We start from the raw sequence: 57279 nt of genomic DNA, 5'->3' as shown, positions 1-57279 counted from the left end.
GAAATACCGGTACGACTACGAGTCGGTGATCCCGGAATTCGGGCGTCGGGGAAAGCTGGTGGAGCTGAACGAAAGCAGCTTTACCGGAAGGGAGTCGTCCATCCCCAACTGCAAAAAAATCATGGAAATCTGTAAAAAGCGCGATGTGCCGGTCATTGTCAACACGGATTCCCATTTTTCCAGCCTGGTGGGCTGTTTTGACCGGTCGCTGGCGCTGTTGAAGGAAGTGGATTTTCCAGAGGAGCTTGTGGTGAATTCCAGCGTGGAACGTTTTCAGGCATACCTCAGAGAATATACGAATGTTTTTAGCGATCCTTTATTACAGTAAAAATGATTCCGATTGACACTGTCGGAATAGCCGGAGGAAACGATGAATCATTTAGAACAGCTTGCCTTGACGGCGGAAGACCTGGGCTGTAAAGTCATCCGCAAGGAACCGATGAGCCGGCACACCACCTTTAAAATCGGAGGACCGGCGGATTTGTTTATTACCGTGTCCTCGCGTGCGGAAATCCAGAAACTGTACTGCGCAGCGGCCGAACTGGAAGTGCCGCTGATGCCGATCGGCAACGGCTCCAACATGCTGGTGAGCGACGGCGGGATACGGGGAGCGGTTGTCGCGCTGGACGGCGAGTTCCGCGAAATCAGACAGAACCCGGACGGTACGGTGTCCTGCGGTGCGGGCGCATCCCTGGCGGGTGTCTGCGTTTTTGCCAGAGAGCATTCGCTGACCGGCCTTGAGTTCGCTTGGGGAATTCCCGGAGCGGCGGGCGGAGCCGCGTTTATGAATGCGGGCGCCTACAATAAGGAAATGAAGAGCGTACTTCTTTCCTGCACGCATGTTACAAAGGAAGGGAAAATCGGCACGCTGTCCGGCGAAGCGCTGCAGCTGGGTTACCGCCGCAGTGCCTATACCGACAACGGATACACCATTCTGGAGCTCAGGCTCGATCTGAAGCCGGGGGATCAGGATGAAATTTCGGCGGAAATGGATGACCTTTACAGCCGCAGAAAATCAAAGCAGCCGCTGGAGCTGCCGAGTGCGGGAAGCGTGTTTAAACGGCCGGAGGGCCACTTTGCCGGCACCCTGATCGAGTCCTGCGGCCTGAAGGGAAGAACGGTGGGGGGCGCGATGGTCAGCCCCAAGCACGCGGGCTTTATTGTCAATACCGGCGGAGCAACCTGCCGGGATGTGACGGAGCTGATTAAAATCATTCAGGATACGGTTTATCAGCAGACGAAGGTATCTTTGGAATGCGAAGTGAAAACCATTGGCAGTTAGGGAGGAATTATGGAGTTTCTAATTATTACGGGCCTTTCAGGCGCGGGGAAATCCCGCGCCATTGACGCATTGGAGGATATCGGCTTTTATTGTGTGGATAATATTCCTCCCAAGCTGATTATCGCTTTCTACGAAATGTCCAAACAGGCGAAAGGCACTCTCTCCCGGGTGGCGGTCGTCACCGATATCCGCGGAGGGGACATGTTTTCCAGCCTGTTTGAAACGCTGGACCAGATGAAAAGCGAAAATAAGGAATATAAAATCCTGTTTCTGGACGCGAACGATTCTGTGCTGATGAACCGGTTTAAGGAAACCCGCCGTAAGCATCCGCTGGTGGAAAACTGCCTCGGCTCGCTGGAACAGGCCGTAAAGCTGGAACGGGATGTTTTAAAGCCGGTCCGCGAATGCGCGGATTATATCATCGATACCTCGTATCTTTCGCCCGCGCAATTGAAAGAACGCATTTCCAGCCTGTTTCTGGGAGATTCCTCCGACGCGCTGATGATCCACTGCGTTTCCTTTGGATTCAAGTACGGGATTCCCGCCGAGTCGGATCTGGTGTTTGACGTGCGCTGTCTGCCCAACCCCTACTATGTTGAGGATTTGCGCAACCTGACCGGACTTGACGAGCCGGTGCGCAGTTATGTTATGAAATGGGAGCAGACGCAGGGCTTTATCGAACGCTTCCTGAATCTGATCGATTACATGATCCCGCTCTACTGCAACGAGGGCAAAAGCCAGCTTGTGATCGCGATCGGCTGTACCGGCGGACATCACCGCTCCGTTGCCCTGGCCCAGCTTCTGTACAATCATCTGCTGGAACAGAACCGGAGGACAAGCGTCAACCATCGCGATATTCAAAAGCAATAACAGAATCGGGAGCGTGCAAAAATGTCATTCGCGTCTGAAACAAAAACCGAACTTTGTCAGGCGATGCCGCAAAATTCCTGCTGCCGGAAAGCGGAATGCTACGGCATGCTTTTATTTGGCCGCAGCTTTTCTCAAAATGCCATTTCCCTGACGATTGAAAACACCGCCGCCGCCCACAGGGCCGCGCAGCTTACCGCGGAAACCGTGGGGGTGATCGTGGATATTTCCACCTCTCTGCTGCGTCGAAAAGAGCGCAAAAGCGCTTTTACCGTTGCCGTATCCGGCGGCGGACAGAGGGAAGAGGTGCTTTCCTGTTTCGGGCACACGGGAAAAGAGATCCATCTTCGGATCAACCGTGCCAATATGGAAAATGATTGCTGCGCCTGCGCGTTTTTGCGGGGCGTTTTTCTTTCCTGCGGCACCGTGACCGACCCCATCAAGGATTATCATCTGGAATTCGTGGTGCCGTTTATGAATCTTGCTAAGGATTTATGTGCCTTCATCAGCGAAATCTATGAGCTTGACCTGCAGCCGGGACTGCTGAACCGGAAGGGCTCGTATGTAGTCTATATCAAGGGGAGCGAGCATGTCGCGGATTTCCTGACCTTTATGGGCGCCGGAAAGGCCGCCATGAGCCTGATGCAGGTCAAGATGCTGAAAGAGGTCCGCAACAACGTCAACCGGAAAACCAATTTTGAGACGGCGAATATCGACAAGACGGCGTCCGCCGCGGCGGCGCAGATTGTTGCAATCGAAAAGATCATCCGTTCAGCCGGGGGCTTGTCCGCGCTGCCGGAGGAACTGCGGGAGCTTGCCGTGCTGCGCTGCCGGTATCCCGAAATGTCGCTCCGCGAGCTCGGGGCAACGCTTTCCGAACCGCTCAGCCGGTCCGGGGTGAACCACCGTCTGCAGCGCATTATGGAGTTTGCAAGAGTATTATAAAGAACTGACAGGAGGGTACCGCACATGTTTGTTCATCTGCATCTGCACACCGAGTACAGCCTGCTGGACGGCGCGTGCCGTATCACGGAGCTGCTGAATACCGCCGCTGAGCGGGGGGACACCGCCGTAGCGATTACCGACCACGGGGTCATGTACGGCGCGGTCGATTTTTATAAGGAAGCCAAAAAGCGCGGCATCAAGCCGATCATCGGGTGCGAGGTCTACGTCGCGCAGCGCACGCGTTTTGACAAGGTGCACGAGCTGGACTCGGAGCATCGGCATCTGGTCCTTCTCTGTGAAAACAACACCGGCTACCAGAATCTGATCGCCCTTGTGTCGAAGTCATGGACGGAAGGCTTTTACAGCAAGCCGCGTGTGGATTTCGACCTTTTAAGGGAGCACCACGAGGGGCTTATTGCCCTTTCCGCCTGCCTTGCGGGAGAAATCCCGCGCGCCCTGACCGCGGGCGACTATGCCGGGGCGAAGGAAGCCGCCCTTCGCTACCGTTCTATTTTTGGAGAGGACAATTTCTATCTGGAGCTGCAGGATCACGGTTTGAGGGAGCAAAAACGCATCAATCCGTCCATCATAAAGCTTTCGGAGGAAACGGGAATCCCGCTTATTGTGACCAACGACTGCCATTACATCAGCCAGGAAGACAATAAAATGCATCATATCCTCCTTTGTATCCAGACCAACCATACGGTTGAGGATAAGGACGGTATGGAATTCGGCAGCAACCAGTTTTATTACAAGAGCGAAGAAGAAATGCGCGCCCTGTTTTCGGGCCATCCGGAGGCCGCCGACAATACGGTCCGTATCGCGGAGCGGTGCAATGTGGAGTTTGAATTCGGCAAAACCAAGCTGCCGCATTTTGATACGCCGAATGGGCAGGAGAACACGGCTTTTTTCCGTGACAAATGCTACGAGGGCCTTTACAAATATTACGGCGAGAATCCCGCAAAGGAACTGGCCGAGCGGCTGGAATATGAATTAAATACCATTGAGCATATGGGGTACGTCAATTACTACCTGATCGTCTACGATTTTGTACGTTATGCGAAGGAAGCCGGTATCCCGGTGGGGCCGGGAAGAGGCTCCGGTGCGGGAAGCCTTGCGGCGTACTGCATCGGGATTACGGGAATCGACCCCATTCGGTACAATCTGCTGTTTGAACGCTTTCTCAACCCGGAGCGTGTCAGTATGCCGGACTTCGATATCGACTTTTCCGACGAACGCCGACAGGAAATGATCGAATACGTGGTGCGGAAATACGGCGCGGACCATGTCGCTCAGATCGTCACCTTCGGCACCATGGCGGCGCGGGGCTCCATCCGCGATGTGGGCCGCGCCATGGCGATTCCCTACGCGACGGTGGACGGGGTCGCGAAGCTGGTGCCGATGGAACAGAACATCACGCTGGAAAAGGCGCTCAAAGCTTCCGCCGATTTAAGGCAGCGCTACGACACCGACCCCCAGATTCACGAGCTGATCGATATGGCAAGAAAGCTGGAAGGAATGCCGCGCAACGCCTCCACCCACGCCGCGGGCGTCGTCATTACGGACAGGCCGGTCGCGGAGTATGTGCCGCTTGCCAAAAACAACGATTCCGTAGTCACGCAGTATACCATGACCGCGCTGGAGGAGCTCGGTCTGCTGAAGATGGACTTCCTCGGCCTGCGCAATCTCTCCGTCATCCGCGACGCACAGGATATGATCGCCGCGCAGCGGCCGGGCTTTCAGATCGAGGACATTCCGCTGGACGATAAAAAGGTGTACGCCATGCTTTCCAGCGGCGCGACCGACGGCGTGTTCCAGTTTGAATCCGCCGGGATGCGCAGTGTCATTATGCAGCTGAGGCCCGAATACATCGAAGACCTCATCGCGGTCATTTCGCTTTACCGCCCGGGGCCGATGGAATCCATTCCGCGCTATGTCGAAAACCGCCATCATCCGGAAAGGGTTTCTTACCGCCATCCGCTTCTCAAGGACATTCTGGACGTTACCTACGGCTGCATTGTCTATCAGGAACAGGTGATGCAGATTTTCCGTACGCTGGCGGGCTATTCGCTGGGGCGCGCGGATATCGTGCGCCGTGCGATGAGCAAGAAAAAAGCCTCCGTAATGGAGAGGGAACGGGAAATCTTCCTCTACGGGCTGACCAACGAAAAGGGAGAGGTTGAAGTGGACGGCTGCATCCGCCGTGGGGTGGACGAGCCGACGGCAAAAGCCATCTACGGCGAAATGGAAAGCTTCGCGTCCTACGCCTTCAACAAATCCCACGCCGCGGCCTACGCTCTGCTGAGCTATCAGACCGCCTGGCTCAAATGCTTCTATCCGCGCGAATATATGGCGGCGCTGATGACCAGCGTGCTGGACAACAACAATAAGCTGGCGGCTTACATAGCCGAGTGTATGCGCCTGGGCATCCGCGTGCTGCCGCCCAACGTCAACCAGAGCGGCGTCGGCTTCACCGTTGCGGGGAAGGACATCCGCTTCGGCCTGCTCGCCGTGAAAAATCTGGGCAGGGGATTCATTGTCAGCACCCTGCGCGACCGGAAAGAAAACGGGCAGTATACCACGTTTTACGGCTTCTGCAAGCGTATGTACGGCGAACTGAACCGGCGCGCGCTGGAAAGCCTGATCAAATGCGGGGCGCTGGACGGCCTTGGCGTCAACCGCAGACAGATGCTGACCAGTGTCGGCAATATCATGGATCATCTCGACGACGACAAGCGCCGCAATGTGGACGGCCAGATGGGCTTTTTCGACACCCCCGCCCAGACGGCGGACGATGAGGAGTATTCCATAGCGGCCATGCCCGATTTCAGTGCCGGCGACAAGCTCTCCATGGAAAAAGAAGTGACCGGCATGTATCTTTCCGGCCATCCCATGGCAGAATATATCAATCAGTATGATGCAGTCCACGCAAGCCGCACCGGCGATATCCTTGACGACGCAAGGGAGGACGGAGGACGCTTTCACGACGGCGATACGGTGACTCTCCTCGGGATTATTGCCGGCGTAAAAATGAAAGTGACCAAGAGCAATACCACGATGGCCTTTGTTACGCTGGAAGACATGTTCGGCTCTATGGAGGTCCTGGTTTTTCCGAAAATCCTCGCCCAGTATGCCGAGTGGATCACGGAAGGGAAAATCGTGAAGATGTTCGGCAGAATCAGTATGCGCGAAGACGAAGAGGCCAAGCTGGTCTGCGAGTCGGTCGGTCCCGCTCCTTCCCTTCACGGGGGTTCCGAAAAAAGTGCGGGAGCCGCAAAGCCCGCACACCCGGGGCTTTACATCAAAGTGCCGCAGGAGGAGTCGGAGCTTTATGACCGGGCCAAAAAATACCTTGCCATTTTTGACGGCAGGACGCCGCTTTATATTTACTTTGTCAATACCAAAAAGCTGGTGCGGGCTCCCTTTTCCATGTATGTCAGCGTCAACGATATTTTGGTGCGGGAATTAAAAAATCTGCTCGGAGAAAAAAATGTGGCGGTTGTGAAGGAAATACAACAATAATCCATATAGCAGATACTTTTGTCCATATTCACCGGTTGATTCTTCTTTGCCTGATATACTATAATTTAGATATGGCAAAGCAACGAATTTAGGGGGTATCATCATGAATGCAAAAACAATTGCGGTTCTGACCAGCGGGGGAGATGCGCCGGGAATGAACGCAGCCGTCCGGGCGGTAGCAAGGGCCGGTATTTCTTATGGAATGAGAGTCATGGGCGTACGCAGAGGCTTCAACGGCCTTTTGAACCGCGACGTCTTTGAAATGAATCTGCGCAGTGTTTCGGATATTATTCATCACGGCGGTACGGCCTTGTTTACGGCCCGCAGCCCGGAATTCAATACTCCGGACGGCGTAAAAAAGGCGGCCGACAATTGCCGCGACATGGGCATCGAGGGCATCGTGGTCATTGGCGGAGACGGTTCTTTTCGCGGTGCGCGCGACCTTACCAAGGAAGGAATTCCCTGTGTAGGCGTGCCGGGTACGATTGACAACGACATTGCCGCCAGTGAATATACCATTGGCTTTGACACCGCCATGAACACGGCCGTGGAGATGGTTGACCGTCTGCGCGATACGACCGAGTCGCATGACCGCTGCAGTGTTGTAGAAGTAATGGGCAGGAAATGCGGGGATCTGGCACTCCAGACCGGCATTGCGGTCGGTGCAACGACCATCCTTGTTCCGGAAGTTCCCTTCGATTTTCAGACGGACATCATCAACCGTATGATGTTTACCCAGAAAACGGGTAAAAAGCATTTTATCATTGTGGTGGCCGAGGGCGTCGGTGGAGTAGACAAGCTGGCAAAGGATATTGAAGAAAAGACGGGGATCGAAACCAGGGCTACGGTACTTGGCCATGTACAGCGCGGCGGGTCGCCCACGCTCCGTGACCGTGTGGCCGGCAGCGTGATGGGATTCCATGCCGCCGATCTTCTGTACAAAGGCCGGGGCAACAGGGTCGTTGTGATGCAGAATGGCAAGATCGTTGATCTGGATATTACGGAAGCGCTTGAGATGGAGCGCGTTTTTGACAGGAGCCTGTACGACATAGCGCTAAAAATTTCAATCTAAATTAAAAAAATAAAAGGAGTTCCGTTTTTCTGGCGGAACTCCTTTTATTTTTGCGTATTATTTTCAGAAGAAATTTCAGTGGGAAGAGTATGGTGAGGGTTTTCCGAAACCACCTTTGCGGCCTGAAACAATGCGTTGAGCAAATCCGTTTCATATTGTGTGGACAGCGTATCCAGCTTGGAATAAACCTCGCCTTCATAGGTGGCAACATATTTGGGCGGGAGTCTGTTCAATGCGTAAGAAGCGATGTCCATCCGGCATTTCTCACATTTACAGCAATCCAGCTTATCGATTACCTCGTCCATTTTGGTCAAAAGCAGGGATTCCATCAGATTTTTCAGTTTTACTCCCATACAGATCTGCCTTTCCTTCAAATTGCCCGTTCATAGCTATTTCATTCTATCATTATTGGAAGTATTTGTAAATGATTTTCGGAAACATGCTGTTCTCTTTTTCCAACCCCGGAAAAATTTCATTGATATTTCCTTACACCTTTGATATGTAAGTAGCGGATGGTACTGTAAAAATAGCTGCTCAGCGGCCGCATGTATGCGTCGTACGTATGGGCGGCGATAAAAATATCCTGCTCAGTGATACCCACAACGACGGGGGAATGGTAAAAGTGGTTTTCGGCGTTGCCGAGCTGAACAATATCCCCAACCTCCAGAGAACTTACGTCGACCTGCTCCGCATAAGGTCCCGCTTCCTTGTTTGTCGTCAGGAAATTAAAAAGATATTGAACGCCGCTCCACGAAGGGGTACGGTCATTGCTGCTTTTGTAGTACCAGCCGAAAATGGGGGTGTAATTCATCACCCTGCTTCCGGCATAAATGCACTGCGAGGCAAAATTGGTACAGTCGCCGCCCATTTTATCGAAATTCATAAAGGCGCGGTTCCTCAAAAGAGCCCACGTTTTGGCGTATTCGGCTACCTGTTCCCGGTTATACGGTATCTCGACCAGCATAAGGATGCACCTCTTCCAATTATGATTCTTATCAAATCTTATGATGCATCCGCCCTTGGCATGACAAAACGTTCAGTCTTTTCCGCGATACCGGATTTTGTGATAACAATAGGAGAGGAACTGCAATACGGTGCCGGCGCAAAGCCCGATGGCCATCCAGGTGAACAGGGATAAAAGGCCGGCCAGGTCCTCCCACCCGCTTCTGCTTCCCAGAAATGTCCGGAACATATCAAGGTATCCCACGAAAAGTCCCAGCACGAAGACAAAGCACATGATTTTCAGCTGCAGCAGATACAAAACGGAGGAGACGGCGCCGAAAATCAGGGAAAGGATGATATATGCGGCAATATTCTGCAGGGTGACCGGATTTCCGAGCAGATATTTTATACCGAGATAGAGCAGCGTAAAGGACAGAATAGCCACAGTGAAAAAAATAAACCAGAAATTTTTTTTGTTTTTCTTCATGCAAATCCTCCTGACCAAACAGAATAAAAAGGATATTTCTGTCAGGAATATGCCCGTTTTTCCGCTTGCTTAGACGCAGGCGGAAAGGGAGGTTTGTGCAGCGTGGGTGGATTTTTTAGATTTAAAATCTGTAAATTTTGATACATGGTCATAAAAAGTCATTTCTTGTATTATTATAAAATAAATGTTATAATTTACCAAACTGCAAACATGGAGATTGTGATCATGGATTTTAATGTAAATGAACTATTGAATTCTCTTTCCTATACGCTTGACTTCGTAGAAAAGGATTTAATCAGCGACGTTACCAATCACGGCAGAAGGGTGGCCTATATTGCCGCAAGAATCGGGCAGAAAATCAATTTATCCAATACGGAATTGTTCGACCTGATTTCCTATTCGCTTCTGCACGATAACGGCGTGACCAAAGCACTGATCCAGGTAGATGGCATTGAAAACTACAGAAAAGCGGAGCTAGACAGGATGCATTGCGTGGAGGGGGAGAAAAACATTAATTTTTTCCCTTTCTTTCATAAAATACCGAATGTTATTCTCTATCATCACGAACATTATGACGGCAGCGGATTTTTCGGCATTTCCGGCAAGGAAATCCCGATGTTTTCAAGGATTATCGCTCTGGCCGATTTCGTCGCCATCTATTTTTCCGAAGGAAAGAAGCACGCCGATATCGAAGCCCGGGTTAAAAAATTCCCGATTTTCGACCCGGATTTTATCGATGTTTTTCTGGAGCTGAGCAGAAATATTGAATTCTGGCTGAATATGGATGACAATTTCGTATTCCAGGCGCTGCGCGTAGTTACCCCCACCGTCCACAGGGAGTTCAGCTATCAGGAAATGCGCACGGTTTCCAGAATATTCAGCAATATTATTGACGCCAAATCGCCGTTTACCGGTTCGCATTCGCGCGGGATCAGTGAGAAGACCGGGATTCTGTGCGATTATTATGAATTTGACAGAGAGACCTATTGGAAAATGCGGATTGCCGCTGATCTGCACGATCTGGGAAAACTGATGATACCCAATGAAATTCTGGACAAACCCGGTACTCTGGATGCGAATGAAATCGCGGTCATACAGTCCCATCCGTTTTATACCCGCAAAACGCTGGAAGAAATCACAGGGTTTGAAGAGATCGCCGACTGGGCGGCCAATCATCATGAAAAGCTGAACGGGAAAGGGTACCCGTATGGATTTGACGGGAACAGGCTTGACTTTAATTCCCGGCTTCTGTGCTGCGTGGATATCTATCAGGCCCTGACGGAGGACAGGCCGTACCGTCCGGCTATGCCGCACAGCAGGGCGATTATGCTGATGCGGAACATGTCGGAGCACGACCTGATTGACGCTTCCATTGTAGAAGATATCAATTCCATTTTTGAAGCGGCTTGCGCGACGGCCTAATTTCCGATATGCATCATCGTGTCCAGAAGCCTTTGGGTTTTCAATGCTTCCTCGCCGTTTACCAGCGGCTGGGTATTTCCCTCAATGGAATTGATAAAATGGAGAATGGCCCCTTCAAATCCCTTGCGTTTTAAAATGGTTTCCCAGGCCGGCGGAGTTTCCGTTTCCGTTTTTCCCCCGGCTTCGGTTTCAAAAGTATCCATGTCCAAGACCCGCACGAGGGCCCCTTCGGTGAGAACCTCGATTCTTTCCAGATTGGTACCGGCTTTCCGGTGCATATCCAGAAAGACGGTACAGCCGTTTTCCGCTTTATATTGGTGCTGGGCAAAAATCAGTTCCTGATTTTCATTCACCTTGACGGAACCGCCGATCTGACTGCCGCCCTCGGGCTCGGCGAACCAGCGGGCAGTGTCTGCCAGATGAATATAGTCGTCCAGCATTGTGATTCTATAGTTTTCGGACCGGATGGAGTCCGCCCGGTGCTTTTCCAGCCGAATCAGCGCCGTGCCGGCGTCCGTCATGTTTTTTGCCCGGACATACATCGGCGCAAATCTGCGGTTGAACCCGACCATCAGCTTTCTGCCGTATCGCAGGCTGAGCTCCGCGAGCTGTTCCGCTTCGTCGGAGGTAGCCGCAAGCGGTTTGTCTGCATATACGTCTTTTCCGTGCTTCAAAGCTTCTGAAACGATTTCATAGTGGGACTCCGTTGACGAGGACACGAATACGGCGTCCGTCTCCCTCAGCAAATCCGTCAGATTGGGGAACGCTTTGATCCGGTACATGCCGCACAGCTGGTTCCTTTTCCATTCCGTAGGGCTGTATCCCCCGGCCAAAGTCCAGTTTCTTTCCGCGGAAAGAAACGGGAGATAAACCTTCTGCGCTATATTTCCAAGTCCGATCATTCCAATACGAATTTTTGACATGGTGTCCTCCTGATATGTGTTTTTTCCATTTTATCATAGCGCGGAAGCGATATCAATCATGCGGTTAAGATATGGACGGCAGTCTGCAGACAGAAAAAGACCTCCGGCTTCATGAAAACAGGCATGGCTTTTTAAAGCCGCATCTGGTTCAACCAAGCGGAGGCGGTTATTGGGAACGGGCATTGCCGCTCATTCAGTCCATACTATCGATTTCTTCCTGGAGTTCGTCTATGAAAACTTCGATCTTGTCCATGCGTGTATGGTCCTTTTGTTTTTCAGCCTGCTGATAGCAAACCTTGTATACCAATAATTTGCTTTTCAGCATTGCTTTTTTCTTTGTATTCAATAGAGCACCTCCTAAGTGTATTTCTTTTATTATAACATAGAAATATAAATCCATAGTGTGATTGAAGAAAGAGAAATATTGACAAAAAAGTACGCCGTAAACGGCGTACTTCAGCAATCGGCATTCTTAAATTATCTTTGCTTGGAAAAGCATTCGCTACAGTAAACCGGGCGGTCGTCCCTGGGACGGAAAGGAACCTTGCAGGTTGTTCCGCAGGAAGCGCAGACAGCGTCAAACATTTCACGCTGGGGTTTTCCGGCGTTTTTGCGGGCATTGCGGCAGTCCTTGCAGCGTGTGGGTTCATTAGTGAATCCTTTTTCAGCGAAGAAGTCCTGTTCACTTGCGGTGAATACGAATTCTTGTCCGCAGTCTCTGCATGTCAGGGTTTTGTCTTTGTTAAACAATTGAAGTACCTCGTTTTTAAAATATATGCCTGACCGTGAGGTCAGGCACTATTGTCAGTATACAGGATACCAGCTTGATTGTCAAATTTATTTTTATGAAAAATTTGACCTTTTTTGCTTCATAATGTTATTGTACAACAGTAACATTGGCAGCTTTCAGTTTCCCGTTGCGAGGATCTGTCTCGGTGTCGAAAGTAACTTTCTGACCTTCCGTTAAAGATTTATATCCCTGACCGGTAATAGCGGAAAAATGGACAAACACATCGTCCCCGCCTTCGTCGTTGGAAATAAATCCAAATCCTTTATCCTGATTAAACCATTTTACTGTACCTTTATTCATAAAAAGCACCTCCAAATATATTATATCCGCATGTAAAATAAAAAACCGCACATTTATGTAAATCATTAAACGGTCAATGACTTACATAAATATGCGAGTTCCATTGGTACATTTAGAATACATATCTATTATAGCACAAAAACAGGAGAAGTCAACCGTAGCTAACGATTATTTGGGGATTTTTCATGTTCTATTCATGCGGCCCTGAAAAAGCAGCAGAGGGTTACCCCTCTGCGACAATGGAGTCCAGGCACTTAATCAAATCCTGAATGGAATTGATTTTGACATCCCTTTTCATAATTTCTTCTTTCAGATCCTTTGACAGGGAGTCAAACTTGCTTTTCATCGCGGGCCCTATATCAGCCATATTATCACCTCGCGAGTAGGATTCCCTTTCCTCTCTGAAAAATACAGCCGTCCCGGATTCCGGGACGGCTTTTTCAGTTTGGCTGATTCCGATCGCTCCGAAGAAAATCCTGATAAGAATTGTCTTCGTCACTGTCATTTTTTTCTGTTTCTTTCTCGTTGTACTCCATAAAATCATAGTCGCCGGCTTCAAACGGATTATTTTTGTCGTTTTTATTCCAGCCGCAATACGGAATATTCATAAAAATCAATCACCTCAGGATTAATTTTTACGAAACCGCTTGATTTATGAATGGAAATTTATTTTGAACGCGGTGTGTTGCCCCCGCTTTGCTTTTTAATGTCCACGCTGGCGTCCCGGTCTGCCGGGCGTATGAGGCGGTCCCGGCGGATGGGGTGGTCCCGGCGGATGGGGTGGTCCCGGCGGATGAGGCGGCCCCGGCGGACGGGGTGGTCCCGGTGGATGGGGTGGCCTTGGCGGACGGGGCGGCCCCGGCGGATGAGGCGGCCCCGGCGGACGCCTTCTGGGCTGGAACCACCACCAGAAGGGGAAGAATCCTCTTGCCATATTATTACACCTCCTTACTCTCTATAATATGCAGCTGACAGAGTTAAGAAGGTTCCAACGTAAAATAAAAGCGGCTCATACCGTATCACCGGTGCGAGCCGCCTGTACCGCCTGTTTTCAGACGGGCAAAAAAGAGGGAAATGAAAAAGAGTATATGTGAATCCCCATAGGGGAACCTGCTGTTAGTCTGCCTGCCTGTCGGTTCGGTATTCCGTCTGTGCCGACAGGCGTACGGCAGTAATCATAATATCTTTATACATAAGGAGGAGCAAAAACCTTTTCGGAACAATTAAAAGTATATCGTCCGCTTATGTCTGTGCGGTTAAGCAGCTTTTAAAATTTTAAGAAATTAATGTTAACAAATTAAAAACATGGAAATATGTGGAGTTCAAATAAAAAAACCGTTTATTTCCGATTGGTGTCGTTGTTTTTCGTGTTTGGCGGGGTAAGCTCTTTGGAAAATTCAGCCGAAAGATTTTTCTTGAAATCTTTTTTAACTGCGTTTCCGCGGGAAAGCTCCGGATGCTTCGAAAGATAATACAGTCTGACTGCGACATAGCACAGCGAATAAAAAATGACCATAAAAATTCCTGCCATCAGTCCGGACGCCTGTCCGGGAACGAAGGGCATACTGACCATGATCACGATCAGGGCAAGCAGGACAAACAGGGAGGTGTAGGGATATCCCTTTACCTGACATTTCCCGTTCGGCGGACAGCCGTGCTGTTTGCGAAAACGGATATGGGTCGCCATGATGAGCGTATAGGTGAAGAGCAGGGCAAAGCCGCCGGAGCTGATCAGAAACAGGTAAACTCTCGGAAACAGCAGACCGAGTCCCAGCCCCACCAGCATGGAAAAACCTGAAAACAGGATTCCGCGGCGGGGAACATCGTTCTGATCCTTCAGCCAGACGGGGGCAAGCCCCTCCTCCGCGAGCGAACGCATCATCCGCCCAAGACCGAACATGGCCGCCAGCATAGTGGACAGGATGGCAGTCACCAGCACCAGGTTCATGGCGGTACCGGCCCATCCGATTCCGCTTCTGTTCAGGGCGGCGACCAGGGGACTCGTATCCTCGTTAATATCGGCGGTCGGAATCAGGGGGAGAAGCACGGCGACGGAGAGAATGTAAAATCCGACCAGGCAGAGCACCGTATAATTGATTGCTTTCGGAACAGTTTCCTGCGGATTCTCCGCTTCCGAAGAAGCGAGGCCGATAATCTCAAAACCCGCATAGGCGAACATGACGATCAGCATGCTTCCGGCGATCCCTTTGATTCCTCCCGGCATCAGGGGCTCCTTCATAAGGGCTCCCGTACCGACTGCCGGGCTTCCGGGGAAGAGTCCGGCAATCAGCAAAGCGGCGATTACCACAAAGGAAACGATGGCCAGCAGCTTGATTGCCGCCAGTCCGCTTTCCAGCCTGCTGAGCTTGTCCGCGCCCAGCAGATTCAGAGCGGTTACAATGATAATGATCAGGCTTCCGAACAGCGGGATGGAAAGATTCGGCACCCATTCCCTGACAAGGATGGAGACGGCGGTGGCCTCGCTGGACATGGCGAGAATCATTCCCGTCCAGTACACCCACCCCACGACAAATCCCGTGCCCTGCCCGTACGCCTGAGCCGCAAAGGTACGGAAAGAGCCCGAGTCGGGATTGGCGACGGTCATTTCGGACAGCGCGAACAGGATAAAGTAAACCAGAAACCCTGCTAAAATGTAAGACAGTAAAATCGACGGGCCCGCGGCGTGAATTGCCACCGACGAGCCGAGAAAGAAGGAACCCCCTATGACCGTTCCCAGCGCCATCATGGTAAGCTGCCACGCGGACAGTCCCTTTTCTTTTTTCTTCATAATCCCAGCTCCGAACATAAAATCTCTCTGTTGTTTCGCAACAAAGATAGTATGTCCGGATTTTTCCTGATCCGGGCTGTCAGCTTTTTCCTCGGCGGACGATGAACTTCTGTCCATACAGAGGAATTAAAAAAAGGAGGGGCTGAAATCCACCGGATTTCAGCCCCTGTAAATTATTTGATATTTTTTTTATAGATGATGTACAGACCCTTTAAAGTAAGGTCGTTGTCCCAAATGATCTTGCGCTTGCAGTAGGGAACAATGTGGCGCGCAAGTCCGCCTGTAGCCACGACGGTCACGTGCTGATGCAATTCTTCCTCGATGCGGTCGATCACGCCGTCCAGCATGGCGGCATTCCCGAAGATAGCGCCGCTTTTCATACAGTCCACCGTGTTTGTTCCCGTGATTTTTTTCGGCGCCTCCAGGCTGATGTGCGGAAGCTGAGCGGTTTCTCTGGAAAGCGCTTCCATGGCGACGCGTACGCCGGGCATGATCATGCCGCCGATGTAGTTCCCGCGCGTGTCTAATACAGAGAGGGTCGTGGCGGTGCCCATATCAAAAATAATGGCGGGCTTCGGATACCCGGCGTAAGCGGCTACCGCGTCCACGACAAGGTCGCTGCCGAGCTGCGCCGGATTGTCGATCAGAATATTCAGCCCGGTCTTTACGCCGGAACCGACAATCAGAGAGACTTTCCCCGTCAATTTTTCAATCGCATCCTGTAAAACCACAGAAAGCTCCGGTACAACCGAGGAAATGATTCCGCCCTCTACTTTTGAGAAAGGACAGCGGTTTACCATAAAAAGGCTCTGCACCAGAATCGCGTATTCGTCGCTTGTCTTTGCACGGTCCGTGGCAAAGCGGGCGGTAAAGTGGATTTTATCGTCATCCATACAGCCCAGGACAGTATTCGTATTCCCAACGTCAACGGCGAGAATCATAAAAAATCACCTGCTTATTTTCTATTCGGAAGATTTTGAACTCCGGCATATTCTTTTTTCCGCAGCTTCAGCAGCGGCTTGCATACCGCAACAGTAATCAGGGCGGCCACAAGAGCCTCCGGCACGCCGTTTGTTCCGACAATGCCGAGCACGACGCCGATTACCGCACTGACCGGAATGGATTTGGCGGTCGCATAGGCTTCTTTAAACAGAAAATAAATCAGGCTCATTACCAGCGCGGTGTTGGTGAGAGCCCCTGAAATTCCGCCAAGCGTAAGGGAAAGATATTCTCCCTTGGAGCTGTTCTTTGAGAGCTTCTGCGCAAACTGATACACATAATACGGCACAACGCCCACCAGAATGCGGGGAACGAAGCAGATCACGAGGGCCAGAGGGCTGCCGTGCGCGGTTCCCGGGACAGGAATAAAGGGACAGAACGCGAAAGAGAGCACGGACGGTGTCATGTAGTTGCTGAGCAGGCTTGTCAGGCCAAAAATGCCGCCCAGAATCGCCCCGCGTTTCGGTCCCAGCACGATCGAGCCGATGATGACCGGGATGTGGATGATGGTGGCTTTGATAATCACCAGATTGATAAAACCAATCGGTGTGAAAGCCAGCACGAAAATGATGGCGGCGAACAGCGCCGTCAGGACAAAGTCCCCATACTTTGCGGATTGTTTATTCACTTTTATTACCTCCTGCTGCTGTTCCGTTGCCGGATACAGCGCAAATTTCCTGTTTATTATATCAGTCTGTGGGAAAAAGTCAATCGCTTTATCTAATCCTAAGGAAATAGCGATAGTATTTCCGATTGGTTTCTCCCCCACCGAAGGCGGGGGAGAAACGTGTTTTATCTCGCAAATGGAATTGCAATAGGCACTGTTTGATGAATAAAAAATGACGGAATTTAGCGAAACAGACGAGTTCCTTGATTTTTCGGACAGCATCTGATAAAAAAAGCCGCCGATGAATCAAAAAATCCAACGGCGGCGAAAAGGCAAAACTGTCAGCGGTGGCCGCGTGGCCGCATCCACCCGTGGGGACGGCGCGGTTGTGGAATCCTCGGACGACGGGGAGGGAACCACCACCAGATATAAGGTAATCTTAACATAATACACACCTCAGTATTATGATATGCAATGATGCTGAGGTGTGGAATCGTTTTCGACTTTCTTTATTCGTGCTGCAGGCCGTTGTTTTCTTCATTTTCCGGTTTCGGAATATGGTAAATTTCCGTGTAGGCTTCAGCTTCCCCTTCGGATACCGGAGGAGTCTGTATCAGGCCGGTGCATTCCGTCGAGGAGATGACGTTGTCCGTATAGAAAAAGGAATCCTGATCGTTCAGCTTCAATTTGCGTTTTTGTATATCGCTCATTAGGTTGTCCTCCTTAATTTTGATGATCTTAGTTTATCCAAATCACAGAATTTATTGCATAATAAATGCACCCCTCATCGATTTCAGACCTTGGGGGTGCATTCTATGGGACGGCTGCGTATTCACATACTGCCGTGGTTGGGCTGAGAAATATTTTTTAAGGCTTCCTGGGCATTGTCCTGCAGGGTGGGCTCAAGGGAGATGTCACCCAGCGCAACGATCCCGATCAGGCTGTTATGGTCCACAATGGGAAGCCGGCGGATCTGTTTTTCACTCATGATTCTGGCGGCGTCATGGACATCCATATCGGGGCTTCCGACGACCGGATCGGAACTCATGATATCCCTGACCGTCTGTTTCGTGTCGCCGCCGTCCGCCGTCGCCCTCAGGGCGATATCCCGGTCGGTGACGATGCCGATGACCTTATCCTGACTGCACACAGGAATCGAACCCACATCGTATTGCTTCATCAGCTGCGCGGCCTTTTCGATGGAATCATTTGAATCCAGGCTCGCAATTTTTGTTGACATGATTTCTTTTACTTTCATAATCCTCACCTCAGTGTTAGTTTTCCTTTGATGGGCGGAATTATTACCGGTTCAATAAATTTCATGCGTCAAATGCCGCCTGTGCATAGAAAAAGGACGAACCGAAGAAAAGCTACGTTCAAAGCTGTCCGGAATGTTTTGCTTGCGTTCTGAATATCTTCGCCATGATTGCTTTTGAACAGATTCCTATGGCGAAATACAGCGGCAGTCCATAATAGGTTTTCCATGTAATCATTTGATAGATACCGCTCAAAACAAAAAGAGGCTCAAGGACGAAACACGAGAGAACGGACATGATAATCGAGGCAATCGCGAAGCTCTTCCATGTCCGAAAATGTTGATAGATCACAGAGTAGACCAGAGGCAGGCTTGCCAGGTCAATAGCCGCTATGGGAGGAAACAGCGGAAATATCTCCACGGGATAATCCCAGAGAGTCATTTCCTCTCCCAACTCGTCAAGGATCAAAATCATCACGGTTACAATGCCTGCATACAGAATGATCTCATTCAGTCTGGATTTGTCGACTGTTTTCCACCAGACAACAATAGAAAACAGAAATACAAGCAGCAGCAGCCACCACCTAAAACGCAGCAGCTCGGTCTGAAACCATTCTTCAAAGCGGGCGGAAGTCAATTTCCATTGAATGTCGGCATTTGCCAGCATATTATTCGGTATCAATTACATCCGCTCCTTAATTTCGATTCGCCGGGACACTGATCTGATTTTTTTCCCTGATCGCGTAAATTTTCATTACCGCTGCTTTTATGCCGATTGCCACTATCGTATAAATCGGGAAGCTGAAATAATATTGCCAGTGAATAAGATAGTAGAATCCTCCCTTGGTAAGGAGCGGCTCAAACAGAAAACAAACTGCAGCCGATGTTATGATAACTGCATATACAAACCTTTTTCCCTTGCCGAAGCGTTGATAAACCAGTGAATAAATCAGAGGAAAACTTATTAAATTAACGGAAGACAACGGCGGGAATATGGGAATAAGATCGGTCGGATAATCCCATAACGTCAATTCTTCCCCGTATTCGTTGATGCCCATAAAGACTATGACGGACAAAATCACAAACAGGCAGATTTCCATCGATCTCGATTTATCAAGCATCATCCACCAGATCAATGCAAGAATTACAAGAAAGGCAATCAAAAACCACCATTTAAAATGGAATACGTCTTCCCGCAGCCACTCTTGAATATGGATATCCGTCAGTTCCCTTTGGATATCCACACTTTTGGGGACAGCAAACTCTTTCGCAAACATCGAAATTCTCCTAAAAATGGTACATTCAAATAAATTTTTATAAATCCGCTAAAGGAATTTTGAAATGGAATACTCCGCCGGCCACTAATGCAAATAATATCACCCATGCCCATATCGGATTTTTATAGTGCAGCCGCAGCAATGGGAATACTCCAACGTAAAGCAAAACGGACCACCAGAGATTCCAGCCGTTGTAATATTTTATCTCTCCGTGGGAATAAAGCACGATTTCGACGAACGACATCACGGCAATAAATGCACATAAATACGCGATCTGCTTCATTCTGCCCTTGGGGTATCTTGATAAAAACAGGATTACCACACAGGGAAAAATCAAAAAGCCGAATAGATAATCGGCTAATCGGTCGATCGACGTTGAGCCATAGTAGAGCCACAAAGGTTTTTTGCAGGTGATAATGTCTTCCGTTAGATTTCCAATAATATAAAAAAGCATTGTCGGGTAATACAGTTTCCAGTTTTTCCAATCGCTCCACTTATAGCAAAGTCCTAAAAATACGATTTGCATGATGGCAAGCGTCAAAATTTTACACGTCCTCACAAATTGGAATTTTTATGGTACTTTACAGCATTTCCCAGTTGGTTCTGCAACAAGGCTGCGTTCCTTCCCGCCGAAGGCGGGGGAGGAACGCGTTTTGTCTCGCAACTGAAATGGAATTGCTGTAGATAGTTTGTTCCTGTATTTTTGCTGTTTTAGAAATGATGGTTTATTAGTAGAAAGGGACGCTTCCTATAATTTCTCCAGCCGTCCCATTTTCTATACAATAAAATAAACAAGCAAATGCAAGCGCACCCCCTGCCGCAGGAAAACCGCGGCAGGGGGTGCGCTGTGCGAGGGAAAGCAGTTCTTTACCAAATTTTATTGATTTCGGCCTGGTGGCGCAGTTCCTCGCGAAAGTCCGGGTGCGCAATGTTGACGAGCGCTTCGACGCGGCGGCTCACATTCAGCCCGCGCAGCCACGCAACGCCGTATTCCGTTACCACGTAGTCCGTGTCGTTGCGGGACGTGGTGACCACCGCGCCTTCCTGCAAAAACGGCACAATCTTTGAATGAAGGATCTCTTTGCCGTTTTCGTCCTTGGTGGTATAGGTGGAGTGCATGGCGATAATCGACTTGCCGCCGGGGGACATCTGGGCACCCTGCACGGTTTCCGACTGTCCGCCCGTGCCGGACCATTGGGTATGGCCCACTGTTTCCGAAGCGCATTGTCCGGTAAGATCAACCTCCAGTGTGGCGTTCACCGAAACAAATTTGTTGTTTTTCCCAATGGTGTACGGGTCGTTGGTAAAGGTGCAGGATTTAAACAAAATGGATGGATTGTTGTCGATGTAGTCGTACAGCCTCTGGCTGCCCATTGTGAAAGAGCAGACCGAGTAGCCGTTGAGCAGACCCTTCTGGGAATTGTCCACCGCGCCGCATTCAAGCAAATCCACCATGGTTTCAGTAAACATTTCTGTGTGGATTCCCAAGTGATGTTTGCTCTTCAGCTCTGTCGCCACCGCGTTCGGGATATTGCCGATTCCCAGCTGAATCGTGGAGCCGTCCTCGATCAGTGAGGCAATAAATCTGCCGATTGTCGCATCCGTTTCGGTGTAGGGAGCCAGCTTGCTTTTTAAAATTGGACGGTCGGATTCCACAACTGCCGCAACCTCGGAAATGTGAACCTGTGTATCGCCGAAGGTACGGGGATAATTCGGGTTTACCTCCACAATAGCAAGCGCCCCTTTGTTGATCAGGTCCCGCTCATAAATCGCGCTGACGGACAGAGACATATATCCGTGCCGATCCATGGGGGATACCGTGGCCAGCACCACGGGACGGCGGTTTTCATAAGTGATGCGGTCAAGAGTCTTGCGCAGAATAGAGGTGGAGCTTTGGGGCACGTCGCTTACCAGCTTCCTGGTCTGTGCGTCGCGCAGACCAGCATTGAAGAACCAGCCGTTGTGCGCCATGATACCCTTCATTTCAGGGTCCTTGAACGCCTCGTAATACTTCAGGGGCAGACAGGTGTTCAGAACCGTGTTTTTTACGCCGGTCTTCTTGAGATACTGTAATTTTTCCAGAATCGCCTCGGGCTCCCCGGCCGCTTGGGCGGAAAACATATAGTCGTTGTCCTGAATCAGCTCGAGTGCCTGTTCTGCGGTCATTTTTTTCTCATGGTATATTTCTTCAAACGATTTCATAAAATCTTCCTTTCCATTCTTACTACTTCTTTTCTTTCGTGGTACGCCCCGTTTCCGGAAGGAGGAACGATCCGAGAAAGAAGGTGGCACTCATTACCAGCGCGATGGTCAGTCCGGCCGAATACCCGGATTTGTCGATTACAATGCCGATCAGATAGAATACGACCGATTCAATCACATAGGACAGCGCCCAGAACAGCCCCATGATGGTCGTCAGCTTTGCGGGGGACATGTTCGGCAGTTCCTGCGGAATCATTACGAGGGAGGTGATCGGCAGGAACATCAGCACGCCGATGGCAAAGGCGGCAATGATCGAAAGTATGCCGTTTTTCGTGTTAAACATCAGCACACCGAAAAGGGTCATGGCCAGACCGCTCCAGCGGATTACGGGCAGGCGCTTGAAGTACACCTTGGACAGAAGAATCGCCAGCACGGAACCGACAACGCCGCCGACCGCCACCAGAGTGCTGAGTGTTTTAGAGTTGATTGCGGTAACACCGGAAATCGGGAAAATATTGAGCAGCACAATGTAGAAGGTAAGTAATCCGGAATACGTAAGCGGCAGGAACCAGTTGTTTTTTTCCTTGATCGCATCTCCTATGGTGTATTTTTCCGCGTCCGCTCCGGAGGAACGGTTCAGTTCAAAGTCCTGTCCCAAAACGGGCCACGTGATAAACAATACGGCGCTGATTGCTGCGAAAAACGCCATGCTGTACTGCCAGGTCTGCATCCAGCGGATGACCGGGCCGACAATCAGCATTGCGATGATTCCTCCGACATTGTAGGCCACGTTATTGAGCGCATTGACTGTCGGGCGTTTCTCAGGGGCAAAAAAGTGAATGACAACGGGGCTGAAATAGACGACGTACAGCGCACCGCCAAACCCCATAAGAAAGCGGCCCAAAATGAAAATCCAATACTGCGGCGCCAGCACAGCCAGCGCGCTGCCCGCGACGATCAGCCCGGACCCCAGACCGATCGCTTTTTTGGGCAGCAGCTTGACAAGAATTCCGGCAGCCATGAAGTTGCCGATGATTTTTGCGATAGTAATCGCGTTGGAAATGAAGGTTGCCGAAGCAAACGACTGCAGATTGAAATACTTCATGATCTGCGGTGTCAGCGTACTGCCGGCGACCCAGTTTACGGCGAAAAACGCGTATGTAAAAAACATCACCGTTTCAATCAGAATGGCTCTGACGGAAGATACTTTTTTCTCTTGCTCTTGCACAAATACCTCTCCTCTCGCTTACATACAGCCGCATGCAAGCAGTTCATTCAATTTTGTCTGCTTTGGCCAAAGCATTTCTTTACTGTAATCATAGCACGGCATTTTTCAGAGGAAAAATACAAAAAATTCATACCCATATGAATTAAATTCATACAAAAACACCTCGATCTATCTATTTCGGAATTGCAATCACGGAATTTCCAAGTATAATGAAGACAGAGTAAATGATTGAGGAGGAATCCCCAATGACAATGATTCAGCTGGCTTACTATGTGGAAGTGGTAAAGCAACGTAATTTTACAAGAGCGGCTGAGAAACTTTTTGTCAGCCAATCGACCCTGAGCAAGGCCATTCGTGCACTGGAGAATGAATTTCAGGCGGAATTCATCGGACGCCGGGCCAAGGATCTTCTGATTACGCAGGACGGTTTGGCGTTTTATGAATACGCAACAAAGCTGCTGGACTATTATCAGACCCAGACGCAGGAACTGGAGCAGCGGCTGCGCTGTGCGGGCGGTTCCCTGACGCTCGGCTTGCCCCCGTCCGCCGGAACCATCTATTTTTCCTCCCTGATTTATCAATTTCGGAAAGCTTACCCGGAAACCGACCTGCAGATTACGGAGATCACCTCCAAATCGATCCGGGATCTGGTGGACGACGGAACGCTGGACCTGGGCGTGGTGATCGAACCGTTTTCGGACAGTAAGTTTTACAGCCAAACCGTTTTTCATTCGGAGGCCGTGCTGGTCGTCCCCAAGCAGCATCCGCTTGCCGCTAAAAGCAGCGTGGACTTCGGGACATTGGAGACGGAGCGTTTGTTGATGGTTTCTCCGGATTATATGTATTATGATGTAGTGATGGAACGCTGTAAAGCCGCGGGCTTTACGCCGAACATCGTTTTTGAAAGCTCCCAATGGGATTTGCTGCTGGAGATGGTTGCAAATAATCAGGGCGTCAGCATTTTGCCAAAGCCTCTGGTCGATAAGCTGTACTCTGGCCGCGTGTGTCAGCTCCACCTGAAGAACCCGGAATTTCCCTGGGCGCTCTCCGTTATTTACCGTACGGATAAGTTCCTGACCGTACCCATGCAGCGCTTTTTGAAAATCTGCGGCAAGTCAAAGCCGACCCCGTAAAGCAGTACGGACGGGTTAGAAGCAGTAACGGACGGAGTAAGGGGAAAGGGCTTGATGCGAAACAGCCGATAAAAAAGTCGGAGCGACCGGCCCATAGGGTCGGCAGCTCCGACTTTATACGTTTCTGTGTATTTTTCAAGGCAAAACAAAAAATCCAGGAACCTGATGGTTCCTGGATTTTTACTTGGTGGAGCATAGCGGGATCGAACCGCTGACCTCCACACTGCCAGTGTGGCGCTCTCCCAGCTGAGCTAATGCCCCATACGTTATTTTAAAACAGCTTTGTAATAATATCATACTTTCTGGGAGAATGCAAGTAGTATTGTAAAAAAATCTGATTCCTTACAGCCATATTGAAAAAATGCAATAATACTGGTAAAATGGAAGCAAACCATTCATCCGGGGTGCGAACCTTACTACATAACGTCCTCATGTATTTCAGGAGAAAAAACCATGTCTGATTCACTGATAACCAAAAAAGCGATTGCCGCTTCCATAAAGGAATTGATGAAGAAAAGACCGCTCCAGAAAATATCGGTTGCCGATATTGTGGAACACTGCGGGATTAACCGTCAGACCTTTTATTATCATTTTAAGGACAAATATGATTTGGTGGACTGGATTTATTACAATGAGGTCGTTTCCGCCGTCACGCAGCACCGATCGTTTGAAGAATGGAACAACGTTGTTCTTGACGTTTTGAAAACGATGAAGAATGAGCAGTATTTTTATACGAATGCGCTCAGCGTCACCGGACAAAACGCTTTTCAGGACTATTTTTTCAATGTAACGAAGGACCTGATTGCCGAAATGCTGGATACTGTTTCACAGGGGAGTCAGATCGCCGCGGAAGACAAGGTCTTTATAGCGGAATTCTATTCCTACGGGCTTGTCGGTGTCGTTATTCAGTGGGCGCGCTGCGGCATGAAGCAGCAGCCGGAGGAAATCGTCCTGCGCCTGACGCATTTTATCGACGACAGCAAACTCTACACGGCCGGCCGGTATTTTCAGGAGCATCCGGCGGAGAAAAAAGCGAATATCACTGAAAGTAATTTGAATTAGGAACGGATAACTGTCAGTTTTCATCTTTTCTATTCATCACAATATGATATACTGGTAACAGATTCAGTAAAGGAGGTTCGGTAATGCAGATTACAAGGCTTTCCATTATTGTTCCGGTCAAGAATGTTGAACAGGAAATATCGGGAGTATTGCGCTCGATTGCTGCGCAGGCGGCCGGGCTGGACGCGGAATTTGTCGTAGTGGATATGGGTTCCGCGGACAAGACGGTCTGGGAAGCCGTCCAGCTTATCAAAGAGCTGAAGCTTCGTGGTTTTGTCATTCAGAACGGCGACGGAACCGTCGCCGCGGCTTTAAATACAGGAATACAGAAGTCCGGGGGAGATTACCTCACTTTTATTTTCGCCCGCAGACTGTACCGCGATTTTATCGGCGGATATCTGGAAACGGCTTTGCATACTTCGGCGGATTTTGTATTCGGCAGCATCAGTGAGGAGGAAGCTCATGCAGCGGAACGCCGGCTGATCAGCAAGGCCATCCGTCAGGAAAGCGGCGCCCAGTACCTGAAGGGCGTCCTCAGCCATTCGATCCATATCGATATCTCCGCGGTCATGCTCCGACGCAGGTTTCTGCTGGACAGGCAGATTTATTTTTTCGACTCCTGCAGCCACGGATACGCGGAGGAGTTTGTTTTCCGCTGCCTGCTCTGCGCCGAGACGATCGCGCAGTCGCCGACGGTCATCAAACGGGATACCGTCTATGAATTAAAGCGCGGCAAGCAGAAGCCGGTGGGGAAGAATATCTTTCAGCATACCGACGCCCTGCTCCGGATTTTTGATCTCATCAAAACCACCCGCCGGGATGACGCGGAGCTGATTCAGCTGTTTGAACACCAGAAGCTGCCGCTGACCGTTATGAACGGGGTGGACATTATGCTGAAAGAAGGCGCGGGCTATAACGCGGTGCGCGGCTATCTGCACGCCGCCGGATACGACAAGCTGCTTTCGGCGGGCAGGAAGACGGATAAGGCGCTGAAACGCCGGATCGCCGTCTGGCGTACCATTCCGTGGATGTATAAAGCAAAATAGGACCTTCTTTTTCCCTGCCGCCGCTTGCTTGGTGGCAGGGATTTTGGTTCTTTTTTCTTGAAGTAACCAAAGCAACATGATATAATCAGTTATACCATATAACATAGGAGGGCTATCCTTTTGGCAGAAAAATTTCCGGCTCAGGAGCAGTCGGCGCGTTCCCAGGCTGAATTCATCAGCGACGTTTCTCAGATCATGGCGATCCGGGCGCGCGGCGCCGTTCCCATGGCGCTGGTGCACACTTACGGCTGTCAGCAGAATGTTGCGGACGGTGAGAAAATAAAGGGTCAGCTTGAAGAAATGGGTTTTTCCTTTACCGATCAAGAGGATGAGGCGGACCTCGTCATTTTTAATACCTGCGCGGTCCGCGAGCATGCGGAAGACAGGGTTTTCGGAAATGTGGGAGCGCTGAAAAATGTGAAACGGCGCAATCCTTCCCTGATTATCGCCCTCTGCGGCTGTATGATGGAGCAGGAGCATGTCGCCGAGCGAATCCGGAAGAGCTTTCCTTTTGTCAATCTGGTTTTCGGCACCCATGTGATCCATAAGCTTCCCGAGCTTTTATTTACCACAATCACACAGGGTTCCCGTGTGTTTGCGCGCGGCGACGACAGCGAGGACAGGCAAATCGTCGAAGGTCTGCCGGTCCACCGCGACGGAAGCACGAAAGCGTGGCTTACGGTCATGTATGGCTGCGACAATTTTTGCTCATACTGTGTTGTGCCCTATGTGCGCGGCAGGGAGCGCAGCCGTACCCCGGAGGCAATTCTGGAGGAGTTCAAGGGCCTTGTAAAGGCGGGATATAAAGATATTACCCTCCTGGGGCAGAATGTCAATTCCTACGGCAAGCGTCTGGACGAACCGATGAATTTTTCACAGCTCCTGCGATTGCTCGACGCGGTGGACGGCGATTACCGTATCCGTTTTATGACCTCGCACCCGAAGGACGCGACCCGTGAGCTGATCGACACGATTGCGCAGGGACGCCATATCAGCCATCACCTTCATCTTCCGTTCCAGTCGGGCAACGACCGCGTGCTGAAAGAAATGAACCGCGGCTACACCCGCCAAAAATATCTTGACCTGATCCGTTACGCCAAGGAAAAGCTTCCGGACCTCTCTCTTACCTCCGACGTGATCGTCGGATTCCCGGGCGAAACCTACGAGGAATTCCTCGATACCGTCAGCCTGATTCAGGAGGTGGAATTCACCTCGCTGTTTACCTTCATCTATTCCCCGCGTGTGGGGACAAGGGCGGCGAAGATGCCCGACCCGGTTCCCGCCGGGGAAAAGTCAAAATGGTTTGCGCAGCTTTGTGAGGCGCAGGAGCAGATCGCGGCTTCGCGCTGCGCCGGGATGGTCGGCACGGTCCAGCGTGTGCTGGTCGAAGAGCGCAATGAAAAGAACGGCCTTCTTTCCGGGCGGACCGACGGCAACATCGTTGTGGACTTTCCGGGAGATGAGGACCTGATCGGCAGCTTTGCCGAGGTAAAGATCACTTCCGCCCGCAACTGGATTTTAAACGGAGAGCTTCATCCATAAATCAGGCGGTCAATCAAATTTTTCAACGATTTTTATGAATCAATATAAATTATTATTAAGGAGTAACAACATGGATATTATCAGCTTAGCGAGAGAAATCGGCAAAGAAATACAGAAGGATTCGCGTTATCTGAACATGCAGCTTGCAAAGCAGAACAGCGACGACGATCAGCAGCTGCAGGACCTGATCGGCGAGTTCAACCTGAAGAGAATGGCGATCAACAACGAGGCCCAGAAGCCGGAGCAGGATTCCGACAAAATGCAGGTGCTCAATCAGGAGCTGCGCCACATTTACGCCCAGATCATGCAGAATCCGAATATGACGGCTTACAACAAGGCCAAGGAAGAAATGGATGCCCTGCTTCAGCGCGTCAGCGCCATTATCGGCCAGTCCGCCGACGGCGAGGACCCGGAGACCACCGATTACGTGGAATCCTCCTGCGGCGGCAACTGCTCCTCCTGCGGGGGCTGTCACTGATTCCCCATCAAGTCATGAATTGGAGATGAAACGCAGGTTATGGCAAATCTTTCACCAATGATGCAGCAGTATTTTGAAATCAAAAAACAGAATCCCAATACAATCTTGTTTTTTCGCCTTGGTGATTTTTATGAAATGTTTTATGAAGACGCCAAACTTGCATCGAAGGAACTGGAACTGACGCTGACCGGGCGCGACTGCGGACAGGAAGAGCGGGCGCCCATGTGCGGCGTGCCCTTCCACAGCTATGAAAGCTATGTGGCGCGCCTGGTCGCGAAGGGCTATAAGGTCGCCATCTGTGAGCAGATGGAGGACCCCGCGCTAGCCAAAGGGCTGGTAAAACGCGATATCATCCGCGTGATTACGCCCGGTACGGTGTTGGAAAGCAGCATGCTGGACGAGGCGCGCAACAACTTTATCTGCTCGCTCTGCGCTGAGGGTGCGAGCGCGGGAATCTGTTTTGCGGATATTTCCACCGGCGAACTGCACGCGACCACGCTTTCCGGCGGGGACCTGACGGAGCAGATTAAAAACGAGCTTTCCCGCTATTCGCCGCGCGAAATCCTTGTCAACCAGAATACTCTGGAGCTGACCGGGCTTCCGAAATTCATCAAGGAGCGGCTTTCCGCCAGTCTGGAACTGCTGGACAATACGGAGTTTGAGACGCAGAGCTGTTCTTTGCTGGTGCTGGACCAGTTTCATTCCAAAAGCCTTGCGGATTTGGAGCTTTCCGATAAAACAGAGATTGTTCAGGCCGTCGGCGCGCTGCTTTCCTACCTGAAACGCACACAGCGCGTGGGCATTGAACGCATTAATGGGATAGACCTTTACACCGGCGCGCAGTATATGCATCTGGACTTGAACGCGCGGCGCAACCTGGAGCTTCTGGAAACGATGCGCAACAAGGAAAAGCGCGGCTCGCTCTTGTGGGTGCTCGATAAAACGCGCACGGCGATGGGCAAACGCCTCATCCGCAGCTGGATCGAGCAGCCGCTGTTGAGCCCGGTCCAGATCAACCGCCGTCTGAACGCGGTGGAGGAGCTGGCGGGGGACGCCATTCTGCGCGACGCCGTCGCCGAACAGCTGACCGGAATCCACGATCTGGAACGCTTGATGTCCCGCATTGTGTACGGTTCCGCCAACGGCAGGGAGCTTCGTTCGCTGTCCTCTGCAATCATGCGGCTGCCCGCTTTGAAGACCCTGTTAAAAGATGTAAAGTCTAACCTCCTTACAGAAATTGAACAGCATATCGACGTTCTGGAGGACGTTTACCGAATGATCGACCGCGCGATTGTGGAAGAGCCTCCGTTTTCCATTCGGGAAGGCGGTATGATCCTGCCGGGCTACAGCGAGGAACTGGATCTTCTGAAAGGCGACATGAGCGACGGCCGGGGCATCATCGCCCAGATCGAGGCGCAGGAACGGGAAAAAACCGGTATCCCGAAGCTGAAAGTCGGGTACAACCGGGTATTCGGGTATTACATTGAAATCAGCAATTCCTATAAGGATCAGGCGCCCCCGGAATACATACGCAAACAGACCCTTACCAACTGCGAACGCTTTATTACCCCCGAGCTCAAGGAGCTGGAGGGAAAAATCCTCGGCGCGCACGAAAAGTCCGTACAGCTGGAATTCCAGCTTTTTGACGCCGTCCGTAGCAATGTAGCCGCGCAGCTGACCCGCGTGCAGGCGACGGCCAACGCGATTGCAAGGCTCGACGTGCTGACCTCCTTTGCACAGGTTTCGGCGGAACATCATTACGTCCGCCCGATCGTCAATCTGGACGGGAAAATCATTCTCAAGGAAAGCCGCCATCCGGTCGTCGAGGTTTTGCTCGATACTCCCTTCGTGCCGAACGACGTTACGCTAGACAGGAACGAAAACCGGGTCGCCATCATTACCGGCCCGAACATGGCCGGTAAATCCACCTATATGCGTCAGATCGCGCTGATCGTCATTATGGCTCAGATCGGCTGTTTTGTGCCGGTTTCCTATGCGGAAATCGGGATTACGGACAGCATTTTCACCCGCGTGGGCGCTTCGGACGATCTGGCTTCCGGCCAGTCGACCTTTATGGTCGAAATGTCCGAGGTTGCGGATATCATCAAAAACGCCACCGGCAACAGTCTGCTGATTTTGGATGAAATCGGGCGGGGAACCTCAACCTTTGATGGGATGAGCATTGCCCGCGCCGTTCTGGAATATGTCGCCAACAAACAGCTTTTGGGCGCGAAGGCTCTTTTCGCTACCCATTACCACGAGCTGACGGAGCTGGAAGAGCTGATTGACGGCGTAAAAAATTACAATATCGCCGTAAAAAAACGCGGCGACGACATTACCTTTCTGCGCCGGATCGTGCGCGGCGGAGCGGACGACAGCTTCGGCATCGAAGTGGCCAAGCTTGCCGGCGTGCCGAATAAAATTGTGAACCGTGCAAAACAGGTGCTGACGGAGCTGGAAAGCGGGCAGCAGGTGACCATGCCGAAAAGGCGCGGGCATAAAGAGGAAACGCAGGAAGATTTACAGCTTGTGATCACTCCGCCGAACGAGACGGAAATTATGGACAGGCTCAAAAAGCTGGATGTCAACACCCTGACGCCCATTGAGTGCATGAATACGCTGTTTGAGCTGGCCACACTCGCAAAGTAATTTGTTTTTACAGGAGCAGAGTTATGTGCCGGTTAGTTAAATTGAATGCCTCGATGGAACGGGAATATCGGGAATACATAAACGAATGGCAGCGCAGCGGAGAAACCATTTATCCTTTTTCCTCCTGCCAGGGGGATCACAGCTTTTCGGATTACCTGCGGCTGCAAAAAGAGTTGGAAACCGAAGAAGGCTGTCCGGAGCACTTTGTTCCGGGGAGCACGTGGTTCTACGTAAATAGCGACGGAAAAATTCTTGGCTCGGTGAACCTTCGGCACAGGCTCAACGACTATCTTTTCTCAGTCGGGGGACACATCGGCTATGGCGTGCGTCCTTCGGAACGCAGAAAGGGCTATGCCTGTAAAATGCTTTCTCTCGCATTGGAAGAGGCAAGAAAATTGGGAATTTATAAGGTCCTGATTACCTGTGACAGGAAGAACCGCGGTTCAGCGAGAACCATTTTGAAAAATCATGGGATTTTAGAGAACGAAGTTCAGAAAGAAAACAGGATCATCCAGCGATACTGGATTTCTCTGGATGATTGACGTTTGATCTGATTGTAGAAAAGGAGGCGTTTCATGAGTAAAATCAATGTATTGGACAAACATATCGCGGAATTGATCGCCGCCGGTGAAGTAGTGGAACGCCCTGCTTCCGTTATTAAGGAGCTGGTCGAAAATTCAATCGACGCCGGTGCGGCCTCTATTACCGTGGAAATAAAAAACGGCGGGATTACCTATATGCGGGTCACGGACAACGGCAGCGGGATCGCCCGTGACGACGTCGCGGTCGCCTTTCTGCGCCATGCCACCAGCAAGGTTCACAGCCAGGACGATTTGGAGAGCATCTCCACCCTCGGCTTCCGCGGCGAGGCTCTGGCCTCCATTGCGGCTGTGGCCCGGGTGGAGCTTCTGACCGCGACACAGGGCGAGCTGGCGGGGACGCGCTATGAAATCGACGGCGGGGTGGAACAGACCTGTGAGGACGCGGGCTGCGCGCAGGGAACCACCCTTGTGGTGCGCGACCTTTTTTATAATACGCCCGCGCGTATGAAATTCCTGAAAAAGGATGTTGTGGAGGCGAACGCCATCGCCGCGGTGATGGACAGGATTGCTCTTTCCCATCCGGAGATTTCGGTGCGCTTCATCCGTGATTCCCGCGAAACGCTGAACAGCCCCGGCGATGGCAAACTGAAATCAGCCGTATACGCTGTTTTTGGAAAGGAATTTACCGCGGGACTGATTCCGGTGGAATACGAATTGAACGGTGTAAAGCTTTCCGGCTTTATCAGCAAGCCCGCCTCGGCGCGTCCGAACCGGAGTATGCAGCATTTTTTCATCAACGGCCGCTATATCAAAAGCCGTACCGCGATGGTTGCTCTGGAAGAGGCGTTCAAGGGTTCTCTGATGGTGGGGAAGGTCCCTGCCTGTGTGCTTCATATGGGTATTTCCTATCAGGCGGTGGACGTCAATGTCCATCCCTCAAAAATAGAGGTTCGCTTTATCAATGAAAAGCCGGTATTTGACGCGGTTTACCACGGCGTCAAAACTGCTCTTCACCGCGGGGACGCGCCAACCGTCATGGCCTTTCAAAAGCAGGAGACTTCGGTTTTTGAACAGCCGAAGGCTCCGGTTCAGATACAGTTTGCCGCTCCTCCCGCAACAGCGGCAGTGCAGCCGCCGGCCGTGCCGGTGATTCCGGCGGTTCGCCCCGCGGCGCCTTCCTACAGCTTTGCGGTCAGTGACACGCACAGGCCGACGTTCCATACGGATTTCGCGGCGGCGAATATTGAATTTACCGAGCCGGTTCCCGTGACACAGGAAAATCAGGCGACTGTCCCCGTCGTCACGGAGCCCGCTGTCATGGAGCCGGAGAATCCGGCGGCGCCGGAACCCGGACCGGTCGAACCTCTCGATTCCCCGGAACCGGAAAAGCTGGTGGGGGAAGCCTTTCATACTTATATTATTGTGGAGCGGGGAGACGAACTGGTCTTTATCGACAAGCACGCCGCCCATGAGCGGATGCTCTACGAAAAGCTCAGGGCTCAGGAAGGCCGGGCCGACCAGCAGATGCTTCTGGAGCCGGTCGCCGTTACCCTGGAGAAAAACGAGTACGCCGCGGTGATGAATTCCTTGGACGTCTGCGCAGCGGCGGGGTTTGAAATCGACGACTTCGGTTCCGGCACCGTGCTGGTCCGGAGCGTCCCGCTGATTCTGGGCGACGACGATATTGCGGGAACGGTGATGGAGATTGCGGGCTACCTGCAGTCGGCCAAAAACGATATTACGACGGAAAAGCTCGACTGGCTTTACCACAACGTCGCGTGCCGTGCGGCGGTGAAGGCGGGGGACCTGAGCTCGCCGATGGAGCTTGCCGCTCTCGCCAGAAGAATGGAAAATGAGGATATCCGCTACTGCCCGCACGGGCGTCCGGTATCCATCGTGATGAAAAAAAAGGACCTGGAGCGCCAGTTTGGGCGGATACAATGATGAACAGGAAAGAAAAAATTCCGGTTGCCGCGGTTGTCGGCCCGACCGCGTCCGGCAAAAGCCGGCTTGCGGTGGAGCTTGCGCTCAGCAGGAACGGCGAGGTGATTTCAGCCGATTCCATGCAGATTTACAAAGGAATGAATATCGGCACGGCCAAGCCGACGGCGGAAGAAATGCGCGGTGTGCCGCATCATCTGATCGATTTTGCACCGCTTTCCCAGCCGTTCAGTGTGGCGGATTATGTCTCGCTTGCTTCGGACTGCATTTCAGAGGTGTACGCGCGAGGCAGGCTGCCGGTCATTGCGGGGGGAACCGGGCTTTATATCCGCTCTCTCCTGCAAAATATACGGTTTACCGAGAACGATAAGGACGAAGCTCTGAGAAAGGATCTTGCCGAAAAGGCCGAAAAGCTGGGCGTGCAGACGTTGATCGACGAGCTGCGCAGCTTTGACCCCGCCTCCGCGCAGCGGATTCATCCGAACAATCTGGGGCGCGTGATCCGTGCCATTGAGATTTACCGCACGACCGGCGTCACAATGACCGAACAGCTCGAGCTGTCAAGGCAAATGCCTTCCCCGTACGACGCGTGTATCATCGGCCTCGACTTTCAGGACCGTCAGAAGCTCTATGACAGGATCAATCTGCGGGTGGACCGGATGATGCAGGAGGGACTGCTGGCGGAAGCGGAAGAAATTCTGAACCGGCCCGGTGCCCAGACTGCGATGCAGGCGATCGGCTACAAGGAGCTTTTGCCGTATTTCCGCTCGGAGTGCTCTCTGGACGAGGCGGTCGAGTCCATTAAGCGGGAAAGCCGCCGGTACGCCAAGCGCCAGCTTACCTGGTTCCGCCGTGACGAAAACATCCATTGGATTATGGTGGACGAGTACACGGATTTTGACGGAGTGATCGAACAGGCATTCCGGATGATCGATCGGAAAGGATGGGAACGATGAATAGTCCGCTGCTGAGAAGAATCGCATCGGCTGTTGTGGCCATCCTTCTGTTTATTTATATGGGATATCAGATTTATAACTCCCATTACGCAAAGGTCCAGACGGAAACGGCGTCCTACGCCAGTACGGCGGACACCGTACAGGTGACCGGCACCGCCGTCAGGAAAGAAAAACTGATGAATACCAAAGTCAACGGCGTGATCACTTACAGCATCAGCGACGGGGGAAAGGTGGCAAAGGGCGGCACGGTCGCGAAGATTTATCCGAACGAGCAGAGTGCCGCGGCACAGCAGCAGATTGCCGACCTCGATTACCAGATTTCCAAGCTGCAGAAGCTCAGCACGCCGGGGGACACCTATGCGGCGAGCATCGGCTCCATCGGCTCGCAGATCAACCTGAAACTGGTCGATTTGCTGGACTGCATCCAGTCGGGCGAATACACCGAGCTGACGAACAGCCGCGAAGATTTGCTCTACCTGATCAACGAGCGCCAGATCGTAACGGACAAGACGGCGAATTTCAATACCAGAATCAATGCGCTGAAAGCGGAGCGCGATACGCTGTCCAAATCCAACAGCGCGGCGACCGGCTCTGTTACCGCTCCGGCGTCGGGTTATTTTATCAGCTCCGTGGATGGCTATGAATCGGTTTACGACTATGACAAGCTGTTGACCATTACACCTGCGGAATTCAAGGAAAAGCAAAAGGAAAAACCGGCGGGGCAAAGCGGCTCCGCGGGAAAAATCTGTGAAGATTACGACTGGTATTTCGCCTGTCTGGCAGCGGCGGACAAAGCCTCCAAGTTCAAGGAGGGCGATGCCGTATCCATTCAGTTTCCGTTTGCCTCCAATCAAACCGTCCCGGCGACGGTCGCCGCGGTGAATCAGGCGGACAAAGATACTGAAGCGGTCGTTATTCTGCAGAGCAGCAGTATGAATTCTTCTCTGGCGCTCATCCGCGACGCCACGGCGCAGATTCAGATCGAAAAATACACGGGAATCCGTGTGAGCCAGAAAGCGATTCATTTTGCCAAGGTGACGAAAACAGGAAAAGATAGCGACGGTAAGGCAACTTCTGTTACCAGGGAAGTCAAGGGCGTGTATGTCATGCACGGCAGTGAAATAGAGTTTAGGCAGATTTTTCCGTTGTTCAGTACGGCGAATTACGCCATCTGCCAGACTGACCCGCCGAAGGAGGACCTGATGACCGATTCAACCGTGAAGCTGTTTGATGAAGTAGTTGTGGAAGGGACTGATTTATATGATGGAAAAGTCGTCAAATGATTTTGATCGCCGGTTTTCGGATTTGGAAGAAAATCTGAAGGTGATCCGCAGCAATATAGCCGACGCCGCCGTAAAGTCGGGACGCCGCCCGCAGGATATCACGCTTCTTGCGGCCACGAAAACCGTTCCGGTGGAGGTGATCAATCACGGGATCGCACTCGGCATCGACCATATCGGTGAAAATAAAGTGCAGGAGCTTTGCGAAAAGTACGACGCCTATTCGCTTTCCCGGTGCGAGCTCCAGTTTATCGGGCACTTACAGACCAATAAGGTGAAAAATATAGTGGGGAAGGTCTCCATGATCCAGTCGGTGGACAGCGTTAAGCTGGCAAAGGAAATTTCCCGCCTTTCGCTTGCCGGAGGCCTTACGACCGACGTTCTGATCGAGGTCAATATCGGGAGCGAGCCCAACAAATCGGGGGTGCTGCCGCCGGATCTGCACGATCTGATCGGGCAGATTTCGCTTTTGCCGTCGATCCATATCCGCGGTTTGATGGCAATTCCGCCCGCAGACGCGGACAGCGGCGAAACACAGGGATATTTTTCAAAGATGTCTCAACATTTTATTGACATCAGGGATAAAAAAATAGATAATGTTAATATGGATTACTTGTCCATGGGCATGTCGTCCGATTATTCCCAGGCAATCTTATTGGGAGCCAATATGGTTAGAATTGGTTCTGCTCTGTTTGGCCCAAGAATATACAATCAATAATCATTACAGGAGGCTTAGCGATGGCAGGAATTGTAGAAAAAATCAAAGATATGTGGAACCCGCCGGAAGACGAGTACGACTACGATTATGACGGTGTTCAGCAGGAGGAAATTTCCTCCCGTCAGAACGAGGAAGCCGAAATCCGTGAACGCGATACCATTAAGCGCGCACCTGTGCAGAACAGCGGAAACAAGGTCGTCAATATCCATGCGACCGCTCAGCTGCAGGTCGTTCTGTTTAAGCCGGAGCGCTTCGGCGAAGAGACCTGTGCAGTGGCGGACGAGCTTTTGAAAATGCATACGGTGGTTTTAAATCTTGAAAATACAAACAAGGATGTTTCCCGCCGCATTATTGATTTTCTGAGCGGCGTCGCTTACGCGAACGGCGGAAAGATCAAGAGGGTCGCCACAAGCACCTTCATTATAACGCCTTATAACGTTGACCTGACGGGTGACGACGTTTTAGATGAGCTGGAAAACAACGGTGTTTATTTTTAATGGAGAAACAGTCGGCCGACGCAATTTTTGAAGCAAAACTTTGCGATGCTGTACGTCTGGCACAAAGCGGAGCGAAGCCCCGCTTTGTGGGCTTTTTAGACGAGCGTCAGGCGCTTGCGGCACAGAAAATCATGAATCGTCTTTCCTTTAAAAACTATATGCTCTGGGGCGGATACGACGGCTCGGAGCGTGTAGTTTTTGGCGCATTTCCGGACTTTGCAGAGCCGGATACCGAATCGTTTCCCATTGCCGCGGTTACCGCAGGCTATCGTGCCTGCGACACGCTTACCCACCGCGACTTTCTCGGCGCTCTCCTTGCAAACGGCCTCCAGCGTGAAACGCTCGGGGATATCCTTGTGGAGGAGGGCCGCTGCGTGATTTTTTCCCGCAGCGAGGTAACCGATTATCTTTTGTCCCAGACACAGAAAATCGGCAGAGTGGGTGTCCGGCTGGTCAAAGGCGCCGTACTGCCGCTGCCGGTTGGCAGAAGCTTTGAAGATTTTTCCGCGGTTGTCGCTTCCGCGCGGCTGGACTGTATTGTCGCGGCTGCCATCGGCACAAGCAGGGAAAAGTCATCAGAGATGATTCGCGCCGGGCTGGTGATGCTGAACCATGAAGTGAACACTTCGGTGTCGGCGTCTGTCGCGCCGGACAGCAAACTCTCCATCAGGGGAAAGGGCCGCTTTGTTCTTGACCGCCTTGGGCCCGTCACAAAAAAAGGCAGATTGAGTATTACAGGCAGGAAATATATTTAACGGAGGGCTCGAACATGCTATCAATGAACGATATTATTAACGCCAGTTTCAGAAAATCCGGTTTTTCCGGGTACCGTACCGACGATGTGGATCAATTTATCGATCAGGTAAAGGAATCCTATGATGCGCTTCTTAAAAAAGACCTGGAACAAAAAGAAGCGTATGAAAGGCTGAAAGCGGAAAACGAACAGCTTCTTGAAAAAATGAAAATATTGGCTGCAAAAGTGGAAGACTACCGTTTGGAAGAGGATGAGATCAAAAATGCCCTTGTCAGCGCCCAAAAGCTGGGGGATGCTTCCATCCGCGAATCCCGCCACAAGGCTGAAATTATTGTAAAGGACGCCAACATTAAGGCGGAGCGGATTATCTCCGGCGCCAAACAGAGTGTGACTGAGCAGCAGAAGGAAATGGAGCGCCTTCAGCAGACTGTTTCGGATTTCCGTTCCAAGCTGCTGGGCCTTTATAAAGAGCACCTTACCTTAATTGACGCTCTGCCGGCGCATAAACCGGAAGCAGCGCCCGTGCCTGTACAGAATGCGGAGGTTTTGGTGCCGGAGCCGGCTTCTCCGTCCCCCGCGGCTGAGGAAGAGGCTCAGCCTCTGGAAGAATCGGCTCCTTCTGAGAAGCAGGATCGCCTGTTTAACACAGAGGTTTCCAATTTCGATGAGGACGATTTCCCGCCGGAGGGAAAGCCGAAGCATTTCAGTTCTATTCAGTTCAGCGATGAGGATGAAACTGCCGACGGCGAGGATTCTTCCGAAGGCATCTACGACCGTCATTAAAATTGCTCCCTGCCGTTGCGCATGAGCTTTCAATAACTGCAAAAAGGGCGGGCTGTCTGGTTCGCCCTTTTCCAATCATCATCATACCATACAAAAGGAGAGATTCCGTTGGCAATTATTGCACTATTGCTTGCAGCGGCGGCTGTCGCAATCGACCAGATTCTCAAGCTGCTGGTTACGTCCAATTTGCAGCCTAACAGCGGCTTTCATGTGATCAATGGCTTTTTAAAAATCTTTTATATTCAGAATCGGGGGGCGGCGTTCGGAATGCTGCAGAACCAGCGCTGGCTTTTCGTTGTGGTGACTCTGACTATTTCCGCCGTCATCATTTACGCCCTGTTCCAATACAGGCAGCATAATTTCTTTTCCTATGCGGCCGGTACGCTGATTATCGGCGGGGGAATCGGAAACCTGATTGACCGGATGATGTATGGCTACGTTGTCGATTATATTTCCGTCAGCTTTTTTCCTCCGATTTTTAATTTTGCCGATTGCTGCGTAACGGTCGGAACGGTGTTTCTAATGATTCATATCCTGTTTTTTTCCGATTTAAACAGCAACGCAGAAAAAGTTATCCGTACAAAATAATGCAGAAGATGATTCAAATTGAGATACATCCGGAAGATTCCGGTATCCGGCTGGACAAGCTTGTCAGCGAAAAGACGGAAAATATCACGCGCTCTGCGGCGGAAAAGCTGATTGAGCGGGGCAATGCGACCCTGAACGGAAAACCCCTTACGAAAAGCTACCGGGGTACGGCAGGCGACTGCATTGACCTCGTCGTTCCCGAACCGGAAAAGCTGGATGTCCGGCCGGAAGAAATTCCTCTGGAAATTCTGTATGAGGACGCGGATCTGCTGGTCGTCAATAAGCCGAAGGGGATGGTGGTGCACCCGGCCGCCGGTAACCACACCGGCACGCTGGTCAACGCCCTTCTGGCGCACTGCGGCGATTCGCTTTCCGGAATCAACGGGGTTATCCGGCCCGGCATCGTTCACCGCATAGATAAGGATACAAGCGGTCTGCTGATTGTGGCGAAAAATGATTTTTCCCATCGGAAACTGGCTGAGCAGATAAAGGCGCACAGCTTTACACGCCTCTACGAGGCGGTTGTCCACGGCAATCTGAAAGAGGATGACGGGACGATCGACGCACCTGTCGGCAGACACCCGCTCCACCGGAAGATGATGGCGGTGACCGAAAAGAACTCCCGCAATGCCGTTACGCATTACCATGTTCTTGCACGGTACAACGGGTTTACCCATGTGCAGTGCAGGCTGGAAACGGGTCGCACGCATCAGATCAGGGTGCATATGGCGTACATTGGGCATCCGGTTGCGGGGGATGCGGTTTACGGCCCGAAGAAACCCGTTCCGAACCTGAACGGTCAGTGTCTGCACGCTAAGGTGATTGGATTCCTTCATCCGCGTGACGGGCGATACATGGAAATCACCAGCGAGCTTCCGGCTTACTTTGTTCAGTTTCTGAAAAAGCTAAAGCAGGATTAGCGCTGGATAAGGTGGCTTCAGCATGGATGATGAAACTTTGCATGTGCGGTATCTCATGGTAATCGCGGCTGTACTGTTTGCCTTCATCATCGGATATAACGCGTTTTATGTGCCCGAAGTTTCTCTTTCCGATCTTGTTGTCACGACGGACGCTTCTGCGTCGGCTGATGAAACGTATATCCCGAAAACCGGATCGGAGGCTTTGTCCTCCGCAGCTTCCGCCCTTTCATCCAAATCGGAGAAGATTGCGGGCGAGACCCCGGCGGTCAACGGAAAAATCAATATCAATACTGCCACCGCCCAGCAGCTGAGCGACGGCCTTGACGGAATCGGCGACGTGATTGCGAAGCGAATTGTGGATTACCGGGAGAAAAACGGTTCTTTTAAAAGCATAGAGGAAATCAGGAAGGTCAGCGGCATCGGCGAAAAAACATTCGCGGGTCTCAAAGACCATATTATGGTATCATAAAAATTCAATCTACAGCGGTTCCGGTTGATCTTGCAACAAGGTTGTGTCACTCCTCCGCCGAAGGCGGGGGAGTGACATGTCTTACCTTGGAATTGCTGTGAAACAAGCATCCGCCGGCTCAGCCGGCGGATGCTTGTTTTAGGAAATATAGACTATCCGTTCTTTTGCTTGTCGTCCGTTTTTTCCGCCGTGTGGTTCTTTCTGTAGAGCCGCGCGGCTTTTTCAATTTCAGGCAGTGATTTCTGTACCGTATTGGTACAGCGAACAATCCTGATAAAAGCGCAAATGTTCAGTACGGCCGTAAATGCCATCATGGCGGCGGAAATCGCGCCGATCATCATGGTAACCGCCACGACGGCGGGTTTCTTGTTTTTGCTCGGTTTCATAGGATCCCCCTCTTTCTCAATCGCCGAAGCTGATGCCGATGTCCCTTGCGGTCTGAATGATCTCGCAGTCTGTTGGGACGCCCTTCAGCTTTCCTGCAACCTCATTCAATGGAACGGGAACGATGCTTCCGTTTTGCAGAGCCACCATATTTCCGTATTTTTTATCGGAAATGAGTTTTGCCGCCGCGGTGCCGAACCGCGTTGCCAGAAGCCTGTCATAGGGGCAGGGACTTCCGCCGCGCTGAAAATGCCCCGGAACCGTCACGCGGATTTCCTGGCCGGTTCTCTCGCTGATTTCCCTTGTAAGCCGATAGGAAATGGAGGGATAGGGCATCCCGGCCCTCGACGCTTTGAACTCTTTTTTATTCATTTTTGATTCCTGCTGGGAGATCACGCCCTCCGCTACGGCAAGAATGGAAAAACGTTTACCGTGTTTGTTGCGCTGTTCCAGCGTTTGGGCGATACTGTCAATGCTGTAGGGGATTTCCGGCAGGAGGATCACGTCCGCCCCGCCCGCAATGCCCGCGTGCAGGGTCAGCCATCCCGCTTTGTGGCCCATGATTTCCACAATGAACACCCTGCCGTGAGAGGTCGCGGTGGTGTGGATGCAGTCCAGTACGTTTGTCGCGATTTCCATTGCGCTGCTGAATCCAAACGTCATATCGGTGCCCCAGACATCGTTGTCGATGGTTTTCGGCAGGGTGACAATATTCAAGCCTTCTTCGCTCAGCAGGTTGGCGGTTTTATGGGTTCCATTTCCGCCCAAAATCACCAGGCAGTCCAGCTTCATCTTTTTATAGTTGTCTTTCATGCATTTGACTTTGTCGACACTGTTTTCGTCCACCACGCGCATCAGCTTGAAGGGCTGGCGGGAAGTGCCCAGAATGGTGCCGCCAAGGGTCAGAATACCCGAAAAATCGTCCGGCTTCATGTGTTTGTAGCTGCCCTCAATCAAGCCGCGGTATCCGTCGTTGATTCCGTAGATCTCGACGTTTTCCTTAAACTCAACATAAAGCGCTTTGGCGACGCCGCGGATCGCTGCGTTCAGTCCCTGACAGTCCCCGCCGCTTGTTAAAATTCCGATTCTTTTCATACGTTTCCTCTTTCCCTGATTCCTTTATCCTTAAAATTACCTGAGTTCCGCACTGTAAATTGGGCGGAATGGCTTATTGCCGTCCTGTTCTATATATTTGTTCACCGCCGCCTGCGCCAGACGGGAAAATTCAATCTGGCAATTGCAGGGGGCCTTTCCGCGTTTATCAATATGAGCGTACACCGTGTCGGATTGCATGATCCTGGCATTGATATTGTCGCTCAGCATCAGGTCCAATATCGCGAACGCCCGCTGCCGCAGGTCTTCTTCCTCAATCGGAAATATAAGCTCCACACGCCGGTCGAGGTTGCGCTGCATCCAGTCCGCGCTTCCCATATAGATTTTGGGGCTGCCCCCGTTTTCAAAGCGGAAAATGCGGCTGTGCTCCAAAAGCTGGCCGACGATGCTGTAGACCGTAATATTTTCGCTGGTTCTCGGCAGCCCGGGAATCAGGCAGCAGATCCCGCGCACCAGCAGCCGTACCGGAACGTTCGCCTGGGAGGCTTTGTACAGCAGCTCGATAATATCGGGATCGACAAGGGAATTCACCTTTGCCGTGATCCCGCAGGGCAGGCCCTGACGGGAGTTTTCAATCTCCTTTTCGATCATCCGCCGGAAAAAACTTCTCATTCCGTGCGGCGCAACCACGAATCGGTTGTATTCCGGCGGGCGGGAGTACCCGGTCAGCACGTTAAACAGGGAAGAAGCGTCCGTTCCGTAAGGCTCCTTGCAGGTAAAGACACCGATGTCTGTATAAATTTTCGCGGTCGAATCGTTGTAATTTCCCGTTCCCATATGAAGGTACCGGCGAATGCCGTCCTCATCGCGGCGGACGACCAGCAAAATTTTGCAGTGGGTCTTTAGCCCGGCCAGACCGTAGATGACATGGCACCCGGCTTCCTCCAGCTTTTTTGCCCACAGAATGTTGTTTTCTTCGTCAAAGCGCGCTTTCAGTTCCACCAGTACGGTGACCTGTTTGCCGTTTTCCGCCGCGGTAATCAGCGCCGCCACAATCGGGGAATGTCCGCTGACGCGATAAAGCGTCTGTTTGATTGCCAGCACGTTTTCGTCTTCCGCCGCCCTGCGGACGAAATCAACCACGATGTCAAAGCTTTCATATGGATGGTGAACCATCCTGTCCTTTTCGCGGATGGCTTCAAAAATATCATCGTAGCCCCAGAAATCGGCGGGGGGATAGACCGGCTCGATCGGCTGAAAGCACAGGCTTTTAAATTCCGGAATGGAAGCGAATTTTGAGAAAAAGGTCAGATCAAGCGGGCCGGGCAGCTCATATATTTCATCCTCGCTGACGTCGAGCATATCAATCAGAAATTCCCGCGTCTCAACGTCGCATTTCTGTATCAGTTCCAGACGCACGGGCTTGCCGCGTTTGCGCTTTTTAATGGATTTCTGTATTTCGATCAGCAGGTCCTCCGACTCCTCGTCAATGTCCAGATCCGAATTGCGGGTCATGCGGAACGGGCAGGCGGACTGAATATCGCTAAGCTCGAACAGCTCTTCCAGCTTATACATGATGACATTTTCCAGAAGGACATAGGTTTTGCCGCGGGTGGAGGGAACTTCCAGAAATCGGGACAGAATCGACGGTACCTGTACGACGGCGAAATAGGAATCCTCCTCACCCTTGAGCCGTACCGCAATATTCAGGCTTTTATTTGCAAGCAGGGGGAAAGGGCGGCTTGTGTCCACTGCAAGCGGGGTCAGCACGGGGAAGAGCACTTTATCAAAGTAATCGGAAATAAAACGCAGCTGATCGGGGCTCATTTCCTCAGGAAGGATAAAGCTGATATCGCTTTTTCTCATTGCCGGCATAATGGAGCGGTACAAACAAGAATACTGTTTTTCCGTGAAGGCATGGATTTTTTGGGAAAGCAGGGGCAAAAGCTGTTTCGGCTTCAGGCCGGAAGGGTCCTCGCCCCGATAATCCGAGTTTACCTGTTCTTTCACGCCGGCTACGCGTACCATAAAGAATTCATCCAGATTGGAAGCGGTAATCGCCAGAAAACGGATGCGTTCCATAATAGGGTTTTCCCGTTCAAAAGCTTCTTCCAGCACCCGGCCGTTAAAGTCCATCCAGCTCAGTTCACGGTTGATATAGGGAATTTTTATTTTTTCGATGATATCGTTCATGATCAACACACAGCCTTTTTATATAAGAGATGATTTGATGGTGAGCACCGGATTGTATCCGAAAACCTCCTTAAAGAAAGGGGCGCACTGTTCAAACGCCCATTTTTCCAAATAGACGTTATCGTTGCTTTCCGCTGTAATGAGTAACTTGTCGTTTTCCAGCTTGACCTTAATATCCTTCAGCTTCTGCTTCTGCGATTTATCCAGGGCATTGGCAAGCCGGAAAATCGCCACCAGCTTGGAAACGATCAGCCTGTTCTTGTCGCTGGTGCGGATAAATTCAACGTCGTCGTAATTCGGCACGTCGTATTCGTTGTACCGGGATACATACGCCGTAATCAGCATTTCGTCGTCGGTCATTCCATAAACGTCAATATCTTTAATCAGGTCGAACGCGCTCAAAAGGTGCTGCTTGGCCGTCACATAGTGCCCGCTGTCGTGCAGGATCGCCGCCAGCTCCAGAAGGAGCCTTTTCCTGTGGTCAAGGCCGTGGGCACCCTTCATTTTGTCAAAAATACGGCAGGCGAATTTTCGGATATTATCGGAATGCTTTTGATTGCAGTTGTAGGTTTTGGCGATTTCCTGCGCGCAGGAAATCGCATTTGCACGGACATGCTCAAAGTATTCATCCCCGCTTTTCGGGATGAGCATCAGCCGCATCAATGCGTCCCAAAGCTCGACCTTGGGCGAAATGATATAATCGGAAGTGGTAAAATCGATCAGAGAGATATAAATGGCCAGAGCGGAATACAGCAGCTCCGCGGTTTCCTCGGTGGTACCGTACTCGATCCCGATCTTTTCCTGGGACATGGAGCGTACCCGCTTAAACAGGTCGGTGAGCATTGCCGTAGGAATGGTGTAACAGTCGTCCACCGGCTCCACGCCGCAGATTTTCGCAATCAGCTGAATCTCGTTGCCGGTCAGGATCAGATTTGACACGATTCCCTTTTTAAACGGAATGTTGATATGTCCGATAATCGAATGAAGATATTCTTCTACAACAGTGTAAAAGTCCTCCGTCAATTCCTGAATATTTCCCAGCATATCATGCAGCTTCAGCGCGCCCATCGGTATGTTCTGAGAAAAAACCATATGCTTGCCGTTATAAACGGAAAATCCGATGGTTCCCGCGCCGATGTAAGAGATCAGCGCATTTTCGCTCTTTTTATTTTCGATTCTGTTCAGGAAATTTAATATTTCGGAATAAATCAGCGTTTTTTCCTGGTCGTCTTCCAAGACCTGAACCGTAATATCGTTTTGGATTTTCAGCTGGTCGACAACGTAGGACCTGTTTTTGGCATCCCGGAATGCGGTGGTGGCCACGACTTTGCACTGGTCAACTCCGTATTCGTCCATAATGGAAGAGTATCCGTGCAGAACGCGGGAGAGCTCCCGCAGGCTTTCAAACCGGATTTTTCCTTCCGTAAAGACCTCGTGACCGAGGCTCAGGGGATACTCCAGGATATCCAGATCAACGATTTCGCCTTTTTTTAACTGAGATATTCTCATTTTCAGCATATTCGAACCAATGTCGATTACTGCTGCTAACTTTGCTGTCTTATTCGTCTTTTTTCTGTTCAAAACGCGACACCACCAATGTTTCGTTTTTATAAGTCGATTATAACAAATGTCGGCCTGTTCATCAACTTTTTAAGGCCCTTTGGAAAACTTTATTATTTTATTGAAATCTCGGAAGATTTATGTATGACAAATAGGAGCTTTTGCCGAAAACGCAATTCGGCTTCCCCTTTTTGCAGACCATTTCCGGTTGACAATCCGAAGGATTTAAGATAAAATGAATACTAATCTGATAGGAATTGATAGGATTAAATCAGTATGATATCAGGTATGAGAAAAAATAGAATTGATGGGGACAGATATGGATTTATTAGAGATTAAGTATGAGAACCTGAAAGAATATTTAAGAAGTCTGAAAAGCGTAGCCACCGCTTTTTCCGGCGGGGTTGATTCCACTTTTCTTCTGAAAGTGGCCCATGACGTTTTGGGCGACAAGGCAATTGCCGTTACGGCGCGTTCCCTCAGTTTCCCCAAAAGGGAGCTGGACGAGGCGACGGCGTTTGCGTTTGACAATTCCATCGAACATATTGTTGTGGACTCCGAAGAACTGAATATCGACGGTTTTTCCAAGAACCCGACCAACAGATGCTACTTATGTAAGTCCGAGCTTTTTTCCAAAATTAAAGCAATCGCACAGACAAAAGGAATTGAAAATGTTATCGAAGGTTCCAATTCAGACGATAACGGGGATTACCGGCCGGGCCTGATGGCTGTTGCGGAACTGGGGATTAAAAGCCCCCTGAGGGAGGCCGGTCTTACGAAGGCGGAAATCCGCCAGCTTTCCAAAAAGCTGGGACTTCCCACATGGAACAAGCAGTCCTTTGCTTGTTTGTCTTCGCGTTTTCCGTACGGGGAAGACATTACACCGGACAGGCTGCGCATGATCGATCAGGCTGAACAGTATCTGCTTGATTTGGGCTTCCATCAGGTGCGCGTCCGTTTTCACGGAAATCTGGCACGTATCGAGACGGATGAAAACGGCTTTGGCGCAATGCTGGACGGAAAGACGCGTGACAAAATTGATTCCAGATTCAAAGAGATCGGGTTTACCTATATTGCGCTGGATATCAAAGGCTACCGCACCGGAAGCATGAATGAGACCTTGAATCAATAAATAAGCCATTCCCCGTTTTTTGCATAGCAGAGCCCCGGACCGTTTTTGCGGAGGTCCAGGGCTTTTTTCATCCTTATATGATTCCTATTTTATCAGCATGTCGTAAACGACTTTGGAAAACAGAAGTACCAGTACGAAGACCATAACGGGCCGGATGAACCGGGCCCCTTTTTTAATTGCCAGTCCCGAACCGATCCAGTGTCCGGCGATGGAACAAACTGCCGCGGGAACCGCAACGGAATACTGAATCGTTCCCGCCGCAACAAACGTAACAAGCGCGGCTGCGTTGGAAGCCAGGTTGACAACTTTGGTATTGCCGCAGGCCGTTTTGTAGTCGAACCCGAGGAAAGCAGTAAAAGCAATAATCAGAAAAGTGCCGGTGCCCGGCCCGAAAAAGCCGTCGTACATGCCGAGAGCCAGCCCGATCCCCGCGGAAAGGACCATGGCGCGCCGTGCGGGGATCTTTTCAAAAGTGCTGATATCCGAGCTGTCCTTTTTCCGTGAAAGCAAAATGACGGCGGCGGCAAAGGGGAGAAGCACCAGCATGGCGAGACGAAGGAAACGGTCGTCCAGGAAGAGCGCCAGCCGCGCGCCGGCGTAGCTTCCGGCCAGGGCAAATCCGGCCGAGACGAGAGCGACGCGCAGATGGAAGCTACCGCTCTTTAAAAACCTTCCGGTAGAGAACATCGTGCCGATACAGGAAGAAAACTTGTTGGAGCCAATGGCAAAGTGAGACGTCATGCCCGTAAGGTAGTATGCGGGCAGAGAAATCAGTCCGCCCCCGCCCGCGACCGCGTCCACAAAGCTTGCCAGAAATACCAGAGGGCAGGCGATAAGGATTTGCTGATAAACTGTCATGATTGGATTCCCCCGTAAATTGTCATTGAAAGTTTTGCTTGGAATAAAAATTCTCTTTTGAAAATATCAATTGCCTCAGCCTGTTCATATAATAATAGGATGAACTTCTGTGAAACGGAGATCGGGTGAGTTACGCCGTTACCGGAGTGAACCAATTCATTTAAGGAGAGCGGGAAGATGGGTACAGAGCAAAAGGAAGCGGCGCAGATCGAAAACAAGGAAACAGCGTCTCCGCTGGTGAGCATCGTGGTGCTCGCGTACAATCATCTGGATTATACCAGGCAGTGTATAGAAAGCATCTATCGTTATACCTCCCACATCGATTTCGAGCTGATAACCATCAATAATGGTTCCTCGGACGGCACGGAAGAATATTTCAACGGTCTGCCGAATCAGAAAAAAATCAGTTTTCCGGAAAACATCGGCGTATGCAAAGCGTTCAATTGCGGGTTCAAAATAGCGGAAGGAAAATACACCATGAATGTCAGCAATGATGTTGTCGTTACCGCTCATTGGCTTGACAACCTTCTGAATTGTTTTGAATCCGATCCGAAAATCGGCATGGTGGTGCCGGTCTGTGACGCGTCGTGCAATTATCAGCAGATCAATCTGCCGTGCCAGTCGATGGAGGAAATGCAGAGGATTGCGGAGCGGTACAATGTCAGCAACCCCGATCTGTGGGAGGAACGTCTGAAGATGACGGTTTACGCCGCTATTTACAGAACGGAAATTCTGAAGGTGCTGGGCGGATTTGACGAAGATTTCAATCCCGGGTGCTATGACGACGACGCCATCTGCTTCAGCATCAGAAGAATGGGGTATAAGACCATTCTGGCAAAGGACACGTTCGTCCATCACTTTGGCGCCCGTACGTTTAATGCGGAATATGAAAAGGATAAAAATCTTGCCATCAGAAACAAGGGGCTGTTTTTTGTAAAGTTCGGGGTCGACGCCTATATAGCGGGCTTAATCGACTTCAACGTGCTGAATGTTCTGGATTACGGCAGTAAAAACGAGGTCAGCATTCTGGGAATCGGCGGTTCCTTCGGTACCACCGTACTGCAGCTGAAAAATGTATGTAAAAGCCACGGCTGCAAGGATGTGGAACTCTATTATCTGTCTGAACGGGGCAATAATATGACGGAGCTGAAAACCATCTGCAGGGAATGTGTGCAGGGTCCTGCCGAAGACGTTCAGCTGTATTTCGGCGGCAGGCAGTACGATTATATTGTGCTGGAAAGCGAATCGGCCGCGCTTCACAACAGGGAAGGGCTTTTTACAATCCTCTACGGCCTCCTGAAGCCCGGCGGGCAGCTGGTATGTACGGCGGCGGGTCCGGAAGTCCTTTATGAAACGATGGGAATCTTTTACCGTCTGGGCGCCGACTTTCACAAACAGATCAACGATTATTATTATCTGTCTTTTGTCAGGCCGGAGCAGCCGTCGGGCGGGGAAACGCTACTCCAGCCAGCAGATGGTCTGTTCTGAAACGGTAAAGCCCAGCTTTTGCTGCAGCTTTAGGGAAGCCGTATTTCCGGCAATGATCTGAGCGAACGGAACCCGGCCTTCCGCCAGGAAACGGTTGGCGAGGAAGGTTTCCAGTACGAGGGCAATGCCCTGGCGGCGGTATTCCGGAAGCACTTCCAGCAGACCCATGGAGCCTTCCGCGTGAGTGCCGGCAAATCCTGCCAGCGCGCCGCTGAGAAACGCTCCGAACATGGAGCCGGATTCCAGGCGTTCCTGCACCGACACGATGCCGGCGAGGGAATAGTACTTTAACAGAAACGGCAGATAGGATTCGTCCAGCGGGCGGATCACCGCAGAGGACTCCGGTACGGGCAACGGGTTCCTATTAAAATATGCAGCCTGATGGCAGGCTGTTTTCCTGTGGAACCGGAATTGCTTCTGAACCGTATCAATACAGAAATTCTGATGCGTGACGATCACTTCGGGCCGTTTGACGGATGAAAGCATTTCTTCCGCTGTCTGCCCGTCCTGCGCGCTGATCATATAGACGCCGCAGCTTTCATTGTAAAGCAGGGCGCCCCGGTCGGACGCCTGCAATACTTCGGTGTCCTTCCGCTTCAGGATTTCCAGCATATCAATATGTAAAAGCATATCCTTTGATAAATACGATACGGCTTGTTTTGAAACCATTACATTTCCGCGTCCTTTCTGCTAAACTGCTACAGCATTTCCAGCTGATTCTGCAACAAGGTTGCGTTCCTTCCCCGCTGAAGGGGGAGGAACGCGTTTTTTTCGTAAACTGAAATGGAATTGCTGTAAGATGTATTTTTATCCTTATTCATGAAAAAGAGCACCCGCAAATGCGGATGCTCTTTCTTGGCGGAGAGGATGCGACTCGAACGCACAATGCCTTGCGGCACACCACATTTCCAATGTGGCTCCTTACCATTAGAATACCTCTCCAAGTGGCAATTAAGTTGCTCTCACATCAGGCAACTCTGATATTATATCGAATGTTCCGGGAAAAATCAACCCCTAATTTGCAGATATTTGAAGTTTTGCGGAAATTCCTGCGTTTTTGGTATTGCACAGAGTAGCTTCGTGTTATAATATAAGAATAATTCATAAGTTGCTAATATTTAGGAGGTATCAGCTTGAAAAGGACTGAAATAGCCGAATTATATTCCAAAACGGCGGAACTCGGCGGGAAAACCGTCATGGTTTGCGGCTGGGTACGCACGATCCGGGATTCCAAAGCGCTTGGTTTTATTGAACTGAATGACGGAAGCTGCTTTAAGGGAGTTCAGATTGTATTTGAATCCGATAAAATTTCTAATTTTACAGAGATTGCAAAGCTGAATGTGGGTTCGGCTCTTACGGTGTCGGGCGAACTGCTTTTAACGCCCGAAGCGAAGCAGCCTTTTGAAATCCATGCCGCGCAGGTGGAGGTGGACGGCCAGTCCACGCCGGATTATCCCCTTCAGAAAAAACGCCATTCTCTGGAATATCTGCGTACGATCGCCCATCTGCGTCCGCGCACCAATACGTTCAGCGCGGCTTTCCGCATCCGTTCCGCCGCCGCGTTTGCAATTCATAAATTTTTCAACGAAAATGATTTTGTCTATGTTCATACTCCGCTGATTACCGGCAGCGACTGTGAGGGAGCGGGAGAGATGTTTACCGTGACCACGCTGGATGCGGACAACCCTCCCCGGACGGAAAGCGGTGCAGTGGACTATTCACAGGACTTTTTCCAGAAGCATACTTCGCTGACGGTTTCGGGGCAGCTTGAAGCCGAGTGCATGGCCATGGCTTTTGGAAAGGTATACACCTTCGGCCCGACCTTCCGTGCGGAAAAATCCTATACCCAGCGCCACGCGGCGGAATTCTGGATGATAGAGCCGGAGATTGCGTTCGCCGACCTGCAGGACGACATGGAGCTGGCGGAAGCGATGATTAAATTCGTCATCGGATATGTTATGGAGACCTGTCCGGACGATATCGCGTTCTTTAATCAGTTTATCGACAAGGGCCTTGTGGACCGTCTGCAAAATGTCGTCGATTCCGATTTTGCCCGTGTGACCTATACCGAGGCGGTTGAGCTTCTGAAGAAAAACAACGACCAGTTTGAATATAAAGTGGAGTGGGGAACCGACCTTCAGACCGAGCACGAGAAATATCTGACGGAAAAGGTTTACGGAAAGCCGGTTTTTGTGACCGATTATCCGAAGGAAATCAAAGCATTCTATATGCGTCTGAACGACGACGGAAAAACGGTGGCGGCGGTAGACCTGCTGGTGCCGGGAATCGGTGAAATTATCGGCGGCAGCCAGCGCGAGGAGCGCATGGACGTTTTGCAGCAGCGCATGAAGGATTTCCATCTGGATGAGGAAAATTACTGGTGGTACCTCGACCTGAGGCGCTACGGCGGCACAAAGCACGCCGGTTACGGCCTTGGCTTTGAGCGCTTGGTCATGTATCTGACAGGAATCGCCAATATTCGCGACGTGCTGCCTTTCCCGCGCACGACCGGCACGGCGGAATTTTAATAAAGAAATTTTTTGGGATTTGATATAGGAAACAGAAAGGATGTGTCTTTTATGGCAATGTGGAAAGAAAGCCTGAAAATCGGCGTGCCTCTGATCGACGGGGAACACAAGGAGCTGTGCGACCGGATCGACCAGCTCTTTGCCGCCTGCAATCAGGGCAAGGGCAAGGAAGAAATTTTCAAAACGCTGGAGTTTCTGGAGGGCTATACCATCAAGCATTTTTCGGACGAGGAAAAGCTGCAGAGAAGCAGCGCCTATCCGAAATACAAAGAGCATAAGGAACTGCATGAGTATTTTAAGAAACAGATTGCCGATCTGAAAAACGATCTTTCAAAAGAAGGCGCTTCCATCGCGCTGGTATCCAAAACCAATTATTTTCTGATGAACTGGCTTCTGAATCATATCCAGAAGGTGGACATTGAGCTTGCGCAGTATTTGAAGTAATTTCCATCGAGACCCTTTTGGGCAGCTTCCTAAATGTAATACATAGAAATGGGTTCTTAGGATTCTAATTTCATGAAGATTGATGAAAATGCAGGAATTTTATTTTAAACTTGCATTTCATCGCGGCATATATTAGAATAATAAGAGTTTACATATGTATTTTGCATATTATGATAGGGAGATGCTCATGTTGCAATTTTTATCCATGTCAGATTCCGAGCTGTCAAAAGTGAAAGCAGACTTACAGAACCGCTACGACCAGTTTAAAGCCCAGGGCCTTAAACTGAATATGGCGCGTGGAAAACCGGCGACGGATCAACTGAATCTTTCCATGAAAATGCTGGATACTCTGAATTCAGGTTCCGATATGCATTCTTCAACCGGAGACGACTGCCGCAATTATGGTCTGCCGGACGGCCTGCCGGAACTGAGAGAGCTGTTCGCGGAAATGATGGGCGTGGACGATCACAATATCATCGTCGGCGGAAATTCCAGCCTGAACATGATGTTTGACGCGATATCCTGTGCCATGACGCACGGCTTTGCAGGCTGCGAGCCGTGGGGCAGACAGGGTCCTGTTAAATTTCTGTGCCCTTCGCCCGGCTATGACAGGCATTTTGCCATCACCGAATATTTCGGCTTTGAGCTGATTGCCGTGCCGATGCTTGCCACCGGCCCGGACATGGATGTGGTAGAGAAGCTGATCGCGGACGATGCGTCGATCAAGGGAATCTGGTGCGTGCCGAAATATTCCAACCCCACGGGCATTACCTATTCCGATGAAACGGTCCGGCGGTTTGCGGCCCTGAAGCCGGCGGCAAAGGATTTCAAAATCTTCTGGGATAACGCCTACTGTGTTCATGACCTGACGGATACTCCGGACACCCTGCTGAACCTTTGGCACGAATGCCGGAAATATAACAATATCGATTTGCCTATCTTCTTTTCTTCCACCAGCAAGATCACCTTCCCGGGTGCGGGTATCGCGGCCATGGGGGCAAGCGAAAGCAACCTCGCCGTCCTGAGGGAGCATTATTCCTTCCAGACGATCGGGCCAGATAAGCTGAATCAGCTCCGCCACATTTATTTCCTCAAGGATATGGACGGCGTGATGAAGCACATGGCAAAGCACCGTGCTCTGCTGGAACCGAAATTCCGGACAGTGATCTCCAGCCTGGAATCGGAGCTGGGAGGCAAAGGGGTTGCCGAATGGACCAACCCGAACGGCGGTTACTTTGTCAGCGTGGATGTTCTGGACGGTTGCGCAAAGCGCGTGGTTTCGCTCTGCAGGGAGGCCGGAGTCACCCTTACGGGCGCGGGCGCGACGTATCCGTACGGCAAGGATCCGAACGACAGGAATATCCGGGTTGCGCCGACTTACCCGCCCGTGGCGGAACTGGAACAGGCGATGGAATTGTTCTGTATCTGTGTTCAGCTGGCGGCGGCGGAAAAGCTGTTGAGCAAATAGGGGAAGGGGAGCGCTGCTCCCTTTCTTTTTTTGACTGTATCCGTTAATAATCTTGCCAAATCGATTGACTTTTTGGGGCAATAACAATATAATAAACTTTGTTACGTCTGCGAGGATTCACAGAACACCAAAATTGGAGGATTTACGAATGAAGCGAGTAGCAAAACCAGTTTTTTTCATCGTCGCCCTCCTCATACTGTTTTTAACTTATACCGCTACTTTTGGTATTAAGGGACAAAACGGGGATAATTCGAACACCTACATAAAGGGTGTAAGCGACATTAGATGGGGAATTGACATCAACGGCGGCGTCGAGGCTACGTTCAGCCCCGCAACTTCGACCAAGGCAACCAAGGAACAAATTGATTCCGCCAAATCCATTATTGAAGTTCGTATGACCAGCAAACACATTACCGATTATGAACTGTATACGGACTACGATCATGACCGGATTATTGTCCGCTTCCCGTGGAAGAACGGCGAAACCACTTTTGACCCGGAAAGCGCAATCCAGGAGCTTTCCGCAACAGCGTTGCTTACCTTCCGCGAGGGCGGCGAGTACACGACGACGGAAACAGACGCCGATGGACAACCCGTCTATAAAACCCCGAAGGGAACTACCGCAGACGCCATCATCCTGCAGGGCAGCGACATTAAGAGCGCCAAGGCAGAGATGTCTCAGGACCAGACAAGCGGTACCTCCAAGTACATGGTTGGCCTTGAACTGAACGACAGCGGAACCGAAAAATTCGCGGAAGCGACCGAGCGCCTGCAAGGTCAGGTTATTTCCATATGGATGGACGATGTGATGATTTCCAGCCCGACGGTCAACGCGGTCATTACGGACGGTAAATGCTCTATTGAAGGCAATTTTACCGCTGCGGAAGCATCCGCCCTGGCAAACAAAATCACTGCCGGTGCGCTTCCCTTTAAGCTTACCACTACAAACTTCAGCACGATCAGCCCTCTGCTGGGAGCTTCTTCCCTGCACGCCATGCTGATTGCCGGCTGCATTGCATTCGCTATCATTTGTATCTTTATGCTTTTCGTTTTCAGACTTCCCGGTTTTGTCGCGATTATTGCGCTGCTTGGCCAGATCGCGCTTTCCTTTGCGGCTGTTTCCGGTTACTTCCCGTTTGTAAACAGCTTCACCATGACCCTGCCCGGTATTGCCGGTATTATCCTTTCCATCGGCATGGGCGTGGACGCAAATATCATTACCGCATCCAGAATCAAAGAGGAACTGTGGGCGGGCAAAACGCTTGACGGTGCGATCCAGAAGGGTGACGACAACAGCTTCTGGGCGATTTTCGACGGCAATATCACCGTTATTATCGTTGCTCTGATCCTGATGGGCGTTTTCGGACCGACGAACATTCTTTCCATGATCTTTGGCCCGTCGACCACCGGTTCCATTTATTCCTTCGGTTATACTCTGCTCATTGGTATTGTCGGCAACTTCGTGTTCGGCGTAACGGCGACCCGCCTGATGACAAAGTCCCTTTCCGGGTTTAAGTTCGCACGCAGCAAATGGTTATATGGAGGTGCCGCAAAATGAAAACCTTTCACATCAAATTTTTTGAAAACAGGAAAATCTTTTTCGGCATTTCCATCGGAATCATGGCCATCGGTCTGATTTTCAATATCATTTTCGGCACCCAGCTCGACATTCAGTTTACCGGCGGCGCGGTCATCAAATATTCCTATACCGGAAAGATTGTACAGGAGGATGTAGAGAAGATTGTTCAGGATACCACGCAAAAGGATGTTACCGTCCGTATCCTTGAGAGCGTGAAATCCGCCGACGGCTCGGAAGCAAAAAACAATGTTTCCATTTCCTTTGCGGGAACGGATTCCATTTCCATTGACAACCAGCAGGCAATTGCCAAAGCGCTTACGGCGAAGTACCCGAACGCGGGTTTCCAGGTTGTCGAATCAAGCTCCATCAACCCGTCCATGGGACGTAACTTCTTTGCAAAATGTATCGCGGCGATTGCGATTGCCTTCCTGCTGCTGATTTTTTATGTTGCGCTCAGATTTAAGAAAATCGGCGGTATGTCCGCAGGCGTTATGGCGATTATCGCCCTTCTGCACGATATTGCGATGGTTTACTTTACCTTTATTATCTTCAGAATGCCGCTCAACGACAGCTTTATTGCGGTTGTTCTGACCATTTTGGGATATTCTCTGAACGATACCATCATCATTTACGACCGTATCAGAGAAAACCGCAGGCTGCTTGGACCGAAGACTCCGTATTCGGTTCTGGTCAATACCAGCATCAATCAGACCTTTACCCGTTCCCTCTATACCGCCGGATGCACTTTTTCCTCCATTGCGACGGTGTATATTGTCGGCGCTGTTTATGGCCTGAGCAGTGTAACGACGTTCGCCCTGCCGATGATGGTCGGTATTGTCACCGGCTGCTATTCCTCCGTCTGCGTTGCCGGTCCGATGTACGTCATGTGGCAGAACCACAAGGCTGCAAAAAGGGCGCAGGCAAACGCTTAAGGCTTTTACGCGGGTGAAAACCGTTATTTGAATCCATGCCACCGGTCTGTCCGACTGACCCGTTTCTGTGGTCGCCGGCAGTCATCGGTGGCTTTTTGTTATTACGCATGGGGAACCGTGGCCGCTTCGATGTGATAGGATGCAGATAAATATTGAATATTTTTTATCAAAATGATACAATAAGAAATTATGGGGCAGGTGTAGTGCGTGAGTATAAAAAAGTGGCAGGTCTTTCCTTGTGATGGCCGATCTGCGCAAAAAATATCGAATGAAACAGGAATCCCCGAACTCCTGGCGGTTTTGCTGCAGGCACGGGGAATCACAGAGCCGGAGCACATCCGGGAGCTGTTTCAGTCCGAACTGACTTTTTCCGATCCGTTTCTGATGGCCGATATGCGTCAGGCGGCTGACCGTGTTTTAAGCGCTGTAGACGGATTTGAAAAAATAGCGGTTTACGGGGATTACGACGCCGACGGGGTTACCTCTACCGCAATGCTGTATTCCTATCTGGAATCCTGCGGAGCAAATGTGCTGTATTATATTCCGGAGCGTGAAGGGGAAGGCTACGGCCTCAACAGGAACGCGATCAAAACACTGCATGAGCAGCAGGTCAGCCTGATTGTTACGGTGGATAACGGAATATCGTCGATCGAAGAAGTTGATTATGCCAACAGTCTTTCCATGGACGTTGTAATTACGGATCACCACCGGCCGCGCGCGGAGCTGCCGCGTGCCTGTGCCGTTGTGGACCCTTACCGAAGCGACTGCAAAAGTCTTTATAAAGATTTTTCCGGAGTCGGCGTCGCTTTTAAGCTGATTATGGCTCTGGAAGGGGAAGACTGTGATATAACGGCTCTTCTCGATAATTACGCTGATCTCGTCGCGATCGGGACGATCGGTGATATCGTTCCGCTGACGGGAGAAAACCGCAGCTTTGTCAAAGCGGGGCTCAGGATGATTTCCCGTACCGACCGGCTCGGCCTTCGCTCTTTGCTGGAGCAGGCGGGGATGGAAGGGCGGAAACTGACGTCCGGAAATATTGCCTTTACCATTGTGCCGCGAATCAACGCGACGGGGCGGATCGGTTCCCCCGACAGGGCGGTCCGTCTGCTGTTAACCGAGTATCCGGACGAAGCGGGAGAGCTTTCCTGCGATATCAATGACGAAAATGAATACCGGCGCCAAATTGAGAGAGAAATATATGAGAAAGCACTGCAGCAGTTAAAAGAACAGCCGCAGCGGCTTTACGACCGTGTTTTGGTTATCGAGGGCGAAAACTGGCACCACGGCGTCATCGGAATTGTTTCTTCCAGAATTACCGAGCAGTTTGGAAAACCGAGTATTATCATTTCCTATTCCGGTGAAGAAGCCAAGGGCTCCGGCAGAAGCATTGA

General features: G+C 51.0%; 59 protein-coding genes and 2 tRNA genes (2 of these 61 running past the window's edge). 34 read left to right on the top strand and 27 right to left on the bottom strand.

Annotated features, from left to right (window positions below; genetic code table 11):
- From LY85_RS02590 to pfkA, 6 genes are all read left to right on the top strand, one after another.
- On the top strand, positions 1–328 hold the 3' end of the coding sequence (locus LY85_RS02590; RefSeq protein WP_038324403.1) for a phosphatase. 413 nt of this gene lie to the left of the window's left edge; 328 of the gene's 741 nt are visible here — the last part of the coding sequence; its start codon lies off the left edge, out of view; it ends in the stop codon at positions 326–328.
- Between the two features lie 42 nt (positions 329–370).
- A complete protein-coding gene (murB, locus tag LY85_RS02585; protein WP_141825343.1) occupies positions 371–1282 on the top strand; it encodes a UDP-N-acetylmuramate dehydrogenase in 912 nt (303 codons plus the stop codon).
- A 9-nt stretch (positions 1283–1291) separates the two neighbouring features.
- Positions 1292–2152: an RNase adapter RapZ gene (gene rapZ, locus LY85_RS02580; protein WP_038324399.1), complete on the top strand. Its 861-nt coding sequence runs from the start codon at positions 1292–1294 to the stop codon at positions 2150–2152.
- Between the two features lie 21 nt (positions 2153–2173).
- A complete protein-coding gene (whiA, locus tag LY85_RS02575) occupies positions 2174–3094 on the top strand; it encodes a DNA-binding protein WhiA (protein ID WP_141825342.1) in 921 nt (306 codons plus the stop codon).
- Positions 3095–3118: 24 nt separating this feature from the next.
- A complete protein-coding gene (locus LY85_RS02570; RefSeq protein ID WP_141825341.1) occupies positions 3119–6616 on the top strand; it encodes a DNA polymerase III subunit alpha in 3498 nt (1165 codons plus the stop codon).
- A gap of 103 nt (positions 6617–6719) precedes the next feature.
- On the top strand, positions 6720–7688 hold the full coding sequence (pfkA, locus tag LY85_RS02565; RefSeq protein WP_038324393.1) for a 6-phosphofructokinase: 969 nt from the start codon (positions 6720–6722) through the stop codon (positions 7686–7688).
- Between the two features lie 44 nt (positions 7689–7732).
- Here the strand turns inward: pfkA and LY85_RS02560 are convergent, their stop codons facing one another.
- From LY85_RS02560 to LY85_RS02550, 3 genes are all read right to left on the bottom strand, one after another.
- A complete protein-coding gene (locus tag LY85_RS02560; protein ID WP_038324391.1) occupies positions 7733–8041 on the bottom strand; it encodes a competence protein ComFB in 309 nt (102 codons plus the stop codon).
- 119 nt (positions 8042–8160) lie between these two features.
- Complete coding sequence (locus LY85_RS02555) at positions 8161–8652, bottom strand: amidase domain-containing protein (RefSeq protein ID WP_038324389.1); 492 nt, start codon at positions 8650–8652, stop codon at positions 8161–8163.
- Positions 8653–8724: 72 nt separating this feature from the next.
- Positions 8725–9117, bottom strand: a complete 393-nt coding sequence (locus tag LY85_RS02550; RefSeq protein WP_141825340.1) for a hypothetical protein — start codon at positions 9115–9117, stop codon at positions 8725–8727.
- 225 nt (positions 9118–9342) lie between these two features.
- Here LY85_RS02550 and LY85_RS02545 point away from each other — a divergent pair, with 225 nt between their 5' ends.
- Complete coding sequence (locus LY85_RS02545; protein WP_141825339.1) at positions 9343–10539, top strand: HD domain-containing phosphohydrolase; 1197 nt, start codon at positions 9343–9345, stop codon at positions 10537–10539.
- Here LY85_RS02545 and LY85_RS02540 read toward each other — a convergent pair.
- From LY85_RS02540 to LY85_RS19145, 6 genes are all read right to left on the bottom strand, one after another.
- Positions 10536–11462 (bottom strand): Gfo/Idh/MocA family oxidoreductase, encoded by a 927-nt coding sequence (locus LY85_RS02540; RefSeq protein ID WP_141825338.1) that lies wholly within the window; start codon positions 11460–11462, stop codon positions 10536–10538. The two genes, LY85_RS02545 and LY85_RS02540, sit on opposite strands and share 4 nt — an antisense overlap.
- Before the next feature lie 193 nt (positions 11463–11655).
- A complete protein-coding gene (locus LY85_RS19155; RefSeq protein ID WP_156103900.1) occupies positions 11656–11808 on the bottom strand; it encodes a hypothetical protein in 153 nt (50 codons plus the stop codon).
- Positions 11809–11939: 131 nt separating this feature from the next.
- Positions 11940–12212, bottom strand: a complete 273-nt coding sequence (locus LY85_RS02535) for a zinc-ribbon domain containing protein (protein WP_038324384.1) — start codon at positions 12210–12212, stop codon at positions 11940–11942.
- A 127-nt stretch (positions 12213–12339) separates the two neighbouring features.
- Positions 12340–12552, bottom strand: coding sequence for a cold-shock protein (locus LY85_RS02530; protein ID WP_038324383.1), 213 nt, complete (start codon positions 12550–12552; stop codon positions 12340–12342).
- 223 nt (positions 12553–12775) lie between these two features.
- Positions 12776–12919 carry a hypothetical protein gene (locus LY85_RS19150; RefSeq protein ID WP_038324382.1) on the bottom strand — a complete coding sequence of 48 codons (144 nt, stop codon included), beginning with the start codon at positions 12917–12919 and terminating at the stop codon, positions 12776–12778.
- Positions 12920–12992: 73 nt separating this feature from the next.
- Positions 12993–13160 (bottom strand): hypothetical protein, encoded by a 168-nt coding sequence (locus LY85_RS19145; protein WP_156103898.1) that lies wholly within the window; start codon positions 13158–13160, stop codon positions 12993–12995.
- Positions 13161–13248: 88 nt separating this feature from the next.
- Between LY85_RS19145 and LY85_RS02525 the strand changes: the two genes are divergently transcribed.
- Complete coding sequence (locus LY85_RS02525) at positions 13249–13524, top strand: hypothetical protein (protein ID WP_141825337.1); 276 nt, start codon at positions 13249–13251, stop codon at positions 13522–13524.
- 367 nt (positions 13525–13891) lie between these two features.
- Here the strand turns inward: LY85_RS02525 and LY85_RS02520 are convergent, their stop codons facing one another.
- From LY85_RS02520 to LY85_RS02510, 3 genes are all read right to left on the bottom strand, one after another.
- Complete coding sequence (locus tag LY85_RS02520; RefSeq protein ID WP_141825336.1) at positions 13892–15340, bottom strand: amino acid permease; 1449 nt, start codon at positions 15338–15340, stop codon at positions 13892–13894.
- A gap of 173 nt (positions 15341–15513) precedes the next feature.
- Positions 15514–16281 carry a type III pantothenate kinase gene (locus LY85_RS02515; protein ID WP_038324378.1) on the bottom strand — a complete coding sequence of 256 codons (768 nt, stop codon included), beginning with the start codon at positions 16279–16281 and terminating at the stop codon, positions 15514–15516.
- 14 nt (positions 16282–16295) lie between these two features.
- Positions 16296–16967 (bottom strand): ECF transporter S component, encoded by a 672-nt coding sequence (locus LY85_RS02510; RefSeq protein ID WP_243122460.1) that lies wholly within the window; start codon positions 16965–16967, stop codon positions 16296–16298.
- Between the two features lie 280 nt (positions 16968–17247).
- Here LY85_RS02510 and LY85_RS19140 point away from each other — a divergent pair, with 280 nt between their 5' ends.
- Positions 17248–17394, top strand: coding sequence for a hypothetical protein (locus tag LY85_RS19140; protein WP_185741074.1), 147 nt, complete (start codon positions 17248–17250; stop codon positions 17392–17394).
- A 61-nt stretch (positions 17395–17455) separates the two neighbouring features.
- On the opposite strand, the gene LY85_RS02505 is transcribed toward LY85_RS19140, so the two are convergent.
- From LY85_RS02505 to LY85_RS02475, 7 genes are all read right to left on the bottom strand, one after another.
- Complete coding sequence (locus tag LY85_RS02505) at positions 17456–17656, bottom strand: hypothetical protein (protein WP_243122459.1); 201 nt, start codon at positions 17654–17656, stop codon at positions 17456–17458.
- 122 nt (positions 17657–17778) lie between these two features.
- Complete coding sequence (locus LY85_RS02500) at positions 17779–18204, bottom strand: CBS domain-containing protein (protein WP_141825334.1); 426 nt, start codon at positions 18202–18204, stop codon at positions 17779–17781.
- Between the two features lie 118 nt (positions 18205–18322).
- On the bottom strand, positions 18323–18883 hold the full coding sequence (locus LY85_RS02495; protein WP_243122458.1) for a CBO0543 family protein: 561 nt from the start codon (positions 18881–18883) through the stop codon (positions 18323–18325).
- A gap of 13 nt (positions 18884–18896) precedes the next feature.
- Positions 18897–19478, bottom strand: a complete 582-nt coding sequence (locus tag LY85_RS02490) for a CBO0543 family protein (RefSeq protein ID WP_141825333.1) — start codon at positions 19476–19478, stop codon at positions 18897–18899.
- 37 nt (positions 19479–19515) lie between these two features.
- The gene (locus LY85_RS02485; RefSeq protein WP_141825332.1) at positions 19516–20019 is read right to left on the bottom strand and encodes a CBO0543 family protein; all 504 of its coding nucleotides are present in this window, start codon (positions 20017–20019) and stop codon (positions 19516–19518) included.
- Between the two features lie 326 nt (positions 20020–20345).
- Complete coding sequence (locus tag LY85_RS02480) at positions 20346–21680, bottom strand: acetyl-CoA hydrolase/transferase C-terminal domain-containing protein (RefSeq protein ID WP_141825331.1); 1335 nt, start codon at positions 21678–21680, stop codon at positions 20346–20348.
- Positions 21681–21702: 22 nt separating this feature from the next.
- On the bottom strand, positions 21703–22908 hold the full coding sequence (locus tag LY85_RS02475) for an MFS transporter (protein ID WP_141825330.1): 1206 nt from the start codon (positions 22906–22908) through the stop codon (positions 21703–21705).
- Positions 22909–23153: 245 nt separating this feature from the next.
- Here LY85_RS02475 and LY85_RS02470 point away from each other — a divergent pair, with 245 nt between their 5' ends.
- Positions 23154–24041, top strand: coding sequence for a LysR substrate-binding domain-containing protein (locus tag LY85_RS02470; RefSeq protein WP_038324368.1), 888 nt, complete (start codon positions 23154–23156; stop codon positions 24039–24041).
- A 185-nt stretch (positions 24042–24226) separates the two neighbouring features.
- Here the strand turns inward: LY85_RS02470 and LY85_RS02465 are convergent.
- Positions 24227–24302: transfer RNA gene (locus tag LY85_RS02465), tRNA-Ala, on the bottom strand.
- Between the two features lie 192 nt (positions 24303–24494).
- Here LY85_RS02465 and dhaS point away from each other — a divergent pair.
- The 16 genes from dhaS (at position 24495) to LY85_RS02385 (ending at position 40266) form a co-directional block, all read left to right on the top strand.
- On the top strand, positions 24495–25103 hold the full coding sequence (gene dhaS, locus LY85_RS02460; RefSeq protein WP_042081847.1) for a dihydroxyacetone kinase transcriptional activator DhaS: 609 nt from the start codon (positions 24495–24497) through the stop codon (positions 25101–25103).
- Between the two features lie 83 nt (positions 25104–25186).
- Positions 25187–26149, top strand: coding sequence for a glycosyltransferase (locus LY85_RS02455; RefSeq protein WP_141825329.1), 963 nt, complete (start codon positions 25187–25189; stop codon positions 26147–26149).
- Between the two features lie 120 nt (positions 26150–26269).
- A complete protein-coding gene (gene miaB / locus LY85_RS02450; protein WP_243122457.1) occupies positions 26270–27691 on the top strand; it encodes a tRNA (N6-isopentenyl adenosine(37)-C2)-methylthiotransferase MiaB in 1422 nt (473 codons plus the stop codon).
- A 70-nt stretch (positions 27692–27761) separates the two neighbouring features.
- Positions 27762–28169 carry a YlbF family regulator gene (locus LY85_RS02445; protein ID WP_038324338.1) on the top strand — a complete coding sequence of 136 codons (408 nt, stop codon included), beginning with the start codon at positions 27762–27764 and terminating at the stop codon, positions 28167–28169.
- Positions 28170–28208: 39 nt separating this feature from the next.
- On the top strand, positions 28209–30818 hold the full coding sequence (gene mutS, locus LY85_RS02440; RefSeq protein WP_141825328.1) for a DNA mismatch repair protein MutS: 2610 nt from the start codon (positions 28209–28211) through the stop codon (positions 30816–30818).
- A 23-nt stretch (positions 30819–30841) separates the two neighbouring features.
- The gene (locus LY85_RS02435; protein WP_141825327.1) at positions 30842–31360 is read left to right on the top strand and encodes a GNAT family N-acetyltransferase; all 519 of its coding nucleotides are present in this window, start codon (positions 30842–30844) and stop codon (positions 31358–31360) included.
- 33 nt (positions 31361–31393) lie between these two features.
- Entirely contained in the window at positions 31394–33304 is a 1911-nt protein-coding gene (gene mutL / locus LY85_RS02430; protein WP_141825326.1) for a DNA mismatch repair endonuclease MutL, read from the top strand.
- Entirely contained in the window at positions 33301–34257 is a 957-nt protein-coding gene (gene miaA / locus LY85_RS02425; RefSeq protein ID WP_347562400.1) for a tRNA (adenosine(37)-N6)-dimethylallyltransferase MiaA, read from the top strand. The genes mutL and miaA overlap by 4 nt, the downstream gene beginning before the upstream one ends.
- The gene (locus LY85_RS02420; RefSeq protein ID WP_141825325.1) at positions 34254–35540 is read left to right on the top strand and encodes an HlyD family efflux transporter periplasmic adaptor subunit; all 1287 of its coding nucleotides are present in this window, start codon (positions 34254–34256) and stop codon (positions 35538–35540) included. Before miaA ends, LY85_RS02420 begins: the two co-directional genes overlap by 4 nt.
- A complete protein-coding gene (locus LY85_RS02415; protein ID WP_141825324.1) occupies positions 35518–36255 on the top strand; it encodes a YggS family pyridoxal phosphate-dependent enzyme in 738 nt (245 codons plus the stop codon). Before LY85_RS02420 ends, LY85_RS02415 begins: the two co-directional genes overlap by 23 nt.
- 20 nt (positions 36256–36275) lie before the next feature.
- On the top strand, positions 36276–36752 hold the full coding sequence (gene sepF, locus LY85_RS02410; RefSeq protein WP_038324326.1) for a cell division protein SepF: 477 nt from the start codon (positions 36276–36278) through the stop codon (positions 36750–36752).
- On the top strand, positions 36752–37507 hold the full coding sequence (locus tag LY85_RS02405; protein ID WP_141825323.1) for a YlmH/Sll1252 family protein: 756 nt from the start codon (positions 36752–36754) through the stop codon (positions 37505–37507). The genes sepF and LY85_RS02405 overlap by 1 nt, the downstream gene beginning before the upstream one ends.
- 14 nt (positions 37508–37521) lie before the next feature.
- The gene (locus tag LY85_RS02400; protein WP_141825322.1) at positions 37522–38289 is read left to right on the top strand and encodes a DivIVA domain-containing protein; all 768 of its coding nucleotides are present in this window, start codon (positions 37522–37524) and stop codon (positions 38287–38289) included.
- A gap of 108 nt (positions 38290–38397) precedes the next feature.
- Positions 38398–38877 carry a signal peptidase II gene (gene lspA, locus LY85_RS02395; protein WP_052010595.1) on the top strand — a complete coding sequence of 160 codons (480 nt, stop codon included), beginning with the start codon at positions 38398–38400 and terminating at the stop codon, positions 38875–38877.
- 8 nt (positions 38878–38885) lie between these two features.
- A complete protein-coding gene (locus LY85_RS02390) occupies positions 38886–39797 on the top strand; it encodes an RluA family pseudouridine synthase (protein WP_141825321.1) in 912 nt (303 codons plus the stop codon).
- Positions 39798–39819: 22 nt separating this feature from the next.
- The gene (locus LY85_RS02385) at positions 39820–40266 is read left to right on the top strand and encodes a helix-hairpin-helix domain-containing protein (RefSeq protein WP_141825320.1); all 447 of its coding nucleotides are present in this window, start codon (positions 39820–39822) and stop codon (positions 40264–40266) included.
- A gap of 152 nt (positions 40267–40418) precedes the next feature.
- Here the strand turns inward: LY85_RS02385 and LY85_RS02380 are convergent, their stop codons facing one another.
- Genes LY85_RS02380 through LY85_RS02365 form a run of 4 tightly spaced genes read right to left on the bottom strand, consistent with a single transcriptional unit; the run spans position 40419 to position 45477 of the window.
- Complete coding sequence (locus LY85_RS02380; protein WP_141825319.1) at positions 40419–40652, bottom strand: hypothetical protein; 234 nt, start codon at positions 40650–40652, stop codon at positions 40419–40421.
- Positions 40653–40668: 16 nt separating this feature from the next.
- Positions 40669–41745 (bottom strand): ATP-dependent 6-phosphofructokinase, encoded by a 1077-nt coding sequence (locus LY85_RS02375; protein ID WP_141825318.1) that lies wholly within the window; start codon positions 41743–41745, stop codon positions 40669–40671.
- A 36-nt stretch (positions 41746–41781) separates the two neighbouring features.
- Positions 41782–43896, bottom strand: a complete 2115-nt coding sequence (locus LY85_RS02370) for an RNA degradosome polyphosphate kinase (RefSeq protein WP_141825317.1) — start codon at positions 43894–43896, stop codon at positions 41782–41784.
- 18 nt (positions 43897–43914) lie between these two features.
- Positions 43915–45477: a phosphatase gene (locus LY85_RS02365; protein ID WP_141825316.1), complete on the bottom strand. Its 1563-nt coding sequence runs from the start codon at positions 45475–45477 to the stop codon at positions 43915–43917.
- 298 nt (positions 45478–45775) lie between these two features.
- Here LY85_RS02365 and larE point away from each other — a divergent pair, with 298 nt between their 5' ends.
- On the top strand, positions 45776–46588 hold the full coding sequence (larE, locus tag LY85_RS02360; protein ID WP_141825315.1) for an ATP-dependent sacrificial sulfur transferase LarE: 813 nt from the start codon (positions 45776–45778) through the stop codon (positions 46586–46588).
- An 84-nt stretch (positions 46589–46672) separates the two neighbouring features.
- On the opposite strand, the gene LY85_RS02355 is transcribed toward larE, so the two are convergent.
- Positions 46673–47446: a TSUP family transporter gene (locus tag LY85_RS02355; RefSeq protein ID WP_141825314.1), complete on the bottom strand. Its 774-nt coding sequence runs from the start codon at positions 47444–47446 to the stop codon at positions 46673–46675.
- A gap of 177 nt (positions 47447–47623) precedes the next feature.
- Between LY85_RS02355 and LY85_RS02350 the strand changes: the two genes are divergently transcribed.
- Positions 47624–48934, top strand: a complete 1311-nt coding sequence (locus tag LY85_RS02350) for a glycosyltransferase (RefSeq protein WP_141825313.1) — start codon at positions 47624–47626, stop codon at positions 48932–48934.
- Here the strand turns inward: LY85_RS02350 and LY85_RS02345 are convergent.
- Positions 48905–49603 carry a GNAT family N-acetyltransferase gene (locus tag LY85_RS02345; protein ID WP_141825312.1) on the bottom strand — a complete coding sequence of 233 codons (699 nt, stop codon included), beginning with the start codon at positions 49601–49603 and terminating at the stop codon, positions 48905–48907. The two genes, LY85_RS02350 and LY85_RS02345, sit on opposite strands and share 30 nt — an antisense overlap.
- Before the next feature lie 187 nt (positions 49604–49790).
- A tRNA-Ser gene (locus tag LY85_RS02340) sits at positions 49791–49876 on the bottom strand.
- A gap of 191 nt (positions 49877–50067) precedes the next feature.
- On the opposite strand from LY85_RS02340, the gene asnS reads away from it, so the two are divergent.
- The 6 genes from asnS to recJ all read left to right on the top strand — a co-directional run.
- Complete coding sequence (gene asnS, locus LY85_RS02335) at positions 50068–51462, top strand: asparagine--tRNA ligase (protein WP_141825311.1); 1395 nt, start codon at positions 50068–50070, stop codon at positions 51460–51462.
- Between the two features lie 51 nt (positions 51463–51513).
- Entirely contained in the window at positions 51514–51906 is a 393-nt protein-coding gene (locus LY85_RS02330) for a bacteriohemerythrin (protein ID WP_141825310.1), read from the top strand.
- 187 nt (positions 51907–52093) lie between these two features.
- The gene (locus LY85_RS02325) at positions 52094–53374 is read left to right on the top strand and encodes an aminotransferase class I/II-fold pyridoxal phosphate-dependent enzyme (RefSeq protein WP_141825309.1); all 1281 of its coding nucleotides are present in this window, start codon (positions 52094–52096) and stop codon (positions 53372–53374) included.
- Between the two features lie 148 nt (positions 53375–53522).
- Positions 53523–54932, top strand: a complete 1410-nt coding sequence (locus tag LY85_RS02320; RefSeq protein ID WP_038324309.1) for an MMPL family transporter — start codon at positions 53523–53525, stop codon at positions 54930–54932.
- Positions 54929–55885, top strand: a complete 957-nt coding sequence (secF, locus tag LY85_RS02315; RefSeq protein WP_141825308.1) for a protein translocase subunit SecF — start codon at positions 54929–54931, stop codon at positions 55883–55885. The genes LY85_RS02320 and secF overlap by 4 nt, the downstream gene beginning before the upstream one ends.
- Before the next feature lie 207 nt (positions 55886–56092).
- Positions 56093–57279, top strand: the 5' portion of a protein-coding gene (recJ, locus tag LY85_RS02310; RefSeq protein ID WP_141825307.1) for a single-stranded-DNA-specific exonuclease RecJ. It continues 901 nt past the right edge of the window; 1187 of the gene's 2088 nt are visible here — the first part of the coding sequence; it begins with the start codon at positions 56093–56095; its stop codon lies off the right edge, out of view.

It is taken from the genome of Clostridium sp. KNHs216 (assembly GCF_006714885.1).
GTDB lineage: Bacteria > Bacillota > Clostridia > Oscillospirales > Acutalibacteraceae > Caproiciproducens.
This window is presented reverse-complemented; position numbering and strand designations above follow the sequence as displayed.

Excerpts from the sequence above, each read along its gene's own strand:
- murB (WP_141825343.1), top strand. The coding sequence starts at position 371 with ATGAATCATTTAGAACAGCTTGCCTTGACGGCGGAAGACCTGGGCTGT.
- rapZ (WP_038324399.1), top strand. The coding sequence starts at position 1,292 with ATGGAGTTTCTAATTATTACGGGCCTTTCAGGCGCGGGGAAATCCCGC.
- whiA (WP_141825342.1), top strand. The coding sequence starts at position 2,174 with ATGTCATTCGCGTCTGAAACAAAAACCGAACTTTGTCAGGCGATGCCG.
- LY85_RS02570 (WP_141825341.1), top strand. The coding sequence starts at position 3,119 with ATGTTTGTTCATCTGCATCTGCACACCGAGTACAGCCTGCTGGACGGC.
- pfkA (WP_038324393.1), top strand. The coding sequence starts at position 6,720 with ATGAATGCAAAAACAATTGCGGTTCTGACCAGCGGGGGAGATGCGCCG.
- LY85_RS02560 (WP_038324391.1), bottom strand. The coding sequence starts at position 8,041 with ATGGGAGTAAAACTGAAAAATCTGATGGAATCCCTGCTTTTGACCAAA.
- LY85_RS02555 (WP_038324389.1), bottom strand. The coding sequence starts at position 8,652 with ATGCTGGTCGAGATACCGTATAACCGGGAACAGGTAGCCGAATACGCC.
- LY85_RS02550 (WP_141825340.1), bottom strand. The coding sequence starts at position 9,117 with ATGAAGAAAAACAAAAAAAATTTCTGGTTTATTTTTTTCACTGTGGCT.
- LY85_RS02545 (WP_141825339.1), top strand. The coding sequence starts at position 9,343 with ATGGATTTTAATGTAAATGAACTATTGAATTCTCTTTCCTATACGCTT.
- LY85_RS02540 (WP_141825338.1), bottom strand. The coding sequence starts at position 11,462 with ATGTCAAAAATTCGTATTGGAATGATCGGACTTGGAAATATAGCGCAG.
- LY85_RS02530 (WP_038324383.1), bottom strand. The coding sequence starts at position 12,552 with ATGAATAAAGGTACAGTAAAATGGTTTAATCAGGATAAAGGATTTGGA.
- LY85_RS19150 (WP_038324382.1), bottom strand. The coding sequence starts at position 12,919 with ATGGCTGATATAGGGCCCGCGATGAAAAGCAAGTTTGACTCCCTGTCA.
- LY85_RS19145 (WP_156103898.1), bottom strand. The coding sequence starts at position 13,160 with ATGAATATTCCGTATTGCGGCTGGAATAAAAACGACAAAAATAATCCG.
- LY85_RS02520 (WP_141825336.1), bottom strand. The coding sequence starts at position 15,340 with ATGAAGAAAAAAGAAAAGGGACTGTCCGCGTGGCAGCTTACCATGATG.
- LY85_RS02515 (WP_038324378.1), bottom strand. The coding sequence starts at position 16,281 with ATGATTCTCGCCGTTGACGTTGGGAATACGAATACTGTCCTGGGCTGT.
- LY85_RS19140 (WP_185741074.1), top strand. The coding sequence starts at position 17,248 with ATGAATCAAAAAATCCAACGGCGGCGAAAAGGCAAAACTGTCAGCGGT.
- LY85_RS02505 (WP_243122459.1), bottom strand. The coding sequence starts at position 17,656 with ATGAGCGATATACAAAAACGCAAATTGAAGCTGAACGATCAGGATTCC.
- LY85_RS02500 (WP_141825334.1), bottom strand. The coding sequence starts at position 18,204 with ATGAAAGTAAAAGAAATCATGTCAACAAAAATTGCGAGCCTGGATTCA.
- LY85_RS02490 (WP_141825333.1), bottom strand. The coding sequence starts at position 19,478 with ATGTTTGCGAAAGAGTTTGCTGTCCCCAAAAGTGTGGATATCCAAAGG.
- LY85_RS02480 (WP_141825331.1), bottom strand. The coding sequence starts at position 21,680 with ATGAAATCGTTTGAAGAAATATACCATGAGAAAAAAATGACCGCAGAA.
- LY85_RS02470 (WP_038324368.1), top strand. The coding sequence starts at position 23,154 with ATGACAATGATTCAGCTGGCTTACTATGTGGAAGTGGTAAAGCAACGT.
- dhaS (WP_042081847.1), top strand. The coding sequence starts at position 24,495 with ATGTCTGATTCACTGATAACCAAAAAAGCGATTGCCGCTTCCATAAAG.
- LY85_RS02455 (WP_141825329.1), top strand. The coding sequence starts at position 25,187 with ATGCAGATTACAAGGCTTTCCATTATTGTTCCGGTCAAGAATGTTGAA.
- LY85_RS02445 (WP_038324338.1), top strand. The coding sequence starts at position 27,762 with ATGGATATTATCAGCTTAGCGAGAGAAATCGGCAAAGAAATACAGAAG.
- mutS (WP_141825328.1), top strand. The coding sequence starts at position 28,209 with ATGGCAAATCTTTCACCAATGATGCAGCAGTATTTTGAAATCAAAAAA.
- LY85_RS02435 (WP_141825327.1), top strand. The coding sequence starts at position 30,842 with ATGTGCCGGTTAGTTAAATTGAATGCCTCGATGGAACGGGAATATCGG.
- mutL (WP_141825326.1), top strand. The coding sequence starts at position 31,394 with ATGAGTAAAATCAATGTATTGGACAAACATATCGCGGAATTGATCGCC.
- miaA (WP_347562400.1), top strand. The coding sequence starts at position 33,301 with ATGATGAACAGGAAAGAAAAAATTCCGGTTGCCGCGGTTGTCGGCCCG.
- LY85_RS02420 (WP_141825325.1), top strand. The coding sequence starts at position 34,254 with ATGAATAGTCCGCTGCTGAGAAGAATCGCATCGGCTGTTGTGGCCATC.
- LY85_RS02415 (WP_141825324.1), top strand. The coding sequence starts at position 35,518 with ATGATGGAAAAGTCGTCAAATGATTTTGATCGCCGGTTTTCGGATTTG.
- sepF (WP_038324326.1), top strand. The coding sequence starts at position 36,276 with ATGGCAGGAATTGTAGAAAAAATCAAAGATATGTGGAACCCGCCGGAA.
- LY85_RS02405 (WP_141825323.1), top strand. The coding sequence starts at position 36,752 with ATGGAGAAACAGTCGGCCGACGCAATTTTTGAAGCAAAACTTTGCGAT.
- LY85_RS02400 (WP_141825322.1), top strand. The coding sequence starts at position 37,522 with ATGCTATCAATGAACGATATTATTAACGCCAGTTTCAGAAAATCCGGT.
- LY85_RS02390 (WP_141825321.1), top strand. The coding sequence starts at position 38,886 with ATGATTCAAATTGAGATACATCCGGAAGATTCCGGTATCCGGCTGGAC.
- LY85_RS02385 (WP_141825320.1), top strand. The coding sequence starts at position 39,820 with ATGGATGATGAAACTTTGCATGTGCGGTATCTCATGGTAATCGCGGCT.
- LY85_RS02380 (WP_141825319.1), bottom strand. The coding sequence starts at position 40,652 with ATGAAACCGAGCAAAAACAAGAAACCCGCCGTCGTGGCGGTTACCATG.
- LY85_RS02375 (WP_141825318.1), bottom strand. The coding sequence starts at position 41,745 with ATGAAAAGAATCGGAATTTTAACAAGCGGCGGGGACTGTCAGGGACTG.
- LY85_RS02370 (WP_141825317.1), bottom strand. The coding sequence starts at position 43,896 with ATGAACGATATCATCGAAAAAATAAAAATTCCCTATATCAACCGTGAA.
- larE (WP_141825315.1), top strand. The coding sequence starts at position 45,776 with ATGGATTTATTAGAGATTAAGTATGAGAACCTGAAAGAATATTTAAGA.
- LY85_RS02355 (WP_141825314.1), bottom strand. The coding sequence starts at position 47,446 with ATGACAGTTTATCAGCAAATCCTTATCGCCTGCCCTCTGGTATTTCTG.
- LY85_RS02350 (WP_141825313.1), top strand. The coding sequence starts at position 47,624 with ATGGGTACAGAGCAAAAGGAAGCGGCGCAGATCGAAAACAAGGAAACA.
- LY85_RS02345 (WP_141825312.1), bottom strand. The coding sequence starts at position 49,603 with ATGGTTTCAAAACAAGCCGTATCGTATTTATCAAAGGATATGCTTTTA.
- LY85_RS02330 (WP_141825310.1), top strand. The coding sequence starts at position 51,514 with ATGGCAATGTGGAAAGAAAGCCTGAAAATCGGCGTGCCTCTGATCGAC.
- LY85_RS02325 (WP_141825309.1), top strand. The coding sequence starts at position 52,094 with ATGTTGCAATTTTTATCCATGTCAGATTCCGAGCTGTCAAAAGTGAAA.
- LY85_RS02320 (WP_038324309.1), top strand. The coding sequence starts at position 53,523 with ATGAAGCGAGTAGCAAAACCAGTTTTTTTCATCGTCGCCCTCCTCATA.
- secF (WP_141825308.1), top strand. The coding sequence starts at position 54,929 with ATGAAAACCTTTCACATCAAATTTTTTGAAAACAGGAAAATCTTTTTC.